Origin of the sequence: Actinoplanes sp. NPDC023801 (genome assembly GCF_040639655.1) — a bacterium.
In the GTDB taxonomy this organism is placed as follows: domain Bacteria; phylum Actinomycetota; class Actinomycetes; order Mycobacteriales; family Micromonosporaceae; genus Actinoplanes.
In genome coordinates this window covers 1-56,031 of the sequence record NZ_JBFAAI010000027.1, presented here as the reverse complement: position 1 = coordinate 56,031, position 56,031 = coordinate 1, and the positions used below count along the sequence as shown (strand labels likewise).

The window sequence follows — 56,031 nt, the reverse complement described above, 5'->3', positions numbered from 1 at the left end:
TTCACCCAGCACCTGACCGGCAACGAGAACGTCGGCGAGACCGGCCCGGGCTGGGAGTTCTACCTGGACGCCCTGGTCGCCTCGCGGGACGGCACGCCCGTGCCGGACTTCGGCGACTACTTCCCGGCGATGAAGCAGTTTTACGAGTCCCTGCGCTGAGCTGAGGTCCGCCGCGGCCCCGGAACGCCGCATCGCGTGCTGTCCCGCGGCTCGAATCCGCCGCGGGACAGCACACAAGCAAGGTGCGGGTCAGGCGGTGCAGGAGACGATGCGTGGGCGGGCCGAGCTGTTGCCGTTCATCATCGTGGTGAAGCCGAACGTGTTGCCGCTGCCGTTCGGGCGGACGGTCAGGCTGCCGCCGCCACCGGTGAAGGCGCCGCTCCAGGTCGTGGTGACCTGCCGCGGCGAGGTGATCGCGACGGTCACCGTCCAGGTCGCGGTCCCGCTGACCGTCACCGAGGTGTTGTAGCGGTCGCCCCAGACCGTTCCGGGAGTGACCGTCGCGGTTCAGCTGGGCGGCGGCGATGACGGCGGCGGCGATGTCGGCCCGCCGGTCAGGTCGGGGGTCTGCCAGGTGCGCCACTGGGCCAGGTCGCCCTGTTTGCGGGCGGCGACGCGGAACGTACCCGTACCGCCGCCGTTCTTGAGAAGGAATTTCTGAATGTTCTGCTGCAGCGGCCCGCGCCATTCGCTGCGTGGGGCGCAGTGGGTGCCGTCGCTGACGTCGGACCAGTACGAGATGTCGCCGCCCGCACCGAGTGCCTTGTAGACCTCGGCCCCGGCGAGGGCGGCCACGCTGCCGGATCGGGCCGCGAGCCAGTCGACGTGCGGGCTCTCCATGATGAACAGTCCACGCGGGGCGACCATGGCGACCATCTGGTGGGTGTCGACGGGCAGGCTGCCCGGGTTGCCGGTGAACGAGCCGAACGCGTCGCCGAGCCACGGCTGTTCGTTGTAGGCGCTGCTCAGCGGCTGGGCCCCGGACTCGCCGGGCACCCCGCGCGGGATCGGCACGCCACCGGTACCGGACTCGATCGGCATGGTCAGGGCGAGCCGCTGGTCGAACGCGCCCGCGGTGAAGGCGCCCTTGCCGTACCGGGAGCAGCCGGTGACGCCCATCGCGTCGGCTCGCAGCACGGATCCGCCGGACTGTTCGACGACATCGATGATCCGGCTGACGCCCCACGCCCAGGCCATCAGGATTCCGGTGCTGCTCGTCGAGCCGGTGACGTCGACGGTGCTCGAGCCGGCGACCGTGCCGCCGACGGTCGCAGCCGGACATTGAATTACATGGATGGACCTGCGGCGGCGTCCGCCGTACTGAAACTTTCGCCATTCTTCAGAAGTTTCAGCCGGGTGAAGAGATCGTTCCAGTGAGCGGCGATGACCGGCATCTCGTAGCCGGCGGCCGTGACCCGCGCCGCGGCACCGAAGGTCTCCCGCTCCCCGGCGTTCTGGAGCAGCCGGGACAGACCGGCACCCAGACCCGGCACGTCGTCAGCCGGCACCAGCAGGCCGTTGACGCCGTCGTCGACCACGTCGGCCGGGCCGGTCGGACAGTCGAACGACACGACCGGCAAGCCGGCGCCCATCGCCTCGAGCAGCACCATCGGCAGCCCCTCCTTGCGGGAGGAGAGCACGAAGACCGACGCCCTGGCGAACTCGCCGTCCAGGTCCCGGGTGATGCCGCGCAGCTTGACCACGTCACCGAGCCCGCGTTCGGCGATCATTCCCGCCAGTCTGTCGCGCCATTTGCCCGCGCCGAAGATGTGCAACTGCCAGTCCGGGTGCACCTCGTGCACCCCCGCCCAGGCTCGGACGAGCATGTCGAAGCCCTTCTGCCGGCCGAGACGGCCCGCGGCGACGACCACGTTGCCGCGAGCTGTGGACGGCGCGGGTGTCCGCGCCGGGATGCCGTTCGGGATCCGCACGAGCGGCACGGAGTCGCCCAGAGCCGCCCGGTAGGAGGCCAGGTCGGCGTGCGTGAGGACGGCGATGGCGTCCAGGCGTGGATAGGCGCGGACGATCCGGTCCTGCAGGCGGGCCCGGTAGCTGCCGAAGTTCATGTGGTCCTGGCCGATCCGGATCACCCGGCGCGGCGCGAACCAGGCCGACAGCAGGTTCAGCGCGGGCCGCGTGGTGATCAGCACACCGTCCCGCTGGGAACGCATGTACCGGACCACCTTCAGATCGACCATCGGATCCCACCGGTTGTACCGGAAATCCCGGCCGTGCGGCAGCGGGTTGGGCAGCATCCGGGTCCGGCGCAACAGCCTGCGGCGGGCGTCCGGACGGTTCGTCCATCGTGATCCGTCGTGCCGCAGGCCGGTCACCGGGACGAGCCGCACGCGCGGGTCGAGCGGGAAGGACGGTTCCTCGGCCGTCCGGTACACACTGGCGACCTCGACGTCGTGGGTCTCGCACAACGCGTTGGCCTGATTGAAGACCGTACGGATGGTGCCACCGACCCCGTACGCGTTGTGCAGCAGATACCTGATGTTCACGCGCACAAGCTAGATAACTATGTCAATCACCGGGTTGAGCTACGTCCGGCGCGGGTAGCCGGGGCCCATGAGGGAGCACACCGAGGAATCGTTCTGGATGGACTCGACCCCGGCGACGTCCTATCCGCGGCTGGCCGGCGACGCGGAGACCGACGTGGTGGTCGTCGGTGGCGGCATCGCGGGCCTGTCGGCCGCGTGGGAACTGACCGCGGCCGGGCTGCGGGTCGCCGTGGTCGAGGCGGACCGGATCGCGGCCGGGGTCACCGGCTACACCACGGCGAAGCTCTCGGCGCTGCACACCCTCATCTACAGCGGCCTCCGCAAGAGCCACGGCACGGAGCAGGCCCGCCTGTACGCGCGATCGCAGCAGCAGGCCGTCGAACGGGTCGCCGCCGTCGTGTCCGAGCTGGACATCGACTGCGACCTGGAACGGGTGCCGGCCTACACCTGGGCCGAGTCGCCGGAGCGGCTCGACTCGGTCCGTGCCGAGGCGGAGGCAGCCGGCGAGGCGGGACTGGCGGCGTCGTTCGTGACCGCGACCGGGCTGCCGTTCCCGGTCGCCGGAGCCGTCCGTGTCGAGCACCAGGCCCAGTTCCATCCGCGCAAGTACCTGCTGGCGCTGGCCGAGGAGATCGTCCGGCGCGGCGGCACGATCTGGGAGCGCACCCGCGTCACCGGCCTGAGCGACGGCGAGCCCTGCACGGTCAGCACCGAGAACGGGTACACCGTCACCGCCGAGCAGGTCGTGGTCGCCACCCACTATCCGATCTTCGACCGGGCGCTGCTGTTCGCACGGCTGGAGCCACGCCGTGAGCTGGTGGTGGCGGCACCGATCCCGGCGGAGAGCGACCCGGGCGGCGTCTTCCTCACCCCGGAGGACAACACCCGGTCGGTACGGACGGCGCCGTACCGCGACGGGCAGCGCCTGCTGATCGTCACCGGGGAGCACTTCACCCCGGGCGCCGGCGACGTGGCCGAACGGTGGGACCGGCTCGCCGCCTGGACCCGCGACCGGTTCGGGGTCGAGGAGATCACCTACCGCTGGGCCACCCAGGACAACACCAGCACCGACCAGGTGCCGTTCGTGGGCAAGCTCCATCCGGGCGCGCGCAACACCTACGTCGCCACCGGCTTCGGCGGCTGGGGCATGAGCACCGGCGTGATGGCCGGGCAGCTGCTCGCCGCGTCGATCGCCGGTACCGCCCCGGAGTGGGCCGGCCTCTACGACCCGCGCCGCCTGCATCCGCTGCGCGAGGCCGTGTCGATGCTGAAACTGGGGGCCGGCGTGGCCGGTCACTTCATCGGGGACCGGCTGCGGCCGTCGCACGCCGACGGTGTCGACGACGTCGACCCGGGAACCGGCGCGATCGTACGGGTGGGCGGCCGCCAGTGCGCGGTCTACCGCGACGACTCCGGCACGGTGCACGCCGTGTCGGCACGATGCACCCACCTGGGTTGCATCGTCCGCTTCAACGACGCCGAGACAGCCTGGGAGTGCCCGTGTCACGGTTCGCGGTTCGACATCGACGGCGGGGTGCTCCAAGGCCCGGCCAACCAGCCCCTGCCTCGAGAGGATGTGTCGTGATCAGCCGATTCGCGCAGTGGACCGTGGATGTGCACGACGTGCGCCGGCAGGCCGAGTTCTGGTCGGCGGCACTCGGCTACGAGATCGACTACGGTGACGACGGGGACGCTCATCTGTGGCCGCCGAACGGCGGTCTCAGCGTGTGGCTGCAACCGACCGACGCACCCAAGGACCGCAAGAACCGCAACCATCCCGACCTGGTGGCCGCCGACGGTGACGTGGCACGCGAGGTGGACCGGCTGGTGGCCCTCGGCGCGACCCGCGCCGACGTGGGCCAGACCGGCGACGAGGGTTTCACCGTGCTCGCCGATCCGGAGGGCAACGAGTTCTGCGTCCTGCACCGGCGTCTTCCGCCCGCGGCGGCGGATCGATAACGTGCGTGATCGTGAAAAAGACTCTCGTACTCGGTGGGGGCGGCATCACCGGCATCGCCTGGCACCTCGGTGTGCTCTGCGGGCTCCAGCGGGCCGGTGTGCCGCTCGGTGACGCGGACACGGTGATCGGCACGTCGGCCGGTTCGGTGGCCGGCACGATCGTGACCGCCGGCGTCGACCTGGAGACCGCGGTGGCGCTGCAGGAGCAGGAAGTCACCACGGACCGGCCGGCGCGTACCGGCGGCAACGGCGAATGGCTGACCGCCATGGCGGTGCTTGCCGACCCGTCGGTCCCGGCATTGCAGGCCCGGGTCCGGGTGGGCGCCATGGCACTGGCCGCCGGCCTGGACGAACAGGCCTATCTGGCCCGGATGGAGTCGGTGCTGCCGGTGCGCGAATGGCCGGAACGCGACCTGCGGATCGTCGTCGTCGACACCGCCGACGGCAGCGACGTCGTGCTCGACGCCCGCTCCGGGGTGCCCCTGCTGCAGGCGGTGTCGGCCAGCTGTGCCGTGCCGGGCCTCATGCCGCCGGTCACCGTCGGCGACCGGCGCTACATGGACGGCGGTGTACGCCTGGGCGCGGGCGCCGACCTGGCCGCCGGCGCCGAGCGGCTGGTGGTGCTCGCCCCGCTGTCGATGCTCGGCCGGGACCGGATCGTCGCGGAGATCGCCGCCGCCGGAGCCGCGAGCAGCCTGCTCATCGAGCCGGACGCCGAGGCCCTGGCCGCGTTCGGCCAGAACGTCATGGATCCGGCCCGGCGTCCCGCGGCGGTGCGGGCGGGCCTGCGTCAGGGCGAGGCACTGGCTGACGCCGTCCGGGCCACCTGGCTCTGACGCGAGGCCCTAGACTCCGGCTTCGTGACCACTACCCCCGCGCCTGTCGATCTGGCCTTCTCGCTGCTGCGCGAAGGCCGGTTCGGCGACGCCGAGAATCTGATGGCGCGCGAGGTGCAGGCGGTCGCCGACAAGCACGGGCCCGGTAGCCCGGAATGGGCCTCGGCCCAGTGCGACCTCGGCAACATCCTGCTCAACACCGACCAGCTGGCCCGTGCGATCGAGTGTTTCCGGCAGGCGGCCGCGGTGCCGCCCCGCGATCACGAGTCACACAAGGACCAGCTGACCTACCGTCTCAACGTCGGCATGGCGCTGCGGGCGGCCGGCCGGCTGGAGGAGTCCGAGCAGCAGCTGCGCCAGGGTGTTCAGGAACGGCTTGCCTTCTACGGCCGTGAGCACGCCGGATACGCCTTCGGGCTGGAGCCGCTGGCGTCGCTGCTGCTGGAACGCGGTGATGTGGCGGGCGCCCGGCAGGTCGTCGAGGAGGCGGTCGCCAACTTCTGGAACAACGGTCACGAGCGGGTGGCCTCGGCACTGGCTCTGCGGGCCGCCGTGGTGCAGGCCGGTGGCACCGGTGAGCCGCTGTTCCCCGGCCTGGAGCAGCTGCCCGACCACGTGGTGGAACAGATCGGCCGGGTCATCGCGCAGGTTCCGGTCGAGGACGGCGCGGCTCGCAAGGCGCTGTTCACCGAGCTGGTGAGGGCGCTGGAGCAGCGCCTCGGGCCGGACCACCAGGGCACGATCAACGCGCTGTCGGCGCTGGCGAACCTGGGCCGCGACATCGGCGACCCGGCCGGCCGGGTCGCGGCGATCGAGCGGGTGCTGGCCTCGTACGACCGGCAGGGCCGCACCGAGGAGGCGCTGATGGCGGCGCTGGGCCTGGCGATGGCGCAGGACGACGCCGGCGACACCGAGGGCTCGCTGCGTACCTACGAGTCGGCGTTCGAGCGGTCGCGGCGCATCGGCCGGCCCGAGGTGATCAGCCAGGTGCTGCGCAACTGGGGCCTGGCGCTGAAGGAGGCCGGGCAGACCGGCCCGGCCGAACAGCGGCTGACCGAGGCGCTGGAGCAGGCCCGCCGCGGCGCCGACCACGACACGGTCGGCCGGGCCGGGGTGGCTCTCGGCCTGTTCCTGCAGCATGAGGGCCGTCTCGACGAGGCACGCACGATCCTCGAGGAGGGTCTGGCCGGCATGGATCCGGTGCACCCGGACGCGCTGGTCGGCCGCAGTCATCTGGGGGCGGTGCTCGACGGGCGGACCTGCGGCTGCGGTGACATGCCGTCCACGATCGCCGCGGCGTTCCGCGATTTCGTGCTCACCCGGCTGCCGGCCGACCTGCTCGATCACCTGGAGGTGGACATCGTCGACGGCGACTTCAAGATCGACGTGCATCTGCGGCGCGAACCCTCCGAGGCCGAGATCGGGCGGCTCAACGAGGTGTTCGCCACCGCCCAGGCCGAGTTCCGGCACCGGATCACCGACCGGCGATGAGTCACGTGGTGCGGGGGCTGACCAGCCCGGATTCGTAGGCGAAGACCACCAGCTGGGCGCGGTCCCGGGCCCGCAGCTTGGTCATCGCCCGGTTGACGTGGGTCTTCGCGGTGAGCGGGCTGATCACCATGGTGGCCGCGATCTCGTCGTTGGACAGGCCTTTCGCGACCAGGGCGACGGCCTCGCGTTCACGGTTGGTCAGCACCTCGACGCAGGCGTCGGCGCGGGGCCCGGGACGCTCGGACACGTACCGGCTGATCAGCATGCGGGTGATCGCCGGAGCGAGCAGGGCGTCCCCGCGCTCCGCGACGCGTACGGCGTGCAGCAGGTCGTCCGGGGTGATGTCCTTGACCAGGAATCCGGCCGCACCCGCGCGCAGCGCGTCGAAGACGTACTCGTCGTGCCCGTAGTTGGTGAGGATGACGACGCGTACCGCGGCGAGCTCCGGGTCGGCCGCGATCCGCCCGGTCGTCTCGATGCCGTCCATGACCGGCATCTGGATGTCGACGAGGGCCAGGTCGGGCCGGTGGCGGCGGGCGAGTTCCAGGCCGTCGCGGCCGTTGCCGGCCTCGGCGACGACCTCGATGTCGTCCTCGGCGTCCAGCAGCGCCCGGAACCCGCTGCGCAGCAGGGGCTGGTCGTCGATCAGCAGTACCCGGATCATGCGATGCGCTCCAGCGGCAGTTCGGCCTGGACGGTGAAACCGCCCTCGGTTCGCGGCTCGGCGAGCAGCCGTCCGCCGAGGGCGGTGACGCGTTCCCGCATGCCCTGCAGCCCGACGCCGGGCACCGGCTTCGCGCCCGGCCGCGCGTCACCGTCGTCGTCCACCCGGATGGCCAGCGCGTCCGGCCGGTAGTCGATGCGGACCGAGGCGGTCGACGCGGAGCCGTGGCGTGCGGTGTTGGTGAGCGACTCCTGCACGATCCGGTAGGCGGTACGCGCCACCGCGTCCGGAACGTCGTGACGCTCGCCCTCGATGGTCAGCTCGGTACGCAGCCCGATCCCCTCCGCACCGGCGAGCAGTTCCGGCAGGTGGTCGAGGCCGTGCGACGGGGCGTCACCGGCACCGCGCAGCGTCTCCAGGGTCGCTCGCAGCTCGGCCGTCGCGGCCCGGGCAGCCGTCCGGATCGCCAGCAGCGACTCCGGGACCTGCTCGCCGCGTTTGCGGGCCAGGTGCACGGCCACCTCGGCCTGCACCTTGACGATCGAGATCTGGTGGGTGAGCGAGTCGTGCAGTTCGCGGGCGATGTGCAACCGCTCCTCGGTGGCCCGTAGCCGGGCGGTTTCCTCGCGGGTGCGTTCGGCCTCGTCGGCGCGGCGCTCAGCCTGCCGCAACGCCTCACCGGCGGCACAGGCGGCGACCAGCCAGGCGATCGGGAGCACGCCGCGGGCGTCGGCGATGGCCTCCCCGGCGACCTTTCCGGCCGGGGACGCCATGATCGCGAGCGGGAGGGCGATCAGCATGGTGACGGCGGCTGCCACGGTGGGCAGGCGCCGGCCGGCCCGGAACCCCGCGTAGGCCGCGCACAGGAATGCGAGGGCGGGCACCGTGAAGCCGAGCAGGTGGTAGCCGAGCACGCAGAGTCCGGTGACGACGAGCGTCACGACCGGGGCGCGGCGTCCCGCGGCCAGGGCCAGGCCGCTCGCCGCCACGAGCGCGTACCCGAGCGGTGCGAGCCGTGCGGCCGGATGTTCGGTGGCCACGGCGGTGGTCAGCACGGCTGCGGCCACGCAGACGGCGACGATCCAGTTTCCGGCTCGCATAGGCGCACCTTAGCCGAGCCCGGCGCTGTTCAGCGCTACCACAATTGCAGTACCGCGGGCGCGGTAGCCGGTTCCGGGAAGGCTTAGAGAAACGGTCAAAATCCGAACACGACCCCTTTGATCGTACGGAAGAAATCGTCGCCGACCGCAATGGACGGCCGCCACGCCCAGCGGGACACCGGGGTCGCTTGCGTGGCCCGGACGGCGGTGCCGGTTCCGGAACCGGGGAACCCACTGGAGGAGCGGCGCGGTCACGAGAGAAGATCACGTAATGTGGTCCGCGGCGTTCACTCGTTACTTCGTCGCCCGCGCGGTGTCCGTTTTCGGCGACGCGATGCTCACCGTGGCGGCGGCGCTGGCGATCGGCGAGGTCTACGGCGCGACCGGCGTCGGCCTGGTGCTCGCCGCGTGGATGGTGCCGTTCCTCGGGTTCATCCTCTTCGGCGGGGTGCTGTCGGACCGGTTCGGGGCCCGGCCGCTGATGCTCGGCGCCGACCTGGTCCGGCTCGTCGCACAGGCCGTCGTGGCGGTCGCGTTCTTCACCGGCACCCCGTCGATGACCCTGCTGATCGCCTGCTCGGCGGTGAGCGGCGCGGCGGCCGCGATGTTCCAGCCCGGTGTCAACGGGCTGGTCCCGCTGGTCAGCGACGACCCGCAGAAGGCCAACGCCACCATCCGGACCGCGGTCGCGCTCGCCGAGATGCTCGGCCCCGCCACGGCCGGTCTGATATTCGCGTTCTTCGGCGCCGGCCCGGTGTACGCGGTGGACGCCGCGACGTTCGCGATCAGTGCGTTCTGTCTGGCCGGGCTGCGACTGGGCCGGATGCCGCGGACCGGGTCAAAGTCGACCATGGTCCGCGACCTGATCGCCGGCTGGCACGAGTTCCGCGCCCAGCAGTGGATCTGGAGCGTGATCCTGGTCTGGGTGTTCTACGGGATCTTCCTGTTCGGCCCGCTGATCCCGCTCGGGGCGGTACTCGTCAGTGGTGATCTGGGCGCGTCGGCGTACGGCTGGATGCAGACCGCCCTCGGCGCGGGAACGCTGTGCGGCGGGGTGGCCGCGCTGCGGCTGCGCCCGCACCGGCCGCTGGCCGCCGGCGCAGTGGCGATGTTCGGGTTCGTCCTGCTTCCGCTGGCCATCGCGATGCACGCCGAACTGCCCGTGCTGCTGGCCGCCGCCTGGGTGAACGGCCTGGTCTGGGCGTTCTGGTCGATCATGTGGCAGACCAGCGTGCAGACCCGGGTGCCGCCGGAGATGCTCAACCGGATGACGTCGTACGAGGTGCTCGGCTCGGACGGGAGCCTGCCGATCGGTCAGGCGCTGGCCGGTCCGGTGGCCGGCGTGGTCGGCGCGGAGCGGGTGCTCGGCACGTCGGTGGTGGTCGGCGTGCTCGGCTGCGCGGTGCTGCTGATCGTCCCGGCGGTGCGCAACCTGCGCCGGGTCGAGGAGCCCGCCACCGCGATCGATTGAGGCTGTCCCATATCGACTGTCGCCTATAGAGTCCCTGAACATAGATCTGAATAGATCAATGGGGGCTGGAATTGAACGTCTTCAGTCAAGGTAACCTCCGCCGATCGGTGACCGTCCTCGCGGCCGGTGCCACCGTCATCGCACTCGCGGCCCCGGGCGTCGCCACCGCGGCGCCCGCCGATCCCGTCACCAAGGCGTACGAGCAGATCGCCGCACTCCAGGGACTCAAGAAGTCGCTCACCCCGACCGAACGCAAACTCGACAGCCGGCTCGCCATCGAGCTGCGCAAACGCACCGACAAGGCGACCACGAACGCGTTGCCCGCGGTCAGCACCGGCGTCGAGGTCAGCAGATCCGGCACCACCGAGGTCGAGATCCGCGCCGAGAAGGTCGGCGACGACCTGCTCGACCGCCTGCGCAAAGCCGGCGCCGGGATCAGGTTCCCGTCGCCGTCCACCGGAACCGTCGTGGTCGAGGCGCCGCTCACCGCCCTGCCCGGAATCGCCGGGTGGAAGGACGTGACCTCGGTCGGCCTCAAGCACGGCGCGATCACCGCCCGCCAGACCGACCCGGCCGCCAAGCCGGTCACCGAGTCCAAGGCCGAGAAGACCAGCCGGCTCGAGACGGCCCTGCGCACCGCCAGGGCCACCGCGCCGAAGGCGGGCCCGTCCCGGAGCGCCGTCACCGTCGACCAGGGTTCGGTCGTCTCCGAGGGCGACCGCACCCACGCCGCCGACACCGCCCGTACCCGCTACAAGGTGACCGGCACCGGTGTGAAGATCTGCGCCCTGTCCGACGGCGTGGATTCGCTCGCCGACTCGCAGGCCAGCGGCGACCTGCCCGCCGACGTCGAGATCCTGCCCGGTCAGGAGGGCGACGGCGACGAGGGCACCGCGATGCTGGAGATCCTCCACGACCTGGCGCCGAACGCGAAGCTCGCCTTCGCGACCGCGTTCACCAGCGAGGCCAGTTTCGCCGAGAACATCCGGGCGCTGCGGTTCACGGCCGGCTGCGACATCATCGTCGACGACATCCTGTACTTCCACGAGAGCCCGTTCCAGGACGGTCTCATCGCCCAGGCGGTCGACGCCGTCACCGCGGACGGCGCCTACTTCTTCAGCTCGGCCGGCAACGAGGGCAACAAGATCGACGGCACCTCCGGCAACTGGGAGGGCGACTTCGTCGACTCCGGCCGGGGCATCGGCAAGATCGCCGGGGATGCCCACGACTTCGACCCCGGCGCCGGTGTGCAGGAGTTCAACCCGCTCTCGCCGGGCAGCGCCGGCCAGATCGTGACGCTGTGGTGGGCCGACGCACTGCTGTCCTCGGCCAACGACTACGACCTGTACCTGATCAACTCGCTCGGCAACGTCACCGGGTTCTCGCAGGACGTGCAGGACGGCGACGACGACCCGTGGGAGATCCTGCAGGCCGGAACCGGGTCGGGACAGAGGCTGGCCGTCGTCAAGTTCTCCGGCGCCGACCGGTACCTGCAGCTGTCGGCCCTCCGCGGCCGGTTCGTCGACTCGTCGGACGGGCTGCTCAAGGGCTTCTCCACGCCGGGTGTGACCCGTGGGCACAGCGCCGCCGTGAACGCCTTCTCGGTCGCTGCCGCCCCGGCCGCCGCGGCACTGCCGTTCGACCTCGAGGACGGTGACCCGCCGAACCCGGCCGGCCCGTACCCGAACGTCTTCACCCGGCAGACGCTGCCCGAACGGTTCACCTCCGACGGGCCGCGGCGGGTGTTCTACAACGCCGACGGCACGCCGATCACGCCGGGCAACTTCAGCTCGACCGGCGGAACCGTGCGCGCCAAGCCGGAGATCACCGCAGCCGACGGCACGGTGACCACGGTGCCCGGGTTCGAGGCGTTCTACGGCACCTCGGCCGCCGCCCCGCACGCCGCCGCGATCGCCGCGCTGGCTCTGTCGGGCAACCCGGGACTGAGCAACGACGAGATCCGGGCCGCCCTGACCGGCACCGCCCTGGACCTCACACCGGCCGGCTACGACAACCGCACCGGCAGCGGCGTGATCCGCGCCGACCTGCTGCTGCGCAACACCGGCGCCACCCCGCAGCCGCTCGTGCAGGCCGGCACACCGACGATCACCCCGGCAACCGGCGACGGGGACGCCTACCTGGAACCCGGCGAGCAGGCGACCGTCACCCTTCCGGCGGTAAACGTCGGCGACGGTACGGCCACCGGCGTCAGCCTGGTGGTCGACACCGACAGTCCGCTGGCCACGGTGATGCCGCGTTCACGCTCGTACGGCAACATCGCCGCGGGCGCGTCGAAGACCAGGGACTACACCCTGAAACTGGCCGCCGGGTACCCGCTCGGACGGCCGGTCACCCTCAAGGTCCGGGCCACTTTCGCCGGCACCCTGTCCCCCACCAACGGCAACGTGGCCGTGGCGACCGGACAGCCGTCGGCGACGGTACGCGACTTCGCCTACACCGGTGCGGCGATCCCGGTCCCGGACAACGACCCGACCGGCGTCTCGGCCACCGTGGACGTCACCGGCGTCGGGTTCGCGTCGTCGCTGACGTTCTCCATCGACGGCACGGCCTGCGACACCACGACCGGTTCGACGACCGTGGGCATCGACCACACGTTCGTCGGTGACCTGATCGGCACCCTCACCGCACCGGACGGGCGCAGCGCCACGCTGTTCTCCCGCACCGGCGGCGGCGGCAACAACCTGTGCCAGGTCGTGTTCGACGACACCGCCGCGACACCGTTCGCGTCGGCCCTGTCGACGAACGCGCCGTTCACCGGCACGTGGAGGCCGAACTCGGCCCTGTCGAGCCTGCGGCAGTCGTCGGCCGACGGCACGTGGACCCTGCACGTCGCCGACCGGGTGGGCACCGACACCGGTTCCCTCCGGGCGTTCTCACTGCACCTGACCGGTTACGAGCCGGCCTGACGAATCACCGGCCGGGGGCGTCGCGACGCGCCCGGCCGGTGCGGCCGTCACCTTTTGCGGCCGTCACGCGGGCGGGGTGCCGAGCAGCCTCAGACGTTCGGCGCTGCGCGAGTTCGCGGGTGCGGTGCCGATCACCAGGAGTCTTCCCGGATCGCCGGGCAGGGTGAGCGTCTCGGAGTGCAAGGTCAGCCGCCCGGCTACGGGATGCCGGTATTCCAGCACCGATGCCGGACGGTCCGTGACCGGGTGGGTGGCCCAGATGCGGGCGAAGTCGTCGCTCTTGACGCACAGGTCGCGGATGAGCGCTCCCAGCTCCCGGTCGCCGGGATCGAAACCGGCCGCCGCCCGCAGCCGGGCCACGGCGGTCAACGCCTCCGACTTCCAGTCCACCAGCAGTTCCTTGGTGGCCGGCTCCAGGAACATCAGCCGGGCCAGATTCACCCGCTCCCCCGGCGACAGGCCCAGCAGCGCGCGACCGATCCGGTTGACGGCCAGCAGATCCGCGTGCCGGCCGACGAGGATCACCGACTGAACGGTGTTGCTCTCGACCAGCAGCCGCAGCGAGTCACGGACGGGCTCCTCGTCATCTGCCATCCGCTGCTCAGCGGTCCGCGGCCGGGCCAGGCGCAGCATGTGCAGATGTTCGGTCTCGTCGAGTTCCAGCGCACGGGCGATGCTGTCCAGCACCGCGTCGGCGAAGTAGTCGACCTCACCCCGCTCGATCCGGGTGTAGTAGTCCGGGCTGACCCCGGCGGACCGGGCCACGTCGTCCCGGCACAGCCCGACCGTCCGGCGCGAACGCAGGAACGCGCCGAGTTCGGCATTCCGATGAGGTGCCATCCCGACAGCATCCCGTGTCCGTGGCGGCGGCGCCCTCCCCTTACCGGCGTTCGTCGGCCGGACACGCCCCGGCATCCCACGGTGAGGCGACGCCGCCGCGGCGTCCCGCGGTCAGGCTCCGCCCCAGACGGCGATCTCGCCGTGGGCCAGGCAGACGATCAGCAACCCGTCCGGGCCGGTGACCGCCCACGACTCGGCTTCCGCGTCGGCGTCCACCGACAGCCGCGAGCCGCTGGTGAAGATGATCTCGAGTTCCCCGGTCTCCCGCATCACCGCTGCGCCGACCACATCGCTGAGCAGCGTGGCCACCACATCCGACGGATCGTCACCAGGCTCCACATCGGCCTGCCCCACCGGACCGTCCAGATGCGCGACCGCCTCGATCAGCACCTGGCAGCCGCCGCTGAAACCAAGCACGACGGCGTGCCCCAGCCACACGTACTCCAGCTTGCGCCCGACCAGCAGATCGAGCGTCCTACCCTGCCGCGGACGCCTCGCGGCGCCGTTGTCGGCGACCATGACCGGCACCTTCAACACCTCGTTCGGCTCGTGTTTGCCCCCTGATGGCAGGACCGTAGCCAACACTTTCCTAACAGGGCCTTAAAGAATCGAACCACTTGGACTTCACCGGTGACGGGCGGCTCGGCACCCTGTCACATCACCGGCCGCCAGCCGGATCAACGGCACATGGCGGGCGGTCCCCTGCCGCAGACCGGCGGTCTGTAGCGCAGACGGCAGACCGGCTCGGCGGCGTCGACGGCCGGGTTCTGACAGACGGGTCACAGTCGCCGCCGCACCGGGTCACGGGCGGGCATGATCGGCGGAATGGCGGGCGTGCTCAGCGGCTTCACCACGGTCTGGGCGATCGCCGCGCTCGGCTATCTGCTGGCCCGTGCGCGGATCCTCGGTGAGCACGCACCGCAGGTGCTCGGCCGGCTGACGTTCGCGGTGGCCACGCCGGCGCTGCTGTTCGTCACGCTCAGCCGTACCAGCGTCGACCGGATCCTGACCGGGTCGTTGCTCGCGTTCGTCACCTCGACGGTGCTCGTGGCGGCGGTGTATGTGCTGGTGGCGCGGCTGGTGTGGAAGCGGAGCACGGGCGCGGCCACGATCGGTGCCCTCGGTGCGTCGTACGTCAACTCCGGCAACATGGGTCTCGCCGTCGCCGCCTACGTGCTCGGGGACGTGTCGCTTGTCGTACCCGTGCTCGTCTTTCAGGTCCTTCTCGCCGCACCCCTGGCCCTGACCGTTCTCGACCTAGCGGGCGGGCAGGGCAGGCCGTCGTTGCGCCGGCTGGCGCTGCTGCCGGCCCGTAACCCGTTGATGATCGCGTCGGCGGCCGGGTTCGCGGTGGCGGCGTCCGGCTGGGCCCCTCCGGCCCTGCTGATGGAGCCGTTCGAGCTGGTCGGGGCCGCGGCCGTGCCGACCGCGCTGCTGGCGTTCGGAATGTCGCTGCCCGGCGCCCGCCCGTTGCGGCCCGGGCCCGAGTCGCCGGACCGTTACCTGGCGGTCATCCTGAAGATCGTCGTCCAGCCGCTCCTGGCGTACCTGATCGGGCGGTTCCTGATCGGCCTGTCCGATGGTGCGCTGTTCGCCGCCGTGGTGACCTCGGCGCTGCCGACGGCTCAGAACGTGTTCGTGTTCGCGCTGCGCTACCGCGAATCCGAGACGCTGGCCCGTGACGTGGTGATGCTGTCGACGGTGGCCTCAGTCCTCGCCATGCTCACCGCGGCGATCTTCCTGGCCTGACCCGCCGGCCGTACCCCGGACAGGTGATCGCGGCGCCGAAAAGTCGCTGAGGTACGGCCGGGGTCACGGCGGCATTCGCGTGGTGCGTAAAAGTGCCGTCACGATGGTGGTGAGGCGGCCACGAAACGGCGTAACGTGTGCGGCTCGCGACGGCATTCTTAGGGAGCAGCATGCCGCTCACCCCTGCTGACGTTCACAACGTCTCGTTCACCAAGCCCGCCCTCGGCCACGGCGGCTACGGCGAGGAGGAGGTCGACGCGTTCCTTGACGAGGTGGAACGCGAACTGGGCCGGCTGATGGCCGAGAACGACGCCTTGAAGAACCACATCGGCGCCGGCGACGACCCTGACGAACTGCGGGAACTGGCCGCCCGGCTGCGGCAGCTCGAGGACGCCCGGGACCGGGCCGAGCAGCACGCCCGCGAGATGGCCGCCCAGTTGGAACGGGCCCGCCGCACCGATGCGGCACCGGGCGGCGGCGACGACCGTCACCTGCGGGTTCTGGCGATGGCCCAGCGCACCGCCGACGGGCACCTCGACGACGCCCGCCGCGAGGCCGAGCAGATCATCACCACGGCCGAGGAACAGGCCGACCGGCTCGCCGCCGAAGCCCGCGCGAGAGCCGCCGACATCGAGGGCGCGGCCCGACGGCGGCACGCCGAGGCGATGGCAGGCCTGGACGACCGGCGCGCGCGGCTGCTGGAGGAGGTCGAACAGCTCGGCGGCCTGGCCATGCACTACCGCAGCGCCCTCGGCCAGCACGTGGCCAACCAGCTGGACCGCACCGACGAGGCGCCGCGCCTGACCGACCGCTGACGCAGGCTTCCCCGCACCACCGGCGACGCGGAGTGTGATCAGCGTCCGCAAAAGTGGAACGATTCCAGAAAAGCGGGTTATGGTCGGGGCATGACGTCCGACTTCGAGGCTCGGCTCCGGGCGGTCTCGTTGCGCGTGACCAGACCCCGGCTTGCGGTCATGGGTGCGCTGGGTGATCACCCGCACGTCGACACCGATACGGTGATCACGCTGGTGCGCGAGGAACTCCCGACCGTTTCCCATCAGGCGGTCTACGATGTGCTGCGTGCTCTCACCGACGCCGGGCTGGTGCGCCGCATCCAGCCTGCCGGTGCGACCGCCCGTTACGAGATGCGGGTACGCGACAACCACCATCATGTCGTCTGCCGCTCCTGCGGTGCGATCGCCGATGTCGACTGCTCGGCCGGGAATGCCCCCTGTCTCACCGCGTCCGACGATCACGGATTCGTGATCGACGAGGCGGAGGTCGTCTATTGGGGCTTCTGCCCCGCTTGCGTGACCAAACGTTCGGAAGGAACTTGATGAGCGACGCCCAGGACTACACCAACGGCAAATGCCCGGTCGCCCACGACTCGGTGACCGCGCACGGCGGCAGCGAGAGCGAGAACCCGGGCATCCCGTCCCCTGAGCCCAAGACCGGCGGGCGTCCGCGCACCACCCGGGACTGGTGGCCCAACCAGCTGGACCTGTCGGTCCTGCACGCCCACTCGTCGAAGGGCAACCCGCTCGGGCCGGACTTCTCCTACGCCAAGGAGTTCGCCAAGCTCGACGTGGAGGCGGTCAAGCGTGACATCGTCGAGGTGCTGACCACCTCGCAGGACTGGTGGCCGGCCGACTTCGGGCACTACGGCGGCCTGATGATCCGGCTCAGCTGGCACGCCGCCGGCACGTACCGCATCCAGGACGGCCGGGGCGGCGCCGGGGACGGCGGGCAGCGGTTCGCCCCGCTCAACAGCTGGCCGGACAACGCGAACCTGGACAAGGCGCGGCGGCTGCTGTGGCCGGTGAAGGCCAAGTACGGCCAGCAGCTGTCCTGGGCCGACCTGCTGGTGCTGGCCGGCAACGTGGCCCTCGAGTCGATGGGCTTCAAGACGTTCGGGTTCGGCTTCGGCCGCGAGGACGTGTGGGAGCCGGAGGAGATCTTCTGGGGCCCGGAGGACACCTGGCTCGGCGACGAGCGCTACGTCTCGGAGCAGACGATGTCCGAGGGTGTCGGCGCCACCGAGATGGGCCTGATCTACGTCAACCCGGAGGGCCCGCGCGGCAACGCCGACCCGCTGGCCGCGGCGCACTTCATCCGGGAGACGTTCGCCCGGATGGCGATGAACGACGAGGAGACCGTGGCGCTGATCGCCGGCGGTCACACGTTCGGCAAGACCCACGGCGCGGCCGTCGCCACCGACCACGTCGGCCCGGAGCCGGAGGGCGCGCCGCTGGAGACGCAGGGCCTGGGCTGGCTGAGCACGCACGGCACCGGCAAGGGCCCGGACACGATCACCAGCGGTCTGGAGGTCACCTGGACCGACAAGCCGACCCAGTGGAGCAACCGCTTCTTCGAGATCCTTTTCGGGTACGAGTGGGAGCTCACCACCAGCCCGGGCGGCGCGAAGCAGTGGGTCGCCAAGGACGCCGAGGCGATCATCCCGGACGCCCACGACCCGGCGAAGAAGCACAAGCCGACGATGCTCACGACCGACCTGGCGCTGCGCGTCGACCCGGCGTACGAGAAGATCTCCCGTCGTTTCCTGGCCAACCCCGACGAGTTCGCCCTGGCGTTCGCGAAGGCCTGGTACAAGCTGCTGCACCGTGACATGGGCCCGGTCAGCCGGTTCCTCGGCCCGTGGGTGCCGGAGGCGCAGCTGTGGCAGGACCCGGTTCCGGCCGTCGACCACGAGCTGGTCGGCGCCGACGAGATCGGTGTGCTGAAGCGGAAGATCCTGGAGTCGGGCCTGTCGACGGCGCAGCTGGTGCAGGCCGCGTGGGCGTCGGTGTCGACGTTCCGTGCCACCGACAAGCGCGGCGGCGCGAACGGCGCCCGGATCCGTCTGGAGCCGCAGCGCAGCTGGGAGGTCAACCAGCCGGTCATCTCGGTGATCGACGCGCTGGAGAAGATCCAGCGGGACTTCAACGCCTCCGGCACCGCGAAGATCTCGCTGGCCGACCTGATCGTGCTGGCCGGTAACGTCGCCGTGGAGAAGGCCGCCGCCGACGCCGGTGTGCCGGTGACGGTGCCGTTCCACCCGGGCCGCACCGACGCCTCCCAGGAGCAGACCGACGTCGAGTCGTTCAAGGTGCTGGAGCCGCGCGCCGACGGCTTCCGCAACTACCTGCGGCCGGGCGAGAAGACCCAGCCGGAGATCCTGCTCGTCGACCGGGCGTACATGCTGAACCTGACCGCCCCGGAGATGACGGTGCTGGTCGGCGGACTGCGGGTACTGACCGGCGGTGAGCACGGTGTGCTCACCGACCGGCCCGGCGTGCTCAGCAACGACTTCTTCGCCAACCTGCTGTCCCCCGGGACGCGGTGGACGGCGTCGAAGGACTCCGAGCACGTGTACGAGATCCGCGATCTCGCCACCGACCAGGTGAAGTGGACCGCCACCGCGGTCGACCTGATCTTCGGGTCGAACTCGCAGCTGCGGGCCCTGTCCGAGGTGTACGCCAGCGCCGACGCCCGGGAGAAGTTCGTCCACGACTTCGTGGCCGCCTGGACGAAGGTCACCGAGCTGGACCGCTTCGACCTGTCCTGATCCCCATAATGTGCCGCACCGGCCGGTGACCCGTCCCACGGGTCGCCGGCCGGTGTTTCGATCGGCTCCGTGCCGACCGAGATTCTGATCGCCGAGGACAACCGGAAACACGCCGACCTGGCCGGGGCGTACCTGCGCCGCGAGGGTCACCGGGTGACCTGTGTCGCGGACGGCCCGGCCGTGCTGGAACGCTGCCGGGAGCACCGCCCCGATCTGGTGGTGCTGGACGTCATGATGCCGTCACTGGACGGGGTCACGGTGTGCCGGGTGCTGCGCGCCGACTCCGACGTGCCGATCCTGATGCTGACCGCCCGCGCCGGCGAGGACGACATCCTGCGCGGCTTGGATGCCGGCGCCGACGACTACCTGACCAAGCCGTACAGCCCCCGCGAACTCGCCGCCCGGGTGCGGGCGCTGCTGCGCCGCTCGGGGGCATTGCGCGACCGTGACCAGCCGGTCCTGAGCGTCGGTAACCTGGAGGTCGACACCGGCCGGTTCGAGGCCCGGATCGCCGGCCGGCCGATCGTGCTGACCGCCAAGGAGTTCGGCATCCTCGAGGTGCTGGCCGGGGCGCCCGGCCGGGCGTTCACCCGCGGCGAGATCCTGGAGAAGGCCTTCGGCTTCGACCGGTACGTGCTGGAACGCACCGTCGACGCGCACGTGATGAACCTGCGCCGCAAACTCGGCGACGACCCGGACCGTCCCCGCTGGGTGCAGACCGTCTACGGCCGCGGCTACCGCCTGGCGGGCATGCTCGACGGCACCGCCGCGAAGCAAGGACCGGGAGCGAATGCCGGGAAAGGCGCAGACCGCTCGTGAGTTTCAAGGTGCGGGTGTTCCTGCTGATCGCGCTGGTGGCGCTCGCCGCGATCGGTGGCACCGTGGCTCTGACCTGGTGGCAGGCCCGCGATCAGGTCACCGACGCCGCGTCGGCGTCGCGGGAGACCACCGAACTGATCCAGGGCCGGCTTCGGGAACATGCGTTGCGCAACGGCAGCTGGCGCGGCGTCGACGGGACGCTGCAGTGGCTGCGGCAGCAGACCGGGCAGCGGATCCGGCTCGTCGACCCGTTCGGTGAGGTGGTCGCCGACACCGACCACCTGGACCGCCGTGCCGCCCGGCCGCCGGGGCCGGTCGCGGTGTTCGTCGACCCGCTGCCGGAACTGGTGCTGCCGGACGGCGGTGACCGGCGGGCGGCGACCGTCGCCGCGATCGGCGCCTACCGGACCGACACGCTGCTCGCCGCCTGCCTGCTCGACTACGGCCACGACCTGCAGATCGTCACCGGCCCGGACGGCATGCCCCGGCACCGGCCGATCGCGGACGACCCGGTCGCGATGGACGAGTGCCGGCCCGCGCCGGTCGACGAGTGGCTGCCGGCCGACGATCGGGAACAGGCCGCCCGGTGCAAGCCGGCGAAGAGCGACTGTCTGCGTGAGGTGTTCCGCCGCCAGGTCACGGCGGCCGAGGTCGCCCCGCACACCCTGCTGCTGACCATCGGCGCCGGCGACGAGCCGGTACGCGTGCTCGACACCGGCCCGGTTCTGCTGATCACGTTGCTGGTCGCGGCGCTGACGACCGGTGCCGCGCTGCTGATCAGCCGGCGGGTGCTGCGCCCGATCGGCACGCTGACCGCGGCGGCCCGGCGGATGGGCGACGGCGACCGGGCCGGACGGGTGCCGGACGACGGCCGCGACGAGCTCGCCGAGCTGGCGCGGGCGTTCAACCAGATGGCCGAGTCGGTCCGCGCCGCCGAGGACGATCAGCGGCGGCTCATCGCGGATGTGGCGCACGAGTTGCGTACCCCCCTCGGTAATCTGCGCGGCTATCTGGAGGCCCTGCAGGACGGGGTGCTCGAACCGACACCCGAACTGTTCGCGTCCCTGCACGACGAGGTGATCCTCAACCAGCGCATCGTCGGTGACCTTCAGGAACTCGCGCTGGCCGAGGCCGGTGCCCTGGTCTACCACCGGGCGCCGGCCGACATGGCCGAACTGGTGGAGACCGCCCGCACCGCGCACCGGGCCGCCGCCGAGGCCGCCGGGGTACGCCTGGATGTCGACGTCCGCGGCCCCGTCATGGCCGACGCCGACACCGACCGGATCCGGCAGGTGGTCGGCAACCTGATCAGCAACGCGCTGCGGGCCACCCCGTCCGGCGGGTCGATCACGCTGCGGACCCGGGCCCGCGGCGACCGGGCCGTCGTCGAGGTCATCGACACCGGTACCGGCATCGCCGCCGAGCACCTGCCACTGGTCTTCGACCGGCTGTGGCGGGCCGACCCGGCCCGCGGCCGCGGCACCGGCGGCAGCGGGCTGGGCCTGGCCATCGTCCGGCAGATCGTCCGCGATCACGGCGGTGACGTGTCGGCGCGCAGCGACGCCGGCGCCGGCACCACCTTCGAACTGTGGCTGCCGGCCACCAGCCGTCTCAGCCTCGGCGCCAGCGGCCGTTCCACGAACCGGTGCACCGACCAGGCAGCGGTCAGCAGCACCACGACCGTGCCGGACAGCAGCAACCAGACCGGCCAGCCCGTCACGTCGTGACCGGTCCGGATCAGGCTGTACCCGATCCGCTGGTGCAGCAGGTAGAACGGGTAGGTGAGGGCGCCCGCGACCGCCAGCCACGGAACGTCCCACCGGTCGGTGCCGCCGAGCGCGATCACGGTCAGCGCCACCACCGCCACCGTCACGATCACCAGCGACGGCGCGACCGGCACAGCGAACCCCGGGTGCAGGCCGGCGGTCCGCACCACCAGCCGCGGCAGGGTCAGCGCCCACCCGCCGGCCACCAGCGCCCACAGCCACGGCGTCGGCCCGTACCGGCGCATCAGGCACAGCGCCACACCGATCGCGAAGTACGGCGCGAACTCCGGCATGATCACCACGTCGGTCCAGTCCGGCAGCAGCGGTCCGGCGGACGCGGCGACCAGCCACACGGTGGCGAACCCGGCCACCCGCCGATACGTCGCACCCCACGCCACCAGCACCGCGAACATCAGATAGAACCGCAGCTCGATCCAGAGCGTCCAGTAGACGGTGTCGACAAGCGGCACCTCCAGCGGCTCGGCAAGCATCGTCAGGTTCACCAGCACGTCACCGAGGGCCGGGATGCCACTCACCGGCACCCCGGTCGTCACCGGTAGCACGGTCACCACCGCGGCGGTGAGCAGCACCGACACCCAGAACGCCGGATAGAGCCGCGCCACCCGGGCCGCCGTGAACCCGCGCAGCGTCCGGTCCCAGGCGCTCATCCCGATCGCGAAACCGCTGATCAGGAAGAACACCTCGACACCGAGGAAGCCGTAGATGAACACGTGGCTGGCCTGCGGCAGGAAGTGTTCCGGCGGGTTCACGCCGTCGATCCGCCACGAGCACGAATAGTGGAACAGTGCCACGGCCAGCGCGCACAGCAGCCGGAGGCCGTCGAGCGCGTACAGACGTGATGTGGTGCTGGTCTTCATGGCCGCACAGCATCGGAGCGACCTGTTCGAAACCTATGAAGACGTCATGTGGATCTTCTTCATTCGAAGAAGGCCCACGCGTGCGGACCGACGGTTCCGAGCGCGTGCCGGAACGGCTCGTCACCCAGATTCAACGCCAGAGCCATCCGGCCGTCGCCCTCCGCCGTCACCACGACGTGCTCGTTGGCCAGCGCTTCGACGGTGATCGTGGCCCGCGTCAGCCACGGATGCCGCCGCCGCACCCCGATCAGCTCCTGGTAAACGGCGGTGAACCCGGAATCGGTGACACCGTCCGGCCCCGGCGGCATCGCCGGGCGCACCGCGTCGTCGCCGCCGGGCCGGTCCTCCTTGACCGCCCGGAACCCGAACTCGTCGCCGTAGTAGACGCTCGGCACCCCCGGCAGGAAGAACAGCAACGCCATCGCATGCCCCACGTGCCGCGGATCGGCGACCCGGCTGGCGATCCGGGTGACGTCATGGTTGCCCAGGAACGTCAGCGGCAGGAAGTCGCCGGTCACGTCCCGGTGCCGGTCCAGGGCCCAGGCCAGCTCGAACAGGTTCCGGTCGTTCAGCGACGACCAGATCGCCTTCCACAGTTCGTACTGGGTGACCGCGTCGAGACCCGACCGGTGCACGTAGTCGCGGTAGTCGCCGTGGATCATCTCGCCGACGAACCAGGCGTCCGGGAACCGCTCACGAACCCTCGGCAGCACCGCGGCCCAGAACTCCGGCGCCACCGCGTAGGCCGCGTCCAGCCGCCAGCCGTCGGCCCCCCGCTCCAGCCAGTGGATCATCACGTCGGCCACGAAGTCGCGCACCACCGGCGACTCGTGATTCAGCGTGACCAGCCGGTCGTGGCCCTCGAACAGGTACGGGTACTCCCCGCTCCACCGCACCCACTCCCCCGACCCCGCCTCCAGCGCCCGCCGCACCGGCTCGAACTCCCGGCCGGCGTGATTGAACACCCCGTCCAGCAGCAGGCGGATCCCGCGCTCCCGGCACGCCTTCACCAGCGCGTCGAAGTCGGCGTCGTCACCGAGGCGCGGATCGATACGCAGGTAGTCGATCGTGTCGTAGCCGTGCGTGCCGGACGCGAACACCGGACCCAGCGCCAGACCGTTGCAGCCCAGCCCGATCAGATGATCCAGCCACCCCTCGAGGTGACCGAGCCGGTGGCTGACAGCCTGCCCCGGCCCGGCGGCCGGCTCCGCCCCGGTGAACCCGAGCGGATACACCTGCCACCAGATCACATGGTCGACCCAACCGTCACGCATGATCCGAGCCTATCCACCCCGGATCAGTGCCAGGCGGTGACGTACGCCGGCCGCATGACCTATTCCGTGAACGCGGTGAGGGACAGCGGAGCGGGGCGCCCACCGGGCAGCCCTAACCGCGCCGCCTGCTGCGCATGGCCCGGGTCACGGTCACCGGGGTGCCGCTGGGGGCCCGGCCGGCGGACAGGGTCACGTACTCCGCCGAGCCGGCCGGCACCAGCGCGACGCGTCCCTCGGAGTCGGCGTGAATGCCCCAGCCGTACCGCTTGCCGAGGTCGCTCGCCCGCAGGCACGGCTGCCCCTTGGCGAAGAACGCGGCCCGTGCGGCCGGGAGATCCGCCTCGGGAACGCCCCGCCGGTCGGCCCAGACCGTGAAGACCACATCGTCGGACGTGTACCGGTACGGCGCCTCCGCGATCATCCGGAAGGTGAGCGCCGCGATGCCGGCCGGGCTGCGCTCCGGCGGGACGACCGCGCTCGACACCGGGCAGTCCTCCGCGACACCGATGAACGTGTCGACATAGTTGGTGCTGTGCATGACGGCATCCTCGCCGCGGCGTACCGGCGGGGTCTTGGAAATTCGCGACAACCGCTGACAGGCTGAGACGATGACGACCACGTCGCGGATGCTCGGCGAGGCCGACCGGTCGGGCGTCCTGCACCCCGGCAACCTGCGGCTGTACGAGGCCACCGTCCACGACTGCGGCCCGGCAGCCGCCGTCGCGGTCGACCACTTCTGGACCGTGGCATGGGCCCTGTCCGACGGTACGGTCATCGAGCAGCGTGTGATCACCGATCCGGCGGTGACGCTGACCGTCGAGGCCGGTGCGGTCCCCGCCGCACTCGTCGTGACCGGCGTCCACAGCACTGCCTGGTCGCGGGACATCACCGGATCGGGCAGCGTGTTCGCGATCCGGCTGCGTCCCGCCGGGCTCGCCGTGGTGAGCGACCTGACGCCGGCGATGATCGCCGACCGGACGCTCGCGGTGACCCCCGCACTCGACGCCCGGCTGCACACCCTGATGCGGGCTGTCGCCGACGCCCCGGACACCGGCGCGCGCATCGCCCGGGCGACCGGCCTGATCGCCGCGATGGCCGCCGAGCGCCCGCCGGGCCCCCGCGCTCTGCTGGCGAACGAGGTGGTGGCCGCCCTCCATCGCGGCGACCAGGTACCGGCCGGACCGTCGGTACGGACCGTCCAGCGGGCCCTGCGGGAGACGATAGGTCACGGCCCGGACCGGGTCCGGCGGTGGTTCCGCCTGCAGGAGGTGGCCCGGCAGTTCGCGACGGGCGGTGCGGCCGCCGCGATCGCCGCCCGCCTCGGTTACGCCGACCAGGCCCACCTGGTCAACGACTTCCGCACCGCCGTCGGCATGACCCCCGGCGAATACGTGCGGTCGCTGCCGCGCCGCTAGGCCGTCCGGCCGTTCCGGAGCCCGGCCGGCCTCCGGAACGCGGCCTAGCCGTCGACCGTGCGGGACAGGTTGGCGATGCTCGTGACCAGCGCCGTCAGATACGCGTCGATGCGCCACGACGTCGCCACCACCGTGCCCAGCCGGGCCACCAGCACCGGGAGCGGCACGACCACCGGATCCGCCAGCCAGCCGGTCACCCGCAGCACGGCGTCGGCGATCAACCCGCGCACGATGTCACGGGCCAGCAGAATCAGGTCCCCGGCCGCCTTCGTGATCACCGTCATCGCCGTGCACGTCGCCACCAGCCCTCGTAGCGCCTCCACGTTGTTCGCCATCAGCGTCAGATACGCCCGTACGTCCGCCCCGGTCTGGCCGGCGAAGTCATGGTCGAGGCAACGCTGCAGATCCGTGCCGATGACCCGCAGGTCGGCGGCCATCAGCGACCACAGATCGGCCTGCTCGGCGACGACGTCCGGCATCCCGGCCAGATCGTCCACCAGCCGCCGCAACGGCTCGATCCGGACCAGTGCCACCTCCAGCCCGGCGGCCCGCAGCACCGCCACCTCGTCGTCGACCGGCAGCGCGAACTCGGCCACCGGCGCCGCCCCGGCCAGCAGCGGCTCCACCCACTCCCGGTCGGCGACGGTCGCCAGCACCGCGTCGATGATCTCGGTGGCCGACCGCGGGCCGTCGTCGGGTGTACCCACGAACGCGGCAAGACTCTGCCCGCCGCCGGCGACCCGGCGCAGCCCCAGCACCGTGATGACGAACGTCTCCTCCACATAGGCGATCAGTTCGTCATGCCGCACATGGCGGTCGCCCAGCCCGGTCAGAATCCACCCGCAGAGTGCCCCGAAGGCGGCCTGATCCTTTTCGAACCGCTTTGCCAGCACCCGCACCCGGCCCAGCCGCACCCGGAACTCGTCCAGGTGGAAGGCGTGCAGGCGCAGCCGGTCAGGCATCGACACACCAGCACGGTAGTCGACGGTCCGCCGTCAGCCCCGCCGGGGCGCGTAGCCCGGTGGCTGCGCCGGCGGCGGCAGAACCGGCTCCACCGCCACCACCGGCCGCGTCACCGGGGACTCCGCGATCACCTCAACCTCCTCCCCGTACAGCACGACCGGCAGCCGGCCCTCGCGCACGCTCACCCGTACCGTCTCGTGGTCCGCCTCCACCACCAGCCGCACCCCGCTGTGCCGCAACCGGAACCGCAGCCGCTCGATCCCGGTCGGCAGACGCGGCGCCAGCACCGGACCCGGGCCGGAGTCCCGTTCCCGCAACCCGCCGAACCCCTCGACGATCGCCGACCACGCACCCGCCAGCGACGCCACGTGCAACCCCTCCCGGGTGTTGCCGTTGATGTCCCGCAGATCCACCATGGCCGCCTCCCACGCGTAGTCGTGAGCCAGCTCCAGATGCCCCACCTCCGCGCACATCACCGCCTGCGTGCACGCCGACAACGACGAGTCCCGCACCGTGATCCGCTCGTAGTAGTCGACGTTGCGGGCCTTCTCCTCGGCCGTGAAGTCCTCGGCGCACCAGTGCATCGCCAGCACCAGGTCGGCCTGCTTGCACACCTGCCGCCGATACAGCTGGAAGTACGGCGCCAGCGTCATCAACGGCTGGTCCGGCCGTTTCTCCGGGAAGTCCCACGACGCGTACCGGGTGAACCCCTCCGACTGCGGATGCACACCAAGCCGCTCATCGAACGGCACATGCACCGCGTGTGCGCAGGCCCGCCACACGTCCGGCTCCTCGACCGCCACACCCAGCCGGGCCGCCGCCTCCGGGTGCCGGGCACACGCGTCCGCGGCCGCCCGCAGATTGCGCGCCGCCATCAGATTCGTGAACACGTTGTCGTCGGCGACCGCGCTGTACTCGTCCGGCCCCGTCACCCCGTCGACGTGCCACTTCCCGGCCGCGTCGTGATGACCGTACGACACCCACAGCCGGGCCGTCTCGACCAGTATCTCCAGGCCGCACTCCCGCTCCAGCCAGTCTTCGCCGGTGACCAGCCGGAATCGGTCCACCGCCCGCGCCACCACCGCGTTCAGATGCAGCGCGGCCGTCCCCGCCGGCCAGTACGCCGAACACTCCTGCCCGCCGATGGTCCGCCACGGGAACGCCGCACCCGACAACCCGAGCGTCCGGGCCCGGTCCCGGGCGTCCGGCAGGATCGCATGCCGCCACCGCAACGCGTCCGCCGCCGCGCGCGGCATCGTGTACATCAGCAGCGGCAGCACGAAGCCCTCGGAATCCCAGAACGCGTGCCCGTCATAGCCCGGCCCGGTCAGGCCCTTACCCGGAATCGGGCGCCCCTCCGCCCGCGCTCCCGCCTGCAGCACGTTGAACAACCCGAACCGCACGGCCTGCTGCAACGCCGGATCACCGTCGATCTCCACGTCGGCGGCGTCCCAGAAGTCGTCCAGATAGGCACGCTGCGCCGCCACGAGACCGTCCCACCCGGCATACCGGGCCCCGTTCAACGCCGCCGCCGCCTGGTCGCGCAACGCGTCGACGGACCGGGACGCGCTCCACCCGTACCCCAGGAATTTGATGATCCGCAACCGCCCGCCCGGCGGCAGCACGGTGACCACCGTCGTCCTCGCCCAGTCGGCCCGGACGTCGGTCTCCTCGTCGAAATCCTGATCCGTCTCGATGATGTGATCCATCCCCGCGGCCAGCAGCAGGCCGCTGCGGCGGGTCCGGTGCAGCAGCACCGCACCGTGCTGCTCGCTGTCCTGCTCCACCGCCTGCAGCGGGTCACCGAGCGCCGCCGCCACCCGCGGATCGTCGGAAACCTTCACCTGCTCCTCGTCGGCCGCCAGGCACGACTGCACCGTGACCCGCACCGGCTCGTCGCCCGCCACCACCTCGTAGGCGACCGCCGCCACCGCACGCTGCGTGAACGACACCAGCCGCACACTGCGCACCGTCACCCGGCGCCCGGCCGGCGACTCCCAGTCGACCTCCCGCCGCAACAGCCCGGCCCGCATGTCCAGCACCCGCTCGTGCCGGTGCAGCACACCCCGGCCCACATGGAACTGCTCGTCGTCGACCGTCAGCCGGATCAACTTGCCGTCGGTCACGTTCACGACCGTCTGCCCCTGCTCCGGATAGCCGTAGCCACCCTCCGGATACGGCAGCGGCCGCTCTTCGTAGAACGAGTTCAAATAGGTCCCCGAGATCTCGAACGGCTCACCCTCGTCCAGGTTTCCGCGCAACCCCAGGAAACCGTTGGTCAGCGCGAACACCGACTCCATCGGCCCCAGCAGCGCCGTATCCAGACGCGTCTCCCGAACCTGCCACGGATCAGCCGGACAGATCTCCTCATCGATCATGCCCCACGGTTACCGCATCCGGCCCCGCGGAAAACTGCGAAAACCCTGACAACCATGGGGGTACGCGAAGAATCGCGCCGCCCGGACCACGCCGTCCCGCGGACCACCACGCGGCCACCCGGCCGGTCCCGGCCGACAGCGCAGCCGCCGGGCTCATGCGGTGGTCCCGGAGACCCGTCCGGGTGTCGACTTCCGAAGCGATCTGCACCGAGACCATCGCCAACTGAGGATTCCTCGACCAAGCGCGGCCGGCGCGCGCGAGCCGCGCGTCAGCCAGTGCATAGACCGGTCGCGATATGGTGGCGGGGTGACGGCGTGGCGGGCAGGGGTGGTTGTCTGCGTCACCGGGGCCGTCCTGGCGCTGGTGTCGCTGGTGCTGCCCTGGTCGAACGCGAAGCCGGAGGAGGTGTGGTCGCCGCCGGTCCCGCCGCCCCGCTATCTCACCGAGTTGCCGCCGGCTCAGAGCTGGAGCGCGGTGCTGCTGCTGGCCGTCGTCGGTGCCGGAGCCGCGTTCTGTCTCGCGCAGGGCCGGCGGATGCCGCCCGCGTCGCAACTCGCGTTCGTCGTGATCGCGGCGGCGGCAGCGGCGGCCTGGCTTTTCCGGATCCTGGAGGTCCTGCTGCGGCAGGGCGCCATGCAGTCGGGCGTGCTGGTGGGCGCCTCCGGGGTGTCCACCGGTTACCAGCTCTACGTGGCCGGCCTGGGACTGGTCCTGCTCGGTGTCGCCGTCTCGGGTGCCGCCCCGGTCCCGGTCCGGCCCGGCACCCGGCCGTGGCGGGTCGGCGGCTACCGGATCCTGATGACTGTCGCAGTGATCTGCCTGCTGCCGGCGCTGAGGATGCCGTGGTACGGCGACGACATCTTCTACCCGGACCCGGACGGGCCCACCGAGCTCGACGTCGACGCGTGGTGGCAGATTTTCCTCGCCGCCGTGCTGATCGCGCTGGCCATGGCGGGCGCGGCGGCGTGGCGGCCGGCTGCCGTCCGGGTGTTCCGGCTGATCGGCCTGATGGCCGCCGTTGCGGCCCTGGTCTTCCTGGTCATGGGCAACGAGTGGCTGCTGGCCTACGAACCCGCCACGGCCCGCTACGTCAAGTTGCCGCCCGGCTCGGGTCTGCGCATCGGCCTCGGCGTGTCCGCCACGCTGATCCTCGCCTTCCTGCTCCTGCCGCCCGGCCCGGCGCGGCGTCAGTCCGCCTCGGTCACGCTCCTCGCCTGATCGTCGCGCCACCCGATCCGCGGCAACCGATCCGCCACCCGCACGCACCGAGTTGGCGATCACCGGGGAACGAGGCGGACCGAAGGGAACGGTGAGCCCGCGGAACCGCGGGCCCCGTACTCCGAAAGGGTCCGCTCTTGCGCCAGCTTCTTCGCCGCCTCGCCGTCGCCGCCCTCCTCGCCCCCGCCGCAGCCGGCGCCATGACGATGATCGCGTCCCCGGCCGAGGCCTCTGCGACGAAGGCTTCCGAGCAGGCGCTGCAGACCGAGGTCAACCGCCTGGTCAACGTCGAGCGTGCCAAGGGCGGCTGCTCCGCTCTCAAGGTGAACGACCAGCTCACCCGGGCTGCCCGCACCCACAGCGCGTGGATGGCGCAGACCAGGAAGTTCTCGCACACCGGCAGCGGCAGCTCGACGTTCGTGGCCCGGGTGAAGGCGACCGGCTACCGGCAGCCGTCGGCCGAGAACATCGCCTGGGGTTACCGCACCGCGGACGCCGTCGTCGACGGCTGGATGAACAGCCCGGGGCACCGCGCCAACATCCTCAACTGCAAGTCGAAGGCCGTCGGTGTCGGCGTCGTCCAAGCCGCCGACGGCACCCCGTACTACACCCAGGACTTCGGCTACTGATCCACCGATGCCCCAGCCCTCTCCCAGGGCTGGGGCATCGCCGTGCGCACACCCCGTACAGCATCCTAGGAGGTTAGGATCGTTGGTCACCCGGCCGGAGCTCAGCGCTGTTTCCGCCCGGCGGATACAGCACTCACGGCTGGCCGGTACGGCTCAGGCCGCTAACCGGACCCGGCCGGGTACGGCCCCCGGCGGAATTCGGTCGGGCTGGTTCCGTGCACACGTTTGAAGGCGACCGTCAGAGCGAACGCGTTGGCGTACCCCACCTGCCGGGCAATGGCGCTGACCGTGGCGTCGCTGTTGCGCAGCGCCTCGGCGGCAAGGTCGAGACGCCACTGGGTGAGGTACGTCATCGGCGGCCGCCCGACCAGGTCGGTGAAGCGCCGGGCGAACGCGGCCCGGGAGGCGCCGGTGGCGGCGGCGAGCCCGGCGACGGTCCAGGGCCGGGCCGGGTCGTCATGGACGAGCCGTAGTGCCGGCCCGATCAGCGGGTCGCCGTGCGCCCGGTACCAGCCGGGCGGGTCGGCGGCGGGGCGGGCGAACCAGGCGCGGAGCGTGGCGATGAGGGCCAGGTCGAGGAGGCGGTCGAGGACGACCTGCTGGCCGGGTTCGTCCCGGGCCACCTCGGCGGTGAGCAGCTCCATGATCGGCGAGTGGATCTGCGCGCGCGGCACGTGGACGATTCGCGGCAGCGCGGCGAGCAGGCGCCCGCTCACGAGGTTGGACACCTGATAGGTGCCGCTGGCCAGGATGGTCGACCCGTCCGGGTGGTCTGTCCCGGTGCGCCGCCAGAGGCGGCTCGTGTTGGTGCGCTGGAGAGTCTCGGCGGTGATGTCCACCCCGTCCAGGTCGATCAGGCGGTTGCCGGGGCGTACCGAGATCTGGGGTGGGGTGGAGGGTTCGTCGGCGACCGTGTACGGCTCGGGACCCTGGACGATCGCCACTCCCCCGGCCTCGACCAGGACCTTCTCACCGTCGTCGAGGATCACCCAGGCGTGGCCGCGCAGCGGGGTGGCAAGAGCCAGCGGCGCCTGATCGTCGATCCGCAGCCCCCACGGCGGGTCGAGGACGGCCTGGCAGAACGCGGCGGTGCGGGCCCGTACTCCGTCAAGGAGGTCACCCAGAGGGTCCATGACCGTCGATCGTAGACGCCCGGACATGCAACCGAGTCCCTGGAACATGGATCGTCTCGATGATTGCCACTTGACTGTGTACATCGGAAACACGTCAGGAGGCGTCATGTACGCGATCACCGGAGTGACGGGCCACGTCGGCGGAGCCACCGCACGGGCCCTGGACGAGGCGGGCGAGCCGTTCCGCGCCGTCGTGCGCACCCCCGGCAAGGTACGGGACGCGGTCGTCGCCGACCTCACCGACCGGGCCGCGCTGGCAGCCGCGTTCACCGGTTGCCGCGGCGCGTTCGTGCTGTTGCCGACCAACGCCGACGGCGACGACACCTCGCATCGGCGGATGGCGGACACGATCGCCGGCGCGGTCGCCGACAGTGGCGTGCCGCATGTGGTGATGCTGTCGTCGTACGGCGCGGACCTGGCCGCCGGCACCGGGCCGATCCGCTGGCTGCACCACCTGGAGAACCGGCTGCGGGAGACGGGTGCGGTGGTGACCGCGATCCGGTCCCCGCACTTCCAGGAGAAGGTGGCGGATCTGCTCGGCGCGGCCGCCGGCGCCGGCGTCTACCCGGTGTTCGGTGAGTCGGCGGACGTGCCGATGCCGATGGTGGCGACCCGGGACATCGGGGCCGCCGTGGCGCACGCGCTGACACGGCCGCCGGCCGCGAGCGAGGTCGTCGGCCTGGAGGCACCGGTCTACACCGAACGTCAGGTGGCCGAGGCGCTGGGCGACCGGCTCGGCCGGAAACTCGAGGTGATCACCCTGCCGCGGCCCGCGTGGCTCGGTGCGCTCACCGAGGCGGGCATCCCGCCGGGTCTGGCCGCGGAACTGGCCGAGCTGTACGCCGCCGGCGAGCAGGGCCTGCTGGAGCCGCGCGGCGACCGTACCCGTCCCTGCACGACCGAGCTGGAGGTCACCCTTCGCGAACTGGTCTGATGCTGCGTAGTGGGCGGCTGGCCGCCGCCCTGCTGGGTGCGGTGCTGCTGACCGCCGTGTCCGCGGCCGGGGTGACCGTGGCGCTGAGCCGCTATGTGCTCGGCTTCGCCGGGCTGGACGCCCGCATCCCGCTGTTCGCCCTGGTCTTCATCCTGGCCGTGGGGGTCGACTACAGCATCTTCGTGCTGCGCCGTTACCGGGAGGAGCGGGTGACGCACGACCCGGTGACGGCGATGCGCCGGGCGACGAACGCGACCGGCGGGGTGGTGACCAGCGCCGGTGTGGTGCTGGCCGCAACGTTCCTGGTGCTGGCGGCCCTGCCGCTGGTCGCGCTGACCCAGCTGGGCATCGCGGTGGCCACCGGGATCCTGCTCGACACGTTCGTGGTCCGGACCGTCCTGATGCCGGCGCTGGTGATGCTGCTGGACCGGGATCGAAAGGACCGGGATCAGAAGGGCCGGGATCGCAGTGGCCGGGATCAGACCACGAGACGGTCCACGAACGCGGCGACCACGTCGTCCGGGTCGGCGGGTGCGCCGATCGACGTGGTCAGCATGTCGAGCAGCAACCCGTCCAGCGCGTAGTGCAGCAGGGCGATTTCGAACGGCCCGCCGGGCAGTCCGGTACCGGCGTGGAAGGCCACGTCCTCGGCGTAGCCGCGGCGCAGGGTGCCGCCGAGGATCGCGGCGAGCCCCGGCCGGCGGGCCGCCTCCAGGCGCAGCTCGATCAGGGCCCTGGTCAGGTCCGGCTGCCGGGTGGTGCGCTCGACGATGTAGCGCAGGTAGTCGACGAACAGGTCACGGCCGGGTGGCCGGGCGCCGAGCTCGGCGATGACCTTCTCGTCGGGCGCGAACCGCTCCATGATCCGTTCGCCGAGGGCGCCGAGCAGCGCGTCGCGGGAGCGGAAGTAGTTGGACGCGGTGCCGGCCGGGACGCCCGCCCCGGTGTCGACGGCCCGGTGGGTCAGGCCGCGGGCGCCGTGCTCGGCGAGCACCCGCAGTCCGGCGTCGGCCAGCAGGCGGCGGCGGTCGGGATTCCTCGGCATGAGGCGAACACTAGCAGAAACCACTACGGCTGTTGTAGTTTTAACCACGACACCCATAGTGGTTAGGGGAATCTGATGCGAAAGATCGTGTACTTCGTGGCCACCACCATCGACGGCTACATCGCCGCACCCGACGGCTCGTGGGAGTTCATGGGCGTTCCGGACGACGTCCTGGCCTACATGCGCGGCCACTGTCCGGAGACGTTGCCGACGCATGTACGCGCGGCCATGGGCGTCGACGAACCGAACAGGCTGTTCGACACCGTGCTGATGGGCCGCAACACTTACGAGCCAGCACTACAGGCCGGCATCACCAGCCCGTACGCCCATCTTGAACAGGTCGTCTTCTCCCGGACGATCACCGAGCCGCCGGACCCGGCCGTGCAGATCGTCGCCGACGACCCGCTCGGCTTCGCCCGCAAGCTCAAGGAACAACCCGGCCGGGACATCTGGCTGGCCGGCGGCGGGAATCTGGCCGGGCAGGTGCTGCCGGCCGTCGATGAACTGGTCCTCAAGCTCAACCCGGTGATCGCCGGCGACGGCATCCCGCTCGCCGCGACCGGGTTCGACCCGCAGCGGTTCACGATCGTCGACGTCACTCAGCTGACCAGCGGGGTCGTCGTGCTGCGCTACCGCAGAGCCTGATCAGCGAGGGACCACGAGGCGAGCAGATCGAGCGCCTGCGCGGTCGGCGAGCCCGGCTCGGCGGTGTACACGGTCAGCGTCAGGCCCGGCTCGGCCCGCAGGTCGAGGCTCTCCCAGGCCAGGGTGAGATCACCGGCCACGTGGTGCCGGAAGTGCTTCGTGCCGGTGGCGTGGGTGCGCACGTTGTGCGAGCCCCACCGCCGGCGGAAGTCGTCACTGCGCGTGGAGAGCTCACCGACCAGATCGTGCAGGCCCTTGTCGTGCGGGTCCCGGCCGGCCGCGGTACGCAGGTTCGCCACCGTCATGTCCGCGGCCAGCGACCAGTCCGGGTAGAACCGGTGCGCGGCGCTGTCCAGGAAGGTGAACCGGGCGAAGTTCGGCACCCCGGAGGGATCGGCACAGGCGTCGCTGTACATGGCCCGGCCCAGGTGGTTCGCGGCCAGCATGTCCTGCCGGTTGTTGACCAGGATCGCCGGACTGGTGATGGCGTCCAGCGACCAGCGCAGACTGGGCCGCAGCGTCCACTGCCGGGGCCGCCGGGCCGGCCTCAGGATCGCGTTGCTGCCATTCGCCTCGTGGGCCAGGCTCACCAGGTGGGCGCGCTCGGCCTCGTCGAGCTGCAGCGCCCGGGCGATCGCGTCGAGGACGCCGGCGGACACCCCGGCCAGGGCGCCGCGTTCCAGCTTCGCGTAGTACTCCACGCTCATCCCGGCGAGCGCGGCCACCTCGCTGCGGCGCAGGCCCTTGACCCGGCGCTGCCCACCGGCCGGGATGCCGGCCCGCTCGGGCGAGATCTTGGCCCGGCGGGTGGTGAGGAAGTCACGGACCTCTGCTCGGTTGTCCACCCCTCTGACGGTACGACCCGCGCCGCCGCCGAAGGATGCCCTGTCGGTACACCCATGGTTAGGTCCGGCCATCGGTGGGCACATCGACGGGGTACGTCCTGCAAGCCATCGAAGGGTTTCTCATGACCACCTATGACAGCACCGTGGGCGCTCGGCCGAACATCTCGACCGGCGGCAGCGACCGGGTGAAGCAGGCGATCGACCGTACCAAGGAGACGGCCGCCGTCCAGACCGTGCGCAAGCGCCCGGTCGTGTCGTCGGCGACCGCTCTGGCCGTCGCGGCCGTTGCCGTGGCCGGCGTGGTCGGTGGCCGGAAGTACGCGCAGTCCCGCCGTCCGCGCAGCCGCTGGCAGCAGCTGCTCGACCGGGTGCGCTGACAATCAACGACGGACGCTGCCCGGCGGGGCATTCCACCCCGCCGGGCAGCGTTTCGCACTTCCGGCGCATGATTCTGGTGCATCCCGCCCTGGCGCCGGGTGGCCGGTGATACGGATCATGACGGTATGAGGGAGCACTTCGACGTCCTGATCGTCGGCGCCGGGATCTCCGGTATCGGTGCCGGGCGTTATCTGCGGACCGAACTGCCGCGGAAGACGTTCGCCATCCTGGAGGCGCGGGGTGCCTCCGGCGGCACCTGGGATCTGTTCCGCTATCCGGGCATCAGGTCCGATTCCGATCTGCACACCTTCGGGTACGAATTCAAACCGTGGCGCGACGAGGAGTCGATCGCGGACGCACCGCGCATCCTGGCGTACCTGCGGGAGACCGCCACCGAGAACGGTCTCGACGAGCACATCCGCTACCACCACCGAGTCGTCGGCGTGTCCTGGTCGACGGCGGACGCTCGCTGGACGGTACGGATCGAGGACGGCCGCGAGTACACGGCCGGCTGGCTGTTCTGCGCGGGCGGCTACTACCGTTACGACGAGGGCTACACGCCCGGCTTCCCGGGACGTGACCGCTTCGGCGGGACGATCGTGCACCCGCAGCACTGGCCGGACGACCTCGAGATCGCGGGCCGGCGGGTCCTGGTGATCGGCAGCGGCGCCACCGCGGTGACCCTGGTGCCGGCGATGGCGGACACGGCCGCGCACGTGACGATGCTGCAGCGCACCCCCACGTACATCATGCCGGTGCCGAAACGGGACGTGATCGCCAACGCGCTCAAGAGGTATCTCGGCCCGGAACGCGGCTATGCCTGGACCCGGCGCAAGAACATCGCCCAGCAGAAGGCGATCTGGTCGTTCTGCAAGCGGTTCCCCGGCACCGCCCGCAAACTGATCCGCTGGGTGAACACCCGGCAGCTTCCGGCCGGCTTCCCGGTCGACGAGCACTTCAATCCGCCGTACGACCCGTGGGACCAGCGACTGTGCGCGGTACCCGACGGAGACCTGTTCCGGGCGATCCGCCACGGCCGGGCCGACGTGGTCACCGACCGGATCGCCACGTTCACCGAGACCGGGGTGCTGCTGGAGTCGGGCCGCGAACTGGCCGCCGACGTCATCGTGACCGCAACCGGCCTGAACGTGCAGGCGTTCGGCGGCATCCCGATCACCGTCGACGGCACCCCGGTGAACCTCGCCGGCACGGTCGCGTACAAGGGCATGATGCTCTCCGGTGTGCCGAACCTGGCCTACGCCATCGGGTACACCAACTCGTCCTGGACGCTCAAGGTGGGCCTGCTCTGCGAGCACTTCTGCCGTCTGCTGAGACACATGGACGAGCACGGGTACGACGTGTGCCGCCCCGAACTGCGCGACCCGGACATGCCGACCCGCCCGTTCCTCGACTTCGGCGCCGGATACATCCGCCGGGCCGTCGGCCAGTTGCCCCGGCAGGGCGACCGGATGCCGTGGCTGACCTCGATGGACTACCACGGCGACGTGAAACTTCTGCGGACCGGTGACGTCACCGACCCGGAACTGCATTTCAGCCGGGCCGCCGGATCGGGGTCATCCCCGAGGCCGGGTACACCGGAGGGCGACCGGATCGGCGACAGAACTTAGGGCGCCCCTCGGGGACTGCACCGGATCCGCGTGTTCTCCCTGGAAAATAGCCTTCTCGTGTGCCCAGGAACCAACCTCGCCGGTGGCCGATCAGCCTGGTCCGCCTGTTCGCGGCGATCACTCTTCTGCAGGTGCTGTTGCAGGCCGCCTTCGCGGGCGGCTTCATCAGCGGCCGCATCGGCTACCTGAACGCCCACAGCGTCAACGGCTCGGTGCTCGTCATGACCGTGATGCTCCTCGGCGGGTCCACCGTCCTGCTGTTCCGCCCGGCCCGCGGCCCGTGGTGGCCGATCCTGATCAGCGCCCTGCTGTGGTGGTTGTGCGCGATCCAGGTCGGTCTCGGATTCGCCCGCGTCGTTGGCGTCCACATCGCGCTCGGCGCGGCGATCACGGCCCTGAGTACTGGTCTCCTCTGGTGGTCGCTCGGTTACCGGCAGCGGGTCGCGGCATGAGGCTGTCCCGCCGCGGCGTCCTCGCCCTGACCGGCGCCACCGCGGCCGCCGCCGCCGGATGCGGCCGGCCCGCCGACGGCCCCGGCACCGGCGAGCTGCTGACCAGTGACCTCCCGCTGCCCGGCCGGTTCCGGGCGCCGCTGCCGATCCCCCCGATCGCCCGGCCGGTCCGGGTCACCGCCGGCACCGATCACTACCTCGTCACCCAGCGCGTCGCGGACGTCGAGCTGCTCCCCGGCGTCACCACCGCGATCTGGGGGTACGACGGAGTCTTCCCCGGGCCCACGTTCCGCGGCCGCAGGGGACGGCGGATGGTCGTCACGGTCCGCAACGAGCTTCCGGTGCCGACGTCGACACACCTGCACGGCGGTGTCACCCCGGCCGAGTCGGACGGCTTCCCCACCGACCTGATCCTGCCGGCCGGCTACTCCCCCGCCCCGCCCGGCCACCACAGCGCCACCGGCCGGCACCACCACACCACCCGCGACTACACGTACCCGATGACGCAGCGGGCCGCGACGCTCTGGTACCACGATCACCGGATGGACTTCACCGGTCCGCAGGTCTGGCGCGGCCTGGCCGGGATGTTCCTGGTCACCGACGAGGTGGAGGACGCGCTGCCGCTGCCCCGGGACGACCGTGACCTGCCGTTGATGATCTGCGACCGCTCGTTCGCCGCGGACGGCTCGCTGAAATACCCGCAGCGCGACACGCACCGCCCGGGCGCCGACGGCCTGTTCCACGCCGGCATCTTCGGCGACGTCATCCTGGTCAACGGCGCGCCCTGGCCACGCGCCGAGGTACCCGCGGTCCGCCACCGGCTACGGCTGGTGAACGGCTCCAACGCCCGCCGTTACCGGCTGTCGTTCTCGGCCGGGACGATCATCCAGATCGGCAGCGACGCCGGGCTGCTCGCCGCTCCCCTGCCGCGCGAGGACGTGCTGCTCGCGCCGGGTGAACGCGCCGACGTCATCGCCGACTTCACCGGGCTGCCGGCCGGCACCGAGGTCACCGTGACCAATACCCTCGGTGCGGGACCCACCAGCGACGTCATGCGGTTCGTGATCACCGGCCCGGCCGCCGACGATTCGTCGGTGCCGGCCCGTCTCGGCTCCGTCGAGACGATCGACCGGGCGCGGGCGGTCAGCGAGCGGCAGTTCGACTTCCGGTTCGGCCAGGGGCGATGGACGATCAACAACCAGCCGTACGATCCCGCGGCGAGCCTGTGCGCGCCCCGTTTCGGCACGGTCGAACTGTGGCGGTTCACCAGTGACTTCCACCACCCGGTCCACGTGCACATGGCCCACTTCCAGGTGCTGTCGCGCGGTGCGAGCGGGCCTGATCCGGCGGACAGCGGCTGGAAGGACACCGTCGACGTCCGCCCGTACGAGACCGTCCAGGTACTTGTCGACTTCACCGGGCACCGCGGCCGGTACATGCTGCACTGCCACAATCTCGAGCACGAGGACATGGCCATGATGGCCAACTTCGACATCGTCTGACGTCGTCGCGAGGAGGAGCCATGGCGCGGTCGCACCATTACGAGGTGACGGTGAGCTGGACCGGGGAGACCAGCTCCTACCGATCCTACGAACGCGCCCACGAGGTGACCGCCGGCGGCAAGGCGCCGATCGCGGGCAGTTCCGACCCGGCGTTCCGTGGCGACCCGGCCCGGTGGAACCCGGAGGAGCTGCTGGTCGCCTCGCTCGCCCAGTGCCACATGCTGTGGTTCCTGCACCTGTGCGCCACCGAAGGTGTGGTCGTCACCGGCTACATCGACAACCCGGCCGGGACCATGGTCGAGACCGCGGACGGCGGCGGGCAGTTCTCCGAGGTCGTGCTCCGGCCCCGCGTGGAGCTGGCCGACCCCGCCCGGGCGGACCAGCTCCCCGGCTTGCACGAGCGTGCCCACCAGCTGTGCTTCATCGCCCGTTCGGTGAACTTCCCGGTCCGGCACGAGCCGGCCTGAACCGTTCCGCGCGGCGCGACGTTCACCCCTGTGTCGGCTGTTTCGTACCCCTGTCTCAGCGCCGCTGAGACAGGGGTACGAAACAGCCGGGGAAAAACGTCATACTCCCGGATTAGCGTCACCGATGAGTTCGAGGCCTCCGGCCGGTCCCCATTACCGGGAGCATCAAGCCCACATCCGAGAACGTCGCGCTGAAGGAGGAACCACGATGACCACCATGCTCACCGCCGCTCGCGCCGAGGCTCTGTTCACCACCGGTCTGGCCACCGGAAGCCGGCCCACCCTCGAAGTGGCCGACGAGGCCATCCGCACCGCCGTCCGCACCCGCGGCGGCACCCGGGCCTGCGCCGGCGACGTCGCCGCCGAATTCGGTGACCACCCCGAGCTGGCCCTCCCGCGGATGCGCTGGGCGCTCGCCACCGTCAGCCTGCTCTACCCGCCTCGCGGTCGCCGGCAGCGCTGGGCGCTGGTGGCCTGATGCCTGTCAGCAGCACCGGGCTGAGCAGGATGAGCAGCCCGGCGACGGCGATGCCGGTCCGTGCGCTCGTGACGTCGGCGAGCAGCCCGCCCAGCCCGCTCAGCAGCGCGATGCCGGCGCCGGTGCCGATCGACCAGGCCGTCAGCGTCCGGACGGCACGGCCGGAGGGCGTGTTCTCCAGCCGGTAGGTGGCCATCACCGGGTTGAACAGGCTCATGCTGATGATGATCGCCAGCTCGACGGCGATCACCGTGAGCAGCCCGGCCGGCCCCGGCTGCACGAAGGCGAGACCGATCAGCCACACCGCCCGGAGCGTCCCCACAACCCGCAGGATCCGGTGGGTGCCGTGGCGCGCGACGACCCTCCGGGCCAGGCGGGAACCGATCAGGCCCCCGAGGCACGGTACGGCGAAGGCGAGCCCGTACTGCCAGGGCGGGAACCCCAGTTCACCAAGCATCAGCACGGCCAGCAGCGGTTCGGTCGCCATGATCAGCCCGGCGACCAGCACCTGGTTGAGATAGAGCGCCCGAAGCCCCGGATGGCGGAACAGGTGCCGCCAGCCGTCGAGCACGTCGCCCATCCGCATTCCGCCCTGTACCGCCCGCGGCGGCTCCTCCCGATCCCGGATCGCGACGAGACCCAGCGCTGACAGCAGGTAACTGACCGCGTCGGCGACCACCGTCGTCACCGGCCCGAGCAGTCCGATCGCCGCACCGCCCAGAGGCGGGCCGACCGCGATCGAGCTCCAGTTCGTCGACTCGAACCGGGCGTTCGCCACCAGCAGGTCCGACGGGTGGACCAGCTTCTTGAGGTACGCGCCGGCCGACGACTGGAAGGCGATCCGCGCCGCCGCCACCACCGCCGCCACGAACAGCAGCTGCACGAACGTCAGCCGCCCGAGGGCGTAGGTGACCGGGATCGTCATGAGCGCCGCGAACCGTACGACATCCATCGCGATCATCACGGGTCGTTTACGGCGCGCCTCAGCCCACGGTCCGAGCGGCAACGCGACGAGCGCACCGAGTGCCGGTCCGACCGCCGCGAGCAGCGACACCTGGGCCGGTCCGGCGTCGAGCACCAGTACCGCGATCAGCGGCAGCGCCCCGAACCCGAACGCCGAACCGTAGGCGCTGACCGCGTACGACGCCCACAGCCACCGGAACCCGCTGTCGCTCAACCCGCCTTCGGCCACGCGACATCAAACCAGGACCGGGCCCGCACCCGTGACGCCGAGGCCCGGACCCGGATCGCCGGCTACGACCCGCAGACCGGCCTCGGGGTCGCCGAGTCGGCGGCTCGCCCCGAGATGGCCGGGCAGATCTCCGACCAGGCCGCCGCCTCGGTCGCCGCGCGCGGCATCCGGAGTCCCGGCAACGACCACTGACCCGCCGGCGCCGGGCCGAGGCGGCTCGACCCGGCGCGGGCGGGCTGACGTCAGGGCAGTTCGGACGGCCGGTGGGTGGTGGTGCGGTCGCCGGCATGCACGGTGACGGTCAGCGCGTCGACCTCGCCGCCCTCGGCGCCCGGCCACCAAGCAGCCCACCAGCCGGCCTTGACGCTGGCCTGCACGGTCCCGCCGCCGTCGAGCCGGACCTCGACCGCGGTGACGTCGGGGGCGGCCAGACCGACGATGTTCGACCACTGGTCGTCGCCGTCGCCGTAGGAGCTCATCGTCTCCAGGTTGACCGTGCCGGACGGCGGCAGCGGCGGGGCCGGCGTGTCGGTCAGGCCCATCGAGGCGGCCTGGTCGTCGTCGCCGACCAGCAGGCACTCCACGATGCCGTCGCCCTTCCGCATGATCAGCAGGGTGGCGTCACCGCGCTCTTCGGCGAGCAGCACGTCGGCCGCGGTTGCGGTGGTCGTGCCACCGACCTCCCCGGCCGCGCAGGTGCGGGCCTGCGGCATCACCTGGTCGCCGGTGCGGGCGGTCGGCATCGCGGTCCACGACGCGATGGCCTGCTCGGCGGCGCCCGGCACCAGCGCCGGCACCGCGACCGCCGCGAGAGCACCGACCGCCATGGCCCCGGCACCGGCGATCAGCCAGCGGCGGGCCGGCCGCCAAGCGGTCCGGGCGGCCTCACCGGCCATGGTGCGCTCGATGAACGCCTGCGAGCGGGTCCACTCCATGGCGCCGGGCTCGCGGTCGCGGGCCGGGTCGAGCACGGCGAGACGGTCCAGGTCGTTCATGCGCTCATCCATGACTGCTGCTCCTTGACGGGTACGACGGGGGTGGCAGGTTCCAGGGCGGCCTGCAGGCGCTTACGGGCGCGGGTGAGCCGCATCGCGAACGTCGACCGCCGGCAGTTCAGGACGGTGGCCGCCTGATCGGAGGTGAGGCCGTCGAACGCGACGAGAGCGAGCACCTCGCGATCGGCCGGGCTCAGGCTCCGCCAGGCACGTTCCAGATCGATACGGGCGGCGGCGCCGGCGGACCCGTCCGGCACGTGTGACCCGGCGCCCGCCATCCGTACGTCGAGCGCCTGCCGCCGCAGCCACCCGCGGGTCTGGTTGGCCATGGTCCGCCGGGCCACCGCGAACAGCCACGGCCGGGCGTCGGCGGGGATCTCGGCGAACCGCCGCCAGGCGGTGAGGAAGACGGTCGACACGACATCCTCGGCCTCGTCCGCCGGGATCCGCCGTTCGACGAATCTCAGCAGGTCGGCGAACGTGTCCCGGTGCAGTGCCCGGAACCTCTCCTGTTGGTCCATGCCCCCTACCTGTCCGGGAGGCGGCGGTCTGCCACACCCCCGCACCGACAATTCCATGTCCGTGTTCGGCCAGAGGCTTGATTCATGACTGTCACTATGTTTTAGCTGTCATGTGCCCACGACCTCTTTGACGCCGTCCCAGCTCGACGACCTCCGAGCGAAGTATCGGGCCGAACGGGACCGGCGGATCCGGCCAGGTGGCGGTGGGCAGTACCGGCCGGTGACCGGCGAGTTCGGCTACTACGCGAAGGACCCGTACACCGAGCGGGTCGAACGGGAACCGGTGACCGGCCGGGTCGAGGCGACGGTGGTCGGCGGCGGGTTCGGCGGCCTGCTGACCGGCGCCCGGCTGCGGCAGGCCGGGATCCCGGACATCCGGATGGTCGACGAGGCGGGTGACTTCGGCGGCACCTGGTACTGGAACCGCTACCCCGGCATCCACTGCGACATCGAGGCCACCGTGTACATGCCGCTGCTGGAGGAGGTCGGTTACGTCCCGAAGTGGCGGTATGCACCCGGTGAGGAGATCCGGCAGCACGCGGTCGCGATCGCGAAACGGTTCGACCTGTACCAGCACGCCCTGTTCCACACCAAGGTCGTCGACCTGCGCTGGGACGACGACGCGGCGGAATGGACCGTGACGACCGACCGCGGCGACGCCTTCCGGTCCCGTTTCGTGGTGCTGTCGTCCGGCCTGCTCACCCAGGCGAAGCTACCGGGCATTCCGGGCATCGAGACGTTTCGCGGGCACACCTTCCACACCAGCCGCTGGGACTACGGCTACACCGGCGGTGACCAGTCCGGCGGCCTGCACAAACTCGCCGACAAGCGGGTGGCGGTGGTCGGCACCGGGGCCACGGCCGTCCAGGTCGTGCCGCACCTGGGTCGCGACGCCCGGCAGCTGTACGTCTTCCAGCGCACCCCGTCGACGGTCGACGTCCGCGACAACCGGCCCACCGACCCGTCGCTGCTCGCCGGGCAGCGACCGGGCTGGCAGCGGGAACGGATGGACAACTTCCTCACCATCGTGAGCGGCGGGCACGCCGGCACCGACCTGATCGACGACCGATGGACCGCGACGGCGAAACTCCAGCGCCGGTTCCTGAGCGGCACCCGGTCCGCGCTCACCGAGGAGGAACTGGAGCTGGCCGACTTCGCCACGATGAACGGCATCCGGGCCCGCATCGACGAGGTGGTCACCGATCCGGCCGTCGCCGAGCTGCTGAAACCCTGGTACCGGTACATGTGCAAGCGGCCCACGTTCAGCGACGAGTACCTGCAGACGTTCAACCGGCCCAACGTGACCCTGGTCGACACGGCCGGCCACGGCGGCATCACCGCGATGACCGAGACGGCCGTGGTCGTCGGCGACACCGGGTACGAGGTCGACTGTGTCGTCTTCGCCACCGGGTTCGAGGTCGGCATCTCCGGCGTCCTGTCCGGGACGCTGCAGGTCCACGGGCGCGGCGGGCAGAACATCTTCGAACACTGGGCGAGTGGCTTCCGTACGCTGCACGGATTCTTCTCCCATGGTTTTCCGAACCTGTTCCAGCTCGGCCCGGTGCACAACGCGAACGCCGTGAACTTCGTGCACATCCTCCACGAGCAGGCGATCCAGATCGGTGCGATGGTCGGCGCGGCGTACGAGCGCGGCGCCCGGCGGATCGAGCCGAGCCGGGAGGCCGAGGACGCCTGGGCCGCCACGATCGAAGCGAACGCCCACGACACCTTCCGGTTCCAGAGCGAATGCACGCCCGGCTACTACAACAACGAGGGTGACCCGCTGCCGATGAGTTTCTCCTTCGGCCCCGGCCCGATCGTCTTCCACCAGCTGCTGCGCACATGGCGCACCGACGGAAGCCTGGAGAAGGTGCTGTGGAACGACTGACCGCCCCCACCCCGCTGCGTGGCTCGAACGGGATCAGCTTCGGCCCGGACGGGCGCCTCTACGTCGCCGAGTACCTTCCCGGCCGGATCAGCGCGGTCGACGTCAGCACCGGGCGCACCGAGGTGGTCGCCGGGCCGGACAGCCCGCTGCAGTCACCCGACGACCTGGTCTTCGACGCCGACGGGACGATGTACGTCACCGACGTCGCCCCCGGCCTGGTGTGGCGACGGGAACCGGGCGGCGGGTTCACCGTGGCCGCCGACGGCCTGAAGAACCCCAACGGCATCGCCGCGCTCGGCCACCGGATCTTCGTCAACGAGATGACCTTCTCCGGGCGCCTGCTGGAGATCACCGACGGAACGAAAGTGCTGGCCGAGGGCCTGATGATGGGCAACGCCATGCAGTTCGGCCCGGACGGGTACCTCTACTACCCGCACATGTTCCCGGGCGAGGTCTACCGGATCAGCCCCGACGGCGGCACGCCCGAACTCGTGGCCGAGGCCGCGCAGACGGTCGCCGTCCGATTCGGCCGTGACGGGGTGCTGTACGTGCTGTCGATCGACGAGGCGGGCACGATCGTCCGGATCGACGGTGACGAGCGTACCGAGATCGTCACCGGCATCGCCGGCCTGGACAACGCCGCCTTCGACGCCGGCGGCCGGATGTTCGTCTCCAGCTTCGCCTCCGGCGGCATCACCGAGATCCTTCCCGGCGGCACGCTGCGCGAGGTGGTGCCGCGCGGCCTCGCCGGGCCCTACGGCGTCACCGCCGGCGCGGACGGCACGGTGACGGTCGCCGACCACTACCGGATCGCCGGGATGTACCAGCCGTTCGCCCACGCGCTCGCCGCCGACGGTGACCTGCTGCACTTCACCTCCCAGTACGGGCAGGCCGCGACGTTCGACCGGGCCACGGGGGCCTCACGAACAAGGGCGGAAAATCTCGATCAACCCCAGGGCATCGCGGTACGGCCGGACGGCACCCTGCTGATCGCCGAGGCCGGCACCGGTCGCGTCCTGGCGATCGCGCCCGACGACACGAGAACGGTCGTGGCCGAGGGCCTGGGCCGCCCGGTCGACGTCGCGCTCGACGACGGCGGCCGCTGCCACGTCACCGACGCCGACCGGGGCGCCGTCTACCGTCTCGACGACGGCAAACCGCTGGCGCTGGCCGAGGACCTGCACACCCCGCAGGGCCTGACGTTCAGCGGCGGCCGCCTGTTCGTCGTCGAGGCGGGCCGCCGCCGGCTGGTCGAGGTCGGACCGCCGTCCCGGGTCGTCGCCGCGGACCTGCCGGTCGCGGTGCCCCGCCCGGTCCAGCCCGCCCTGTTCGCCGAGGGCCTGCCCGGCGTGCCCCGCCAGTTCGCGGCCCTGGCCACCGCCCCGGACGGTGCCCTCCTGCTGGGTGCCTCCGGCGACGGCAGCGTCATCCGCATCACCCCGCCGTAGGCGGCCCGCCCGCACTGAGCGACCGCGCCGGCGTCCGGGCGTTCCTGCCGGGGACCCGGCGGCGTATCGCTTCTCCTAGGGTGGGGGCGGTGGTCGAGGACCACCATCACCGGGGGGAGTGCTCGTGACAGGCCGCTTCGTGTACTGGATGAACGTGTCCGCCGACCTCAGGATCGAGCAGGTTGCGGGTGAGCAGGGCGGCGGCGCGTGGATGCGGATCGGGGAGCCGCTGCACCGGGAGTTCAACGCGCGGGCGCGGGCGCTGTCGCTCATGGTCCAGGGACGCACCGTCTACGAGACGATGGAGGGGTTCTGGCCAGGGGCACGCGACGACGACTCGTTGCCCGGATACCTGCGCGAGTACGGCGAGATCTGGACCTCGATGCCCAAGGTGCTCGTCACGCGCACGCGTACCCACGCGGAGCACAACACGCGGGTCGTCAACTCCGACGACGCCATCGGCATACTGGCGGATCTGCGAGCCCGGACCGACGGTGACATCGGCGTCGGCGGCGCCACCCTGGCCACGGCGCTGCTAAGAGCGCGACTGCTCGACGAACTGCTGCTCTTCACCCACCCCGTCATCCTCGGGGCCGGCCGGCCGTTGTTCGACGGTCACGACGAGCCGCTGGAACTGGACCTGCTCGAGCACGCCTGCTTCGATCAGGGCGTGACGCTGCACCGCTACGCCGTGCGTAACGTGCAGGCATGACCACGACCACCGGGCTCGCCGCGCTGACCTGGCCGCTGCACACCGACCGGCTGACGTTGCGGCCGGCAACCGCGGACGACACCGGCGCCACCTGGCAGTTCCGCCGCCGCGAGGACGTCAGCCGCTGGATCACCCGCGCCCCCGCCACCCTGGACCAGCACCGGGCCTGGTTCGCGTCCCCGGACAATCTCGCCAAGGTCCTCGTGATCGAACGCGACGGTGCGGTCATCGGCGACCTCATGGTGAAGATCGAGGACGCCTGGGCCCAGGCGGAGGTCGCCGAACGCGCCCGCGGTATGCAAGCCGAACTGGGATGGGTGCTGCACCCCGGGCACGCCGGCCACGGATTCGCCACCGAGGCCATCCGGGCACTGCTCCGGCTCTGCTTCGAGGATCTGCGGCTGCACCGTGTGACGGCCACCTGCTTCGCCGCCAACGAACCGTCCTGGCGCCTCATGGAACGCGTCGGGATGCGCCGCGAGTTCCACACCGTCCGGGACTCCCTGCACCGGTCCGGCGAATGGCTCGACTGCTTCGGCTATGCCCTGCTCGCCGACGAGTGGCGCGGTCCGGCCTGACCATGCCGGCGGCACCTGGCGGCCGGCGTCACGTGTAGGGCGGCGATCTCGTGGAAACCTCCGTGAGGTGAACGCCGGACCGACCGTGCACGCCGCAGCGACCACCGCCTCACCGTCCGCGTGGGCGCCGCTACGGGTCGCGGCCTTCCGTGCTCTGTGGCTGGCGCTGCTGGCCAGCAACATCGGTACCTGGATGCAGACGGTCGGCGCCCAGTGGCTGCTCGTCGAGGAGTCCGGCACCGACACCATGGTGGCCGTGGTGCAGACCGCGAGCACGCTGCCGATCGTGCTGCTCGCGATGCCGGCCGGCGCGCTGGCCGACATCTTCGACCGGCGGCGGCTGCTGATCGCCGTCCAGGTGTTCCTGACCGCGGCCGGCGCGCTGCTCACCGCCTTGACGGTCGCCGGGCAGATGCCGCCGACGCTGCTGCTGACGCTCACCTTCGTGCTGGGTGCCGGGCAGGCGCTGACCGCGCCGGCCTGGCAGTCGATCATCCCGGACCTGGTGCCGCGGCCGCAGCTGGCGTCCGCGTCGGCACTCGGTGCGATCAGCATGAACCTGGCACGGGCGGTCGGCCCGGCGGTGGCCGGTGTCCTCATCGCACGAGCCGGCGCGGGTGTCGTGTTCGGTTTCAACACGCTGTCGTTCGCGGTGTTCGCGCTGGTGCTGTGGCGGTGGCATCCGGCTCCGGCGACCGGCTCCGGCACGCCGGAGCGGTTCGCGGCCGCGGTGCGTTCCGGTGGCCGCTACGTGCGGCATTCGCCGGTGGTGCGGCGCATCCTGTTGCGTGCCGGGCTGTTCCTGGTGCCCGGGAGTGCCCTGTGGGCGCTGCTGCCGCTGGTCGCCAGCCGCGGGCTCGGGCTCGGCTCCGGTGGTTACGGCATCCTGCTCGGCGCGGTCGGTGCGGGTGCGGTGGCCGGTGCGTTGCTGCTGCCCCGGCTGCGGGCCCGATGGTCGCTGAACCAGCTGCTGCTGATCTCCGGGGTCCTCTTCGCCGTGGTGCTGGCGGTGCTCGGAACGGCGGGGTCACCGGCCGCCGCGGTGGTCGCGCTGCTGCCGGCCGGTGTCGCCTGGGTGATGGTGCTGTCCAGTGTGAACGCGGCGATGCAGCTGTTCCTGCCGAACTGGGTCCGGGCCCGTGGTCTCGCGATCTACCAGATGGTCTTCGCCGGTGCGCAGGCCGCCGGCGCCCTGGCCTGGGGTGTCGTCTCGGACGTGTGGGGCCTGTTCCCGGCTCATCTGGCGGCCGCGGCGCTGATGCTGGCCGGTGTCGTGACGTTGCGCTGGTGGCCGCTGCGCGACACCAGTGGCCTGAACCGGGACCCGGCCGTCTACTGGCCCGAACCGCACCTCGAACTCGACCCGGACGATCACGGCGGTCCGGTGCTGGTGCTGGCCGCCTACCGGGTCCGGCCCGAACGGGAGGCGGCGTTCGTCGAGGCGATGGCGGGCGTACGCCGCAGCCGGTTGCGTACCGGCGCCGAACGCTGGGGCCTGTTCCACGACGGTGAACGGCCCGGCCGGCTCGTCGAGGCGTACGTGGTGCCCAGCTGGGACGAGCACCTGCGTCAGCACGGCGGCCGGCTGACCGGCGCCGACCGGGCCGTCGAGCAGCGGGCACTGGATCTGGCCGACGGCCCGCCCGAGGTCAGCCACCTGCTGTCCACCCACTGAGGCGGGCCGGGGACGGTGCCGTCGTCCTTCAGAACCGCATCCACCGGAGGGAGCGCCGCAGACCGCGCGGCCGGCGGCGCTGAGCGAGTGCGCGGCGGTCGGCCCGACCAGCGCGGGCGGTTCGCCGCCAGCGAGGCGCTGTAGATCGGTGCGGTTCCGGCCAGGTGCAGCAGCGAGTCGGCCCGCTCGTGGGCCCGGCGGAAGCCGTCCTCACCGTCGCGGTCGAGCCGCCCGCGCAACGGTTCCGTGTCACCGAACCGGCGCGGCATCGCCTCCGGCAGGTGCTCGCGTGCGGCGGCCAGCCAGCGGTCGGCGATGCCGGAGGCACGGGCGGCGGGTTCGTACCACCGCACGATCAGGACGTCTCGCCGGCGGTGGCCAGCTCGGCCAGGCGGTTACGGATCCGGTCGGCCTCCGGCATGCCGAGGTCGGTGTAGAGGGCCAGCGCCCGCCGGTAATGCTCGGCGGAGCGGGCGACGTCACCGGAGGCGTGATGGGCGTCGGCGAGGCCGGTGTGGGCGCGCGCCTGCTGCTGACGGTCGCCGATGTCGACGGACATGGCGTGGGCGGTGCGGTGGTGGGTGATCGCGTCAGCGTGCCGGCCGGCGAGGTGGGCGGCTTCGCCCAGGCCGTTGAACGCCCAGACCTCGCCGTGCGGGTCGCCCGTCTCCCGGTGGAGGTTCAGAGCGTGCCGGAAGTACCCGGTGGCTCGCTCCGGCTGTTCGATCCGGGTGTGGAGGCCGCCCAGGCTGTCCAGGGCCCAGGCCTCCCGGTCGTGATTGCCGGCCGACCGGTGCAACGCCAGGGCCTGCTCCAGGTGATCGGTGGCCTCCCCGTACCGGCCCAGCAGCACCTCCACGTCGCCGAGATTGCTCAACGCCTGCGCCTCGCCGGTCCGGTCGCCCCTCTGCCGGGACAGGGTCAGTGCCTGTTCGTAGTAGTCGATGGCCGGCCGGTACTGTCCCAGCCGTTCCTGCGCGACGCCCAGGTTGTTCAACGTGTTCGCCTCGCCGGTGTGGTCACCGGTCCGGCGGAACAGGGGCAGGGCGCGTTCGTAGTAGTCGGTCGCCGTACGGTAACCGCCCTGCCGGTCGTGGACGACGCCGAGATTGATCAGCGCACGGGCCTGCCCGACGAGGTCACCACCCTCCGAGCTCAAGCTCCGCGCCCGCCGGAAATGTTCCGAGGCCTGGGCGTACCGGCCCGCACGGGCGTGCGCGGCACCGAGGTTGATCGTTGCCTCGGCCTGTCCGGCCACGTCCGCGGCGTCGGCGGCGGCGTGACACGCGTAGCGATGAATGGTTTCGGCGTCGGTGTGGTAGCCGCCGTCGAGGTAGCGGAACAGGGTGGTGGCCAGGCGGACGGTATGGGCGGGCCAGCCGTGTGTGGCGGTGTGGGCGGCCACGGCCACCAGGGTGGCGCGTTCGTCGTCCAGCCAGGTGCGCGCGGCCTCGGGATCGGTCAGGGCGGGAACCAGGACGTTCACCGCGTCGATACGCGGCCGCCGGTGCGTCTCCGCGGGATACAGGGTGTCCATGGCCGCCGCGGCGGCGGCTGAGTAGTAGTCGAACAGCCGGGTCAGCGCGGTACGACGTTCGGTGGGCCGTTCCTCGTCGCCGGCCCGGACCACGGCGTACATGCGGACCAGGTCGTGGAACGAGTACCTGCCCGGTGCGGCCTGCTGGAGCAGACGATCGCCGTGCAGGCGATCCAGGCCGGCCCGGGTGGTGGCGAGGCCGGCGCCGGTCAGCGCCGCCGCGGCGCCGGCGTCGAAGTCCTGACCCGGGTGCAGCGCCGCCAGCCGCAGCAGCCGCTGTTCGTCCGGCGGCAGGTGCTGGTAGGACAGGTTCAGGGCGAGTTCGACGCCGGTGTCCAGCCGGTGGTCGCGGTGGCGTTCGTCGAGCCGGTCGGCGTGGTCGGTCATCGTCCAGCCCGGGGTGCCACGGATGTGCGCGGTGACCAGACCGAGCGCCAGGGGCAGGTTCCCGCAGCGCCGGGCGATCCGGGCCGCGGCCTGCGGATCCGCGCCGGCCGGAACTCCGCGCACCGCGGCCAGCAGGAACGCCCCGGCCTCCTCGGCGGTGAAGACGTCCACGGTGAGATGGGTCGCCGGGCGCAGGTCGGCGAGGTTGCGCCGGCTGGTGACCAGAGCGAGGCAACCCGGTGTGGCGGGCAGCAGGATGCCGGCCTGCTCGGCGCTGGCGGCGTTGTCGAGCACCACCAGCGTCCGCGTGCCGGCGAGCCGGTCACGGTACATCGCGGCACGGCCGTCCAGATCGTGCGGTATCTGCTGACCGGGGACCTCGAGCAGGCGCAGGAACCCGTCGAGGACGGCGGCCGGGTCGGCCGGTGGCTGAGCCGGGTCGGGATGGAACCCACGCAGGTTGACGAACAGCACCCGGTCGAACGGCTGATCCCGGTGGAACAGGTGTCCGGCGTGGATCGCGAGTTGCGTCTTGCCGACTCCGGCCATCCCCTCGATCGCGGAGATCACCACGGCGTCACCGTCCCGCGCGGCCTGCCGCAGCCGGTCCAGCTCGGCGGTGCGGCCGGTGAACCCGGCCAGATCCGGGGGCAGACTGTCCTGGACCCGGACCTGGGACGCCGCCTCGACCTCCCCGCCGAGGACCCGCAGCGCCTGGCGCCACTGGGTGACGTACCCGGTGTCGGGGTGCAGGGCGTGGACGATCGCGACCACCAGGTCGGTGTTCAGCCGTCGCCGGCCGGACTGGAAGCAGTGCGCAAGGGTGGACTTGCCGACCAGATCACCGGCCGGCCGGCCGGCCCTGGTCCAGGCGGCGTTGACGCGGCCTTTGATCGTCTCGTAGGAGGGGTCCCCGGCCCAGATCTTCAGCCGCCGCAGGTGTTCGATGAGGTCTTCGAGGTCACGGGCCTGGGACGGATCGGGCGGCGTCGTGAACGGCTGGGCCGGAGTGATCGGCGGTTCCCCTGAGGGCATCGCGCTCCCCATAGATCAAACTCGATGTCGTGCCCGCTCGAGGCTAACGACTTCCGAGTGGTGACCACAAGGGACCGGGGTTCGGCTAGCGCTTGACGGTCCCGGTGGTGGTGCCGGTGATCTGATGGGCGAAGCAGAGCACGCCGGGGTCGCCGGAGAAGCCGATCTCCTCCATCCGCGCGGTGAAGACGATGTAGGGGGCGCCGACCGGCCGTTCCTGACCGGCGTACTCCTTGAAGCGCAGTTCGCAGCCGGCCTCCGCCGCGGTGGCGGGGTCGGCGGCGCCGGCGGGCAGGTCGAAGACGCCGACCACCTCGCTGCTGTGCGGTGACGAGCAGGGCAGCGCGTCGACGTACCGGCCGGTCTGCCCCTCGAGATCTTTGACGCAGTCACCGGCGCGCAGCTCGCGCAGCGAGATGGACCGCTCGCCGCGGATGGCACCGGCGGTGTCCCGGTCCGGGCCGTCGGTGGCGTCCCGCACCACCGCGACGATGATCGCCCCCACGATGACCGCCAGGACGAGTCCGCTGATGGTCAGGCCGGCGATCGCGTAGAACTTGCCGCGCCGGTCACCGTTGCGGCGGCTCTGCACCAGACCGATGATCCCGAACACGATGCTGAGGAAGCCGCCGCCGAGGCAGAGCAGGGCGAGGGACAGCGACGCGATCGAGAAGCCGTTGGTCTTGCCGTTCCACTGCGACTGCTGCGGCGGGGGCGCGTAGTAGGCAGGCTGATGCTGAGATTCCACCGGGGCACCGTACCGGCTTGATCAATTCGTCGCATGTCAATACCCCCGCGCGGCATCACGTGCGTCAGAGGGCGGAACCGATATGCCGCAATCATCGACACTTCTCGATAGAAATGGGGTGTCCCTGTCCCCGTCCCCCGGAGGAAGCCATGCTGATCCGCAAGATCGCGGCGGCCGTCTTCGCCGTACTGACCCTCGGCGGCGTGCAAGCGGTCACCGCCGCCCCCGCTACCGCGGCACCCCGCATCCTGTACTACGACGCCAGCCAGGCACAGGAGTTCCGGTCCGTCGTGGACCAGGGCGCCCAGATCTGGAACAGCCGCGTCACCAACGTGCGCCTGCAGCCGGTCACCGCCGGCCGGACCCCCAACATCCGGGTGTACGCCGACAACGGCTGGCCGCGCGCCTACACCAGCACACTGGGTAACGGCTACTGGTACATGGGTCGCCAGGCCGTCAACCAGGGCTACTACAAGCCGCGGATCGCCGCGCACGAGTTCGGCCACCTGCTCGGCCTGCCGGACCGGCGGACGGGCCTGTGCGCCGACCTGATGTCCGGCAGCAGCGCGCCGGTGAGCTGCACCAACCCCAACCCGAACGCCCGCGAGGCGTCCACCGTCAACGCGAACTTCGCGAGCGCGGCGGCCGTACCGGCCCGCACCTTCGTCTGGAGCGGCAGCCCGCAGTGAATCGCCGCCGGGCGAGGCCACCGGCCTCGCCCGGCACTAGGATCCGGGCATGGAGTGGGTACGGGTCCCGGCCGCCGACGCCGGCGAGCAGGAGATCATCGAGTTCGCCCACACCTACGACGGGTACGGTCTGCACACCGGGCAGCCCGGCCTGGCCCAGCGCGTCCACGACGAGTGGGAACGCACCGGTGACCCCGGCGACGACCTCGACGTGCTGCGCGCCTGCCTGTTCTTCGAGGTCCGCGCACATCGGCACAGCGGCGGTCGTGGCCGCTTCGCCCAGCAGCCGTTCGCCGCCGCGCTGCTCGCCCGCATCCGCGTTCTCGCCGGCCCGACCGTCCCGGTGCATACTCCCGGAGCCGGCTGAGCCACGGTTCCCGGTCCTGCGCCTTGCGGTTCTGCAGGACAATCCTGCGGTGAGATCACGTACGACAGCGGCGGCTGCCGGCCTGGTGGGGCTTGCCGCGACGGCCGAGCTGATGCTGCGCCGAAGCCGGCCACGGACCACCTACGGCCGCTACGCCGACTGGCTTCATCCCGGCGGCCTGCCGGCGAGACCGTTGCAGGCGCTCGCCAACAGCCGCGCCGCCCGGGCTGCGTGCGAGCGGTTCCCCGTTCCGGCGATGGTCAGCGACATCACCGACGTGGTGTACGTCAACTACGTCGTACCCGCCGCCCGGCTGCTCCCGCTCGTACCCGCGGGCCTGCGACTGCAGCGGGTCGGTCCCGGCCGCGAGTGGGCCGTCTTCACCTTCCTCACCTACCGGCACGGTCATCTCGGCCCGCCGATGTTCGGACGGCTGCGCCAGCTGCTGCCGTCACCCGTACAGACCAACTGGCGTATCTACGTCGTCGATCCGCACACCGGACATGCCGGCGTGCACTTCGTCACGACAGCCGTCGACCGGCCGGCACACGCGCTCGGGGCCCGCCTGTTCTGCGAGGCGCTGCCGATGCACCTGCTGCGCCGCGCCGCCGTGGGGGCGGCGGGCGATGCCACGGTCGGGCTCGTGCTGGACCCCGGACTCGGCAGCGGCCCCGACGCCGAAGCGTTGCTGACGTTCGCCCCGGCCCCGGCGGACGGTCCGTGGCGCTCCGCGTTCGCCACCTACCAGGACATGGTGAAGTACGTGGTACCGCAGGACCGCGCCCTGTCGGTGCAGGCATGGCATCCCCGCGTCACCCGTCAGGAGATCCGCCTCGACCTCACCCCCGGCGACTGCCTACCCCTCACCGGGCCGGTACGGTCCCGGGCGGCCCGGGCGATCGTCGGTGACGCCGAGCCGTTCAGCTTCTACGTACCCGAGGTGACCCTCAGGTTCGACAGCGAGGAACACTACCGCCTTCCACTCGGCAGCCCTCCACCCGGCGACCTACCGCCCGGCGGCCCTACACTCGGCGGCCCTCCGCTCGACGGCTCGAGTGCCTCCGGGTAGGACCTTGCAGATCCTTGACGAAGCGCGCCTGAGCAGCACCGAGTTTCATCGACTTGATACTGCGGCTCTCAGCGCGGGATCGCCCGCTGATGACGCATTGAGTCATTCCGGACAAATGGTCATCCTCCGCATCGAGCATTGCTGCACGACGGCCCGCCAGATGATCAGCCGTGATGAGAAGAGGCACTCGCTCCACATCTGCACTTGCGCCAACGTCACCGGATGTCCGGGCTGCGAGCCGGCCATACCGCTTCTAATACCGCAGCAGGGAATCTGTTTCCATGCCCGGTAAGGGCCCGCTGGGCGTAGTGACTGTTTTGCTACTTCCTGGTGTCGACGCCGGCAGGCGGAAGGCAAGGCGGCGGACGTCACTGCTCCGCAAATAGCTGACCGGTAAGGTTCCGGCGTGCCGATCCGCTCACTTGCCGTCATGGAGGCCTTGGCGAAATGGGCCGACTTCCCGGTTCACCATGAACGCCGCCCCATCGTGCTCCCCGGTATCAGCACCGGCGAATGGCTGCGGGCCAACCCCCACTGGCGCGCGGACCTGACCGACCTCGGCGCCGCCTTGCATGACGAGGAGGATCTTCAGCCCTCCTTGTTCGCCGACGCATTGGCCTACTGCGAGGGTCTGGAACTGCCTCCCGGGCGACGACTGGCCCCTCTCATCCGGGGTGACGGGCCATTCGTCACGGACCGAGGCGTGCGCTTTCTCCCGGCGTGGATGATATTCCGGGACGACGGCGCACACCCGTTCATCGTCATGGATCCGCAATTCGAGCACGATCGAACCTGGTGGCCGCCGGGACTGCGCAGCAACAGGAGTCGAGCAGCATCGCTCGCGGCCGACGGCCGCACACTGACCTTCCGCTTCAGTGCGGATCCCGGGCTCCACCATCCAGGCGCCAAAGTGCACGAGACGGAAACGGCAGTCCTCGTCGAACCGGTGGGGATACGAGAACGGTACGTTGCCTTCGATTTCATGGCTGATCGCGAACTGACACTTCGCTTGGACGCACCCTCGGCAACCGCGTCCTCGTCTCCACCGGCTACGGCCACGGCCATAACACCTGCGGCGCCCCCATCGCCGTCACCGCATCCGCCACTGGAGACATCTTGCACGCGGAGGCCGACGAGACCTCTTAGTAGGACTTTGTTAGGTCGGTACGGTGTGTCGCTTGTAGCTGTTGGGTGAAGGTGTTTGGCTGCGCGGCGTGGATGAGGGTGCGCTGGCTC

General features: G+C 71.3%; 54 protein-coding genes and 1 pseudogene (1 of these 55 only partly in view). 33 read left to right on the top strand and 22 right to left on the bottom strand.

Going from position 1 to position 56,031, the window contains the following annotated elements; genetic code table 11:
- On the top strand, positions 1-159 hold the 3' end of the coding sequence (locus AB0G04_RS34325) for an SRPBCC family protein (protein ID WP_360991527.1). The gene continues 321 nt to the left of window position 1, outside the view; the window shows 159 of its 480 coding nt (coding positions 322-480); its start codon lies beyond the left edge, outside the window; it ends in the stop codon at positions 157-159.
- A gap of 90 nt (positions 160-249) precedes the next feature.
- Here AB0G04_RS34325 and AB0G04_RS34320 read toward each other — a convergent pair whose 3' ends face one another.
- The 3 genes from AB0G04_RS34320 to AB0G04_RS34310 all read right to left on the bottom strand — a co-directional run bounded on the left by AB0G04_RS34320 (position 250) and on the right by AB0G04_RS34310 (position 2,504).
- Entirely contained in the window at positions 250-456 is a 207-nt protein-coding gene (locus AB0G04_RS34320; RefSeq protein ID WP_360991525.1) for a hypothetical protein, read from the bottom strand.
- Positions 457-507: 51 nt separating this feature from the next.
- Positions 508-1,197, bottom strand: coding sequence for a hypothetical protein (locus AB0G04_RS34315; RefSeq protein WP_360991523.1), 690 nt, complete (start codon positions 1,195-1,197; stop codon positions 508-510).
- 89 nt (positions 1,198-1,286) lie between these two features.
- On the bottom strand, positions 1,287-2,504 hold the full coding sequence (locus tag AB0G04_RS34310) for a glycosyltransferase family 4 protein (protein ID WP_360991520.1): 1,218 nt from the start codon (positions 2,502-2,504) through the stop codon (positions 1,287-1,289).
- A 67-nt stretch (positions 2,505-2,571) separates the two neighbouring features.
- Between AB0G04_RS34310 and AB0G04_RS34305 the strand changes: the two genes are divergently transcribed.
- The 4 genes from AB0G04_RS34305 to AB0G04_RS34290 are packed head-to-tail and all read left to right on the top strand — an operon-like array spanning position 2,572 to position 6,790.
- Complete coding sequence (locus tag AB0G04_RS34305; RefSeq protein WP_360991518.1) at positions 2,572-4,089, top strand: FAD-dependent oxidoreductase; 1,518 nt, start codon at positions 2,572-2,574, stop codon at positions 4,087-4,089.
- Positions 4,086-4,463 carry a VOC family protein gene (locus tag AB0G04_RS34300; RefSeq protein ID WP_360991516.1) on the top strand — a complete coding sequence of 126 codons (378 nt, stop codon included), beginning with the start codon at positions 4,086-4,088 and terminating at the stop codon, positions 4,461-4,463. Before AB0G04_RS34305 ends, AB0G04_RS34300 begins: the two co-directional genes overlap by 4 nt.
- Before the next feature lie 11 nt (positions 4,464-4,474).
- Complete coding sequence (locus AB0G04_RS34295; protein ID WP_360991514.1) at positions 4,475-5,299, top strand: patatin-like phospholipase family protein; 825 nt, start codon at positions 4,475-4,477, stop codon at positions 5,297-5,299.
- 24 nt (positions 5,300-5,323) lie between these two features.
- Positions 5,324-6,790 carry a tetratricopeptide repeat protein gene (locus tag AB0G04_RS34290; protein ID WP_360991512.1) on the top strand — a complete coding sequence of 489 codons (1,467 nt, stop codon included), beginning with the start codon at positions 5,324-5,326 and terminating at the stop codon, positions 6,788-6,790.
- A 1-nt stretch (position 6,791) separates the two neighbouring features.
- Here the strand turns inward: AB0G04_RS34290 and AB0G04_RS34285 are convergent, their stop codons facing one another.
- Together AB0G04_RS34285 and AB0G04_RS34280 are read right to left on the bottom strand one after the other, a co-directional pair.
- The gene (locus AB0G04_RS34285) at positions 6,792-7,454 is read right to left on the bottom strand and encodes a response regulator transcription factor (protein ID WP_360991510.1); all 663 of its coding nucleotides are present in this window, start codon (positions 7,452-7,454) and stop codon (positions 6,792-6,794) included.
- Positions 7,451-8,554: a histidine kinase gene (locus tag AB0G04_RS34280; protein ID WP_360991508.1), complete on the bottom strand. Its 1,104-nt coding sequence runs from the start codon at positions 8,552-8,554 to the stop codon at positions 7,451-7,453. The genes AB0G04_RS34285 and AB0G04_RS34280 overlap by 4 nt, the downstream gene beginning before the upstream one ends.
- Before the next feature lie 271 nt (positions 8,555-8,825).
- Here AB0G04_RS34280 and AB0G04_RS34275 point away from each other — a divergent pair, with 271 nt between their 5' ends.
- Together AB0G04_RS34275 and AB0G04_RS34270 are read left to right on the top strand one after the other, a co-directional pair.
- Positions 8,826-10,025, top strand: a complete 1,200-nt coding sequence (locus AB0G04_RS34275) for an MFS transporter (RefSeq protein WP_360991505.1) — start codon at positions 8,826-8,828, stop codon at positions 10,023-10,025.
- A gap of 107 nt (positions 10,026-10,132) precedes the next feature.
- Positions 10,133-12,952, top strand: coding sequence for a S8 family serine peptidase (locus tag AB0G04_RS34270; RefSeq protein ID WP_360991503.1), 2,820 nt, complete (start codon positions 10,133-10,135; stop codon positions 12,950-12,952).
- Between the two features lie 63 nt (positions 12,953-13,015).
- Here AB0G04_RS34270 and AB0G04_RS34265 read toward each other — a convergent pair whose 3' ends face one another.
- Positions 13,016-13,792, bottom strand: a complete 777-nt coding sequence (locus tag AB0G04_RS34265; RefSeq protein WP_360991500.1) for a helix-turn-helix transcriptional regulator — start codon at positions 13,790-13,792, stop codon at positions 13,016-13,018.
- A 111-nt stretch (positions 13,793-13,903) separates the two neighbouring features.
- The gene (locus AB0G04_RS34260) at positions 13,904-14,311 is read right to left on the bottom strand and encodes a DUF6188 family protein (protein WP_360991498.1); all 408 of its coding nucleotides are present in this window, start codon (positions 14,309-14,311) and stop codon (positions 13,904-13,906) included.
- Between the two features lie 306 nt (positions 14,312-14,617).
- Here AB0G04_RS34260 and AB0G04_RS34255 point away from each other — a divergent pair, with 306 nt between their 5' ends.
- The 6 genes and pseudogenes from AB0G04_RS34255 to AB0G04_RS34230 all read left to right on the top strand — a co-directional run.
- Complete coding sequence (locus tag AB0G04_RS34255) at positions 14,618-15,541, top strand: AEC family transporter (protein WP_360991495.1); 924 nt, start codon at positions 14,618-14,620, stop codon at positions 15,539-15,541.
- 170 nt (positions 15,542-15,711) lie between these two features.
- Entirely contained in the window at positions 15,712-16,356 is a 645-nt protein-coding gene (locus tag AB0G04_RS34250) for a DivIVA domain-containing protein (RefSeq protein ID WP_360991493.1), read from the top strand.
- A 90-nt stretch (positions 16,357-16,446) separates the two neighbouring features.
- Positions 16,447-16,878, top strand: coding sequence for a Fur family transcriptional regulator (locus tag AB0G04_RS34245; protein WP_360991490.1), 432 nt, complete (start codon positions 16,447-16,449; stop codon positions 16,876-16,878).
- Positions 16,878-19,106: a catalase/peroxidase HPI gene (gene katG / locus AB0G04_RS34240; RefSeq protein ID WP_360991489.1), complete on the top strand. Its 2,229-nt coding sequence runs from the start codon at positions 16,878-16,880 to the stop codon at positions 19,104-19,106. The genes AB0G04_RS34245 and katG overlap by 1 nt, the downstream gene beginning before the upstream one ends.
- Before the next feature lie 69 nt (positions 19,107-19,175).
- The gene (locus AB0G04_RS34235) at positions 19,176-19,925 is read left to right on the top strand and encodes a response regulator transcription factor (RefSeq protein ID WP_360991486.1); all 750 of its coding nucleotides are present in this window, start codon (positions 19,176-19,178) and stop codon (positions 19,923-19,925) included.
- Between the two features lie 479 nt (positions 19,926-20,404).
- Positions 20,405-21,469 (top strand): annotated as a pseudogene (locus AB0G04_RS34230) (ATP-binding protein); the annotation flags it as partial.
- On the opposite strand, the gene AB0G04_RS34225 reads toward AB0G04_RS34230, so the two are convergent.
- The 3 genes from AB0G04_RS34225 to AB0G04_RS34215 form a co-directional block, all read right to left on the bottom strand.
- Entirely contained in the window at positions 21,457-22,569 is a 1,113-nt protein-coding gene (locus AB0G04_RS34225; RefSeq protein ID WP_360991484.1) for an acyltransferase, read from the bottom strand. The pseudogene AB0G04_RS34230 and the gene AB0G04_RS34225 sit on opposite strands and share 13 nt — an antisense overlap.
- Positions 22,570-22,628: 59 nt before the next feature.
- Positions 22,629-23,843 (bottom strand): alpha-amylase family protein, encoded by a 1,215-nt coding sequence (locus AB0G04_RS34220; RefSeq protein ID WP_360991481.1) that lies wholly within the window; start codon positions 23,841-23,843, stop codon positions 22,629-22,631.
- 112 nt (positions 23,844-23,955) lie between these two features.
- The gene (locus AB0G04_RS34215; RefSeq protein ID WP_360991479.1) at positions 23,956-24,381 is read right to left on the bottom strand and encodes a DUF6157 family protein; all 426 of its coding nucleotides are present in this window, start codon (positions 24,379-24,381) and stop codon (positions 23,956-23,958) included.
- A 70-nt stretch (positions 24,382-24,451) separates the two neighbouring features.
- Between AB0G04_RS34215 and AB0G04_RS34210 the strand changes: the two genes are divergently transcribed.
- Positions 24,452-25,258 carry an AraC family transcriptional regulator gene (locus AB0G04_RS34210; RefSeq protein ID WP_360991476.1) on the top strand — a complete coding sequence of 269 codons (807 nt, stop codon included), beginning with the start codon at positions 24,452-24,454 and terminating at the stop codon, positions 25,256-25,258.
- Between the two features lie 44 nt (positions 25,259-25,302).
- On the opposite strand, the gene AB0G04_RS34205 is transcribed toward AB0G04_RS34210, so the two are convergent.
- Complete coding sequence (locus AB0G04_RS34205) at positions 25,303-26,226, bottom strand: hypothetical protein (protein ID WP_360991474.1); 924 nt, start codon at positions 26,224-26,226, stop codon at positions 25,303-25,305.
- Between the two features lie 27 nt (positions 26,227-26,253).
- Positions 26,254-28,599, bottom strand: coding sequence for a glycosyl hydrolase family 65 protein (locus AB0G04_RS34200; RefSeq protein ID WP_360991471.1), 2,346 nt, complete (start codon positions 28,597-28,599; stop codon positions 26,254-26,256).
- Positions 28,600-28,906: 307 nt separating this feature from the next.
- On the opposite strand from AB0G04_RS34200, the gene AB0G04_RS34195 reads away from it, so the two are divergent.
- Both AB0G04_RS34195 and AB0G04_RS34190 read left to right on the top strand, forming a co-directional pair.
- A complete protein-coding gene (locus AB0G04_RS34195; RefSeq protein ID WP_360991468.1) occupies positions 28,907-29,818 on the top strand; it encodes a hypothetical protein in 912 nt (303 codons plus the stop codon).
- 137 nt (positions 29,819-29,955) lie between these two features.
- Positions 29,956-30,447 carry a CAP domain-containing protein gene (locus AB0G04_RS34190; RefSeq protein ID WP_360991467.1) on the top strand — a complete coding sequence of 164 codons (492 nt, stop codon included), beginning with the start codon at positions 29,956-29,958 and terminating at the stop codon, positions 30,445-30,447.
- Between the two features lie 161 nt (positions 30,448-30,608).
- On the opposite strand, the gene AB0G04_RS34185 is transcribed toward AB0G04_RS34190, so the two are convergent.
- The gene (locus AB0G04_RS34185; RefSeq protein WP_360991465.1) at positions 30,609-31,580 is read right to left on the bottom strand and encodes an AraC family transcriptional regulator; all 972 of its coding nucleotides are present in this window, start codon (positions 31,578-31,580) and stop codon (positions 30,609-30,611) included.
- 106 nt (positions 31,581-31,686) lie between these two features.
- On the opposite strand from AB0G04_RS34185, the gene AB0G04_RS34180 reads away from it, so the two are divergent.
- Both AB0G04_RS34180 and AB0G04_RS34175 read left to right on the top strand, forming a co-directional pair.
- On the top strand, positions 31,687-32,514 hold the full coding sequence (locus AB0G04_RS34180) for an NAD(P)H-binding protein (protein ID WP_360991462.1): 828 nt from the start codon (positions 31,687-31,689) through the stop codon (positions 32,512-32,514).
- Positions 32,514-33,098: an MMPL family transporter gene (locus tag AB0G04_RS34175; protein WP_360991459.1), complete on the top strand. Its 585-nt coding sequence runs from the start codon at positions 32,514-32,516 to the stop codon at positions 33,096-33,098. The genes AB0G04_RS34180 and AB0G04_RS34175 overlap by 1 nt, the downstream gene beginning before the upstream one ends.
- Here AB0G04_RS34175 and AB0G04_RS34170 read toward each other — a convergent pair.
- Positions 32,993-33,559 (bottom strand): TetR family transcriptional regulator, encoded by a 567-nt coding sequence (locus AB0G04_RS34170; protein WP_360991456.1) that lies wholly within the window; start codon positions 33,557-33,559, stop codon positions 32,993-32,995. The two genes, AB0G04_RS34175 and AB0G04_RS34170, sit on opposite strands and share 106 nt — an antisense overlap.
- 75 nt (positions 33,560-33,634) lie before the next feature.
- Between AB0G04_RS34170 and AB0G04_RS34165 the strand changes: the two genes are divergently transcribed.
- On the top strand, positions 33,635-34,204 hold the full coding sequence (locus tag AB0G04_RS34165; RefSeq protein WP_360991453.1) for a dihydrofolate reductase family protein: 570 nt from the start codon (positions 33,635-33,637) through the stop codon (positions 34,202-34,204).
- On the opposite strand, the gene AB0G04_RS34160 is transcribed toward AB0G04_RS34165, so the two are convergent.
- Positions 34,189-35,049 carry a helix-turn-helix transcriptional regulator gene (locus AB0G04_RS34160; RefSeq protein WP_360991451.1) on the bottom strand — a complete coding sequence of 287 codons (861 nt, stop codon included), beginning with the start codon at positions 35,047-35,049 and terminating at the stop codon, positions 34,189-34,191. The two genes, AB0G04_RS34165 and AB0G04_RS34160, sit on opposite strands and share 16 nt — an antisense overlap.
- Before the next feature lie 122 nt (positions 35,050-35,171).
- Here AB0G04_RS34160 and AB0G04_RS34155 point away from each other — a divergent pair, with 122 nt between their 5' ends.
- The 6 genes from AB0G04_RS34155 to AB0G04_RS34130 all read left to right on the top strand — a co-directional run bounded on the left by AB0G04_RS34155 (position 35,172) and on the right by AB0G04_RS34130 (position 39,954).
- Positions 35,172-35,426: a hypothetical protein gene (locus AB0G04_RS34155; RefSeq protein ID WP_360991448.1), complete on the top strand. Its 255-nt coding sequence runs from the start codon at positions 35,172-35,174 to the stop codon at positions 35,424-35,426.
- Positions 35,427-35,552: 126 nt separating this feature from the next.
- Complete coding sequence (locus AB0G04_RS34150) at positions 35,553-37,055, top strand: NAD(P)/FAD-dependent oxidoreductase (RefSeq protein WP_360991445.1); 1,503 nt, start codon at positions 35,553-35,555, stop codon at positions 37,053-37,055.
- A 59-nt stretch (positions 37,056-37,114) separates the two neighbouring features.
- Complete coding sequence (locus AB0G04_RS34145) at positions 37,115-37,507, top strand: hypothetical protein (RefSeq protein ID WP_360991442.1); 393 nt, start codon at positions 37,115-37,117, stop codon at positions 37,505-37,507.
- On the top strand, positions 37,504-39,009 hold the full coding sequence (locus tag AB0G04_RS34140) for a multicopper oxidase family protein (RefSeq protein WP_360991439.1): 1,506 nt from the start codon (positions 37,504-37,506) through the stop codon (positions 39,007-39,009). Before AB0G04_RS34145 ends, AB0G04_RS34140 begins: the two co-directional genes overlap by 4 nt.
- Before the next feature lie 20 nt (positions 39,010-39,029).
- Positions 39,030-39,476 carry an OsmC family protein gene (locus tag AB0G04_RS34135; protein ID WP_360991436.1) on the top strand — a complete coding sequence of 149 codons (447 nt, stop codon included), beginning with the start codon at positions 39,030-39,032 and terminating at the stop codon, positions 39,474-39,476.
- A 208-nt stretch (positions 39,477-39,684) separates the two neighbouring features.
- Positions 39,685-39,954, top strand: coding sequence for a hypothetical protein (locus tag AB0G04_RS34130; protein ID WP_360991433.1), 270 nt, complete (start codon positions 39,685-39,687; stop codon positions 39,952-39,954).
- Here AB0G04_RS34130 and AB0G04_RS34125 read toward each other — a convergent pair.
- The 3 genes from AB0G04_RS34125 to AB0G04_RS34115 all read right to left on the bottom strand — a co-directional run bounded on the left by AB0G04_RS34125 (position 39,899) and on the right by AB0G04_RS34115 (position 42,662).
- Entirely contained in the window at positions 39,899-41,131 is a 1,233-nt protein-coding gene (locus AB0G04_RS34125; RefSeq protein ID WP_360991430.1) for an MFS transporter, read from the bottom strand. The genes AB0G04_RS34130 and AB0G04_RS34125 overlap by 56 nt on opposite strands.
- Before the next feature lie 257 nt (positions 41,132-41,388).
- On the bottom strand, positions 41,389-42,153 hold the full coding sequence (locus tag AB0G04_RS34120) for a hypothetical protein (protein WP_360991427.1): 765 nt from the start codon (positions 42,151-42,153) through the stop codon (positions 41,389-41,391).
- The gene (locus tag AB0G04_RS34115; RefSeq protein ID WP_360991424.1) at positions 42,138-42,662 is read right to left on the bottom strand and encodes an RNA polymerase sigma factor; all 525 of its coding nucleotides are present in this window, start codon (positions 42,660-42,662) and stop codon (positions 42,138-42,140) included. The genes AB0G04_RS34120 and AB0G04_RS34115 overlap by 16 nt, the downstream gene beginning before the upstream one ends.
- Positions 42,663-42,774: 112 nt before the next feature.
- On the opposite strand from AB0G04_RS34115, the gene AB0G04_RS34110 reads away from it, so the two are divergent.
- From AB0G04_RS34110 to AB0G04_RS34090, 5 genes are all read left to right on the top strand, one after another.
- Positions 42,775-44,550 carry an NAD(P)/FAD-dependent oxidoreductase gene (locus tag AB0G04_RS34110; protein ID WP_360991421.1) on the top strand — a complete coding sequence of 592 codons (1,776 nt, stop codon included), beginning with the start codon at positions 42,775-42,777 and terminating at the stop codon, positions 44,548-44,550.
- Positions 44,538-45,998 carry a hypothetical protein gene (locus AB0G04_RS34105; RefSeq protein ID WP_360991418.1) on the top strand — a complete coding sequence of 487 codons (1,461 nt, stop codon included), beginning with the start codon at positions 44,538-44,540 and terminating at the stop codon, positions 45,996-45,998. The genes AB0G04_RS34110 and AB0G04_RS34105 overlap by 13 nt, the downstream gene beginning before the upstream one ends.
- A 124-nt stretch (positions 45,999-46,122) precedes the next feature.
- Positions 46,123-46,710, top strand: coding sequence for a dihydrofolate reductase family protein (locus tag AB0G04_RS34100; protein WP_360991415.1), 588 nt, complete (start codon positions 46,123-46,125; stop codon positions 46,708-46,710).
- Positions 46,707-47,288, top strand: a complete 582-nt coding sequence (locus AB0G04_RS34095) for a GNAT family N-acetyltransferase (RefSeq protein WP_360991412.1) — start codon at positions 46,707-46,709, stop codon at positions 47,286-47,288. Before AB0G04_RS34100 ends, AB0G04_RS34095 begins: the two co-directional genes overlap by 4 nt.
- A gap of 67 nt (positions 47,289-47,355) precedes the next feature.
- On the top strand, positions 47,356-48,963 hold the full coding sequence (locus AB0G04_RS34090; RefSeq protein WP_360991409.1) for an MFS transporter: 1,608 nt from the start codon (positions 47,356-47,358) through the stop codon (positions 48,961-48,963).
- Here AB0G04_RS34090 and AB0G04_RS34085 read toward each other — a convergent pair.
- The 3 genes from AB0G04_RS34085 to AB0G04_RS34075 all read right to left on the bottom strand — a co-directional run bounded on the left by AB0G04_RS34085 (position 48,858) and on the right by AB0G04_RS34075 (position 52,670).
- Positions 48,858-49,316 (bottom strand): hypothetical protein, encoded by a 459-nt coding sequence (locus AB0G04_RS34085; protein ID WP_360991407.1) that lies wholly within the window; start codon positions 49,314-49,316, stop codon positions 48,858-48,860. The genes AB0G04_RS34090 and AB0G04_RS34085 overlap by 106 nt on opposite strands.
- A gap of 2 nt (positions 49,317-49,318) precedes the next feature.
- Positions 49,319-51,922: a tetratricopeptide repeat protein gene (locus AB0G04_RS34080; protein WP_360991405.1), complete on the bottom strand. Its 2,604-nt coding sequence runs from the start codon at positions 51,920-51,922 to the stop codon at positions 49,319-49,321.
- Between the two features lie 85 nt (positions 51,923-52,007).
- Positions 52,008-52,670, bottom strand: coding sequence for a hypothetical protein (locus AB0G04_RS34075; RefSeq protein ID WP_360991402.1), 663 nt, complete (start codon positions 52,668-52,670; stop codon positions 52,008-52,010).
- A gap of 149 nt (positions 52,671-52,819) precedes the next feature.
- Here AB0G04_RS34075 and AB0G04_RS34070 point away from each other — a divergent pair, with 149 nt between their 5' ends.
- Genes AB0G04_RS34070 through AB0G04_RS34060 form a run of 3 tightly spaced genes read left to right on the top strand, consistent with a single transcriptional unit; the run spans position 52,820 to position 54,795 of the window.
- A complete protein-coding gene (locus AB0G04_RS34070; protein WP_360991400.1) occupies positions 52,820-53,359 on the top strand; it encodes a snapalysin family zinc-dependent metalloprotease in 540 nt (179 codons plus the stop codon).
- A 49-nt stretch (positions 53,360-53,408) separates the two neighbouring features.
- Positions 53,409-53,726 (top strand): hypothetical protein, encoded by a 318-nt coding sequence (locus tag AB0G04_RS34065; protein ID WP_360991398.1) that lies wholly within the window; start codon positions 53,409-53,411, stop codon positions 53,724-53,726.
- A 49-nt stretch (positions 53,727-53,775) separates the two neighbouring features.
- On the top strand, positions 53,776-54,795 hold the full coding sequence (locus tag AB0G04_RS34060) for a DUF2071 domain-containing protein (protein WP_360991395.1): 1,020 nt from the start codon (positions 53,776-53,778) through the stop codon (positions 54,793-54,795).
- Between the two features lie 418 nt (positions 54,796-55,213).
- Here AB0G04_RS34060 and AB0G04_RS34055 read toward each other — a convergent pair whose 3' ends face one another.
- On the bottom strand, positions 55,214-55,579 hold the full coding sequence (locus AB0G04_RS34055; protein WP_360991392.1) for a hypothetical protein: 366 nt from the start codon (positions 55,577-55,579) through the stop codon (positions 55,214-55,216).
- Positions 55,580-56,031: the final 452 nt, after the last annotated feature.

Bases quoted from the DNA above. Each gene is read 5' to 3' on its own strand.
- AB0G04_RS34315 (WP_360991523.1), bottom strand. From the start codon at position 1,197: ATGGCCTGGGCGTGGGGCGTCAGCCGGATCATCGATGTCGTCGAACAG.
- AB0G04_RS34305 (WP_360991518.1), top strand. From the start codon at position 2,572: ATGAGGGAGCACACCGAGGAATCGTTCTGGATGGACTCGACCCCGGCG.
- AB0G04_RS34285 (WP_360991510.1), bottom strand. From the start codon at position 7,454: ATGATCCGGGTACTGCTGATCGACGACCAGCCCCTGCTGCGCAGCGGG.
- AB0G04_RS34280 (WP_360991508.1), bottom strand. From the start codon at position 8,554: ATGCGAGCCGGAAACTGGATCGTCGCCGTCTGCGTGGCCGCAGCCGTG.
- AB0G04_RS34275 (WP_360991505.1), top strand. From the start codon at position 8,826: ATGTGGTCCGCGGCGTTCACTCGTTACTTCGTCGCCCGCGCGGTGTCC.
- AB0G04_RS34265 (WP_360991500.1), bottom strand. From the start codon at position 13,792: ATGGCACCTCATCGGAATGCCGAACTCGGCGCGTTCCTGCGTTCGCGC.
- AB0G04_RS34260 (WP_360991498.1), bottom strand. From the start codon at position 14,311: ATGGTCGCCGACAACGGCGCCGCGAGGCGTCCGCGGCAGGGTAGGACG.
- AB0G04_RS34255 (WP_360991495.1), top strand. From the start codon at position 14,618: ATGGCGGGCGTGCTCAGCGGCTTCACCACGGTCTGGGCGATCGCCGCG.
- AB0G04_RS34250 (WP_360991493.1), top strand. From the start codon at position 15,712: ATGCCGCTCACCCCTGCTGACGTTCACAACGTCTCGTTCACCAAGCCC.
- AB0G04_RS34245 (WP_360991490.1), top strand. From the start codon at position 16,447: ATGACGTCCGACTTCGAGGCTCGGCTCCGGGCGGTCTCGTTGCGCGTG.
- katG (WP_360991489.1), top strand. From the start codon at position 16,878: ATGAGCGACGCCCAGGACTACACCAACGGCAAATGCCCGGTCGCCCAC.
- AB0G04_RS34225 (WP_360991484.1), bottom strand. From the start codon at position 22,569: ATGAAGACCAGCACCACATCACGTCTGTACGCGCTCGACGGCCTCCGG.
- AB0G04_RS34220 (WP_360991481.1), bottom strand. From the start codon at position 23,843: ATGCGTGACGGTTGGGTCGACCATGTGATCTGGTGGCAGGTGTATCCG.
- AB0G04_RS34215 (WP_360991479.1), bottom strand. From the start codon at position 24,381: ATGCACAGCACCAACTATGTCGACACGTTCATCGGTGTCGCGGAGGAC.
- AB0G04_RS34210 (WP_360991476.1), top strand. From the start codon at position 24,452: ATGACGACCACGTCGCGGATGCTCGGCGAGGCCGACCGGTCGGGCGTC.
- AB0G04_RS34200 (WP_360991471.1), bottom strand. From the start codon at position 28,599: ATGATCGATGAGGAGATCTGTCCGGCTGATCCGTGGCAGGTTCGGGAG.
- AB0G04_RS34185 (WP_360991465.1), bottom strand. From the start codon at position 31,580: ATGGACCCTCTGGGTGACCTCCTTGACGGAGTACGGGCCCGCACCGCC.
- AB0G04_RS34180 (WP_360991462.1), top strand. From the start codon at position 31,687: ATGTACGCGATCACCGGAGTGACGGGCCACGTCGGCGGAGCCACCGCA.
- AB0G04_RS34175 (WP_360991459.1), top strand. From the start codon at position 32,514: ATGCTGCGTAGTGGGCGGCTGGCCGCCGCCCTGCTGGGTGCGGTGCTG.
- AB0G04_RS34170 (WP_360991456.1), bottom strand. From the start codon at position 33,559: ATGCCGAGGAATCCCGACCGCCGCCGCCTGCTGGCCGACGCCGGACTG.
- AB0G04_RS34165 (WP_360991453.1), top strand. From the start codon at position 33,635: ATGCGAAAGATCGTGTACTTCGTGGCCACCACCATCGACGGCTACATC.
- AB0G04_RS34155 (WP_360991448.1), top strand. From the start codon at position 35,172: ATGACCACCTATGACAGCACCGTGGGCGCTCGGCCGAACATCTCGACC.
- AB0G04_RS34150 (WP_360991445.1), top strand. From the start codon at position 35,553: ATGAGGGAGCACTTCGACGTCCTGATCGTCGGCGCCGGGATCTCCGGT.
- AB0G04_RS34140 (WP_360991439.1), top strand. From the start codon at position 37,504: ATGAGGCTGTCCCGCCGCGGCGTCCTCGCCCTGACCGGCGCCACCGCG.
- AB0G04_RS34135 (WP_360991436.1), top strand. From the start codon at position 39,030: ATGGCGCGGTCGCACCATTACGAGGTGACGGTGAGCTGGACCGGGGAG.
- AB0G04_RS34130 (WP_360991433.1), top strand. From the start codon at position 39,685: ATGACCACCATGCTCACCGCCGCTCGCGCCGAGGCTCTGTTCACCACC.
- AB0G04_RS34120 (WP_360991427.1), bottom strand. From the start codon at position 42,153: ATGGATGAGCGCATGAACGACCTGGACCGTCTCGCCGTGCTCGACCCG.
- AB0G04_RS34115 (WP_360991424.1), bottom strand. From the start codon at position 42,662: ATGGACCAACAGGAGAGGTTCCGGGCACTGCACCGGGACACGTTCGCC.
- AB0G04_RS34095 (WP_360991412.1), top strand. From the start codon at position 46,707: ATGACCACGACCACCGGGCTCGCCGCGCTGACCTGGCCGCTGCACACC.
- AB0G04_RS34080 (WP_360991405.1), bottom strand. From the start codon at position 51,922: ATGCCCTCAGGGGAACCGCCGATCACTCCGGCCCAGCCGTTCACGACG.
- AB0G04_RS34070 (WP_360991400.1), top strand. From the start codon at position 52,820: ATGCTGATCCGCAAGATCGCGGCGGCCGTCTTCGCCGTACTGACCCTC.
- AB0G04_RS34065 (WP_360991398.1), top strand. From the start codon at position 53,409: ATGGAGTGGGTACGGGTCCCGGCCGCCGACGCCGGCGAGCAGGAGATC.